52 protein-coding genes (1 of these 52 cut by a window edge) are annotated in these 56077 nt (G+C 71.4%); 27 read left to right on the top strand and 25 right to left on the bottom strand.

Translation table 11 applies throughout. The features are described from left to right. Positions 1–119: 119 nt before the first annotated feature. Positions 120–251, bottom strand: a complete 132-nt coding sequence (locus ACZ3I3_RS07760) for a hypothetical protein (protein ID WP_356926258.1) — start codon at positions 249–251, stop codon at positions 120–122. A gap of 176 nt (positions 252–427) precedes the next feature. Then, positions 428–2965: a helicase-associated domain-containing protein gene (locus ACZ3I3_RS07765; protein ID WP_467363392.1), complete on the bottom strand. Its 2538-nt coding sequence runs from the start codon at positions 2963–2965 to the stop codon at positions 428–430. 154 nt (positions 2966–3119) lie between these two features. Here ACZ3I3_RS07765 and ACZ3I3_RS07770 point away from each other — a divergent pair, with 154 nt between their 5' ends. Together ACZ3I3_RS07770 and ACZ3I3_RS07775 are read left to right on the top strand one after the other, a co-directional pair. Beyond that, the gene (locus ACZ3I3_RS07770; RefSeq protein ID WP_467363394.1) at positions 3120–4142 is read left to right on the top strand and encodes a hypothetical protein; all 1023 of its coding nucleotides are present in this window, start codon (positions 3120–3122) and stop codon (positions 4140–4142) included. A 49-nt stretch (positions 4143–4191) separates the two neighbouring features. After that, the gene (locus tag ACZ3I3_RS07775) at positions 4192–4833 is read left to right on the top strand and encodes an HAD family hydrolase (RefSeq protein WP_467363395.1); all 642 of its coding nucleotides are present in this window, start codon (positions 4192–4194) and stop codon (positions 4831–4833) included. Here ACZ3I3_RS07775 and ACZ3I3_RS07780 read toward each other — a convergent pair. Then, positions 4812–5060 (bottom strand): hypothetical protein, encoded by a 249-nt coding sequence (locus ACZ3I3_RS07780; RefSeq protein WP_467363397.1) that lies wholly within the window; start codon positions 5058–5060, stop codon positions 4812–4814. The genes ACZ3I3_RS07775 and ACZ3I3_RS07780 overlap by 22 nt on opposite strands. Before the next feature lie 163 nt (positions 5061–5223). On the opposite strand from ACZ3I3_RS07780, the gene ACZ3I3_RS07785 reads away from it, so the two are divergent. Next, positions 5224–5607 (top strand): cold-shock protein, encoded by a 384-nt coding sequence (locus ACZ3I3_RS07785; RefSeq protein WP_010035896.1) that lies wholly within the window; start codon positions 5224–5226, stop codon positions 5605–5607. A gap of 56 nt (positions 5608–5663) precedes the next feature. Here the strand turns inward: ACZ3I3_RS07785 and ACZ3I3_RS07790 are convergent, their stop codons facing one another. From ACZ3I3_RS07790 to ACZ3I3_RS07805, 4 genes are all read right to left on the bottom strand, one after another. Next, a complete protein-coding gene (locus ACZ3I3_RS07790; protein WP_467363399.1) occupies positions 5664–6512 on the bottom strand; it encodes a 1,4-dihydroxy-6-naphthoate synthase in 849 nt (282 codons plus the stop codon). Next, complete coding sequence (locus ACZ3I3_RS07795; protein ID WP_467363401.1) at positions 6502–7233, bottom strand: futalosine hydrolase; 732 nt, start codon at positions 7231–7233, stop codon at positions 6502–6504. Before ACZ3I3_RS07795 ends, ACZ3I3_RS07790 begins: the two co-directional genes overlap by 11 nt. Positions 7234–7295: 62 nt before the next feature. After that, positions 7296–7769 carry a DUF2771 domain-containing protein gene (locus ACZ3I3_RS07800; protein WP_467363403.1) on the bottom strand — a complete coding sequence of 158 codons (474 nt, stop codon included), beginning with the start codon at positions 7767–7769 and terminating at the stop codon, positions 7296–7298. Positions 7770–7900: 131 nt separating this feature from the next. Further along, on the bottom strand, positions 7901–9334 hold the full coding sequence (locus ACZ3I3_RS07805) for an MFS transporter (protein WP_467363404.1): 1434 nt from the start codon (positions 9332–9334) through the stop codon (positions 7901–7903). Between the two features lie 282 nt (positions 9335–9616). Between ACZ3I3_RS07805 and ACZ3I3_RS07810 the strand changes: the two genes are divergently transcribed. Continuing rightward, positions 9617–10531 carry a DUF3027 domain-containing protein gene (locus ACZ3I3_RS07810; protein ID WP_467363406.1) on the top strand — a complete coding sequence of 305 codons (915 nt, stop codon included), beginning with the start codon at positions 9617–9619 and terminating at the stop codon, positions 10529–10531. A 16-nt stretch (positions 10532–10547) separates the two neighbouring features. Here ACZ3I3_RS07810 and ACZ3I3_RS07815 read toward each other — a convergent pair whose 3' ends face one another. Both ACZ3I3_RS07815 and ACZ3I3_RS07820 read right to left on the bottom strand, forming a co-directional pair. Beyond that, entirely contained in the window at positions 10548–11441 is an 894-nt protein-coding gene (locus ACZ3I3_RS07815; RefSeq protein WP_467363408.1) for a hypothetical protein, read from the bottom strand. Between the two features lie 9 nt (positions 11442–11450). Further along, positions 11451–12314: a helix-turn-helix domain-containing protein gene (locus ACZ3I3_RS07820; RefSeq protein WP_467363410.1), complete on the bottom strand. Its 864-nt coding sequence runs from the start codon at positions 12312–12314 to the stop codon at positions 11451–11453. Positions 12315–12875: 561 nt separating this feature from the next. On the opposite strand from ACZ3I3_RS07820, the gene ACZ3I3_RS07825 reads away from it, so the two are divergent. The 3 genes from ACZ3I3_RS07825 (at position 12876) to ACZ3I3_RS07835 (ending at position 18131) form a co-directional block, all read left to right on the top strand. Then, complete coding sequence (locus ACZ3I3_RS07825) at positions 12876–16022, top strand: sacsin N-terminal ATP-binding-like domain-containing protein (protein ID WP_467363411.1); 3147 nt, start codon at positions 12876–12878, stop codon at positions 16020–16022. A gap of 173 nt (positions 16023–16195) precedes the next feature. Next, positions 16196–17062, top strand: coding sequence for a calcium-binding protein (locus ACZ3I3_RS07830; RefSeq protein WP_467363412.1), 867 nt, complete (start codon positions 16196–16198; stop codon positions 17060–17062). A 214-nt stretch (positions 17063–17276) separates the two neighbouring features. Continuing rightward, positions 17277–18131: a hypothetical protein gene (locus ACZ3I3_RS07835; protein ID WP_467363413.1), complete on the top strand. Its 855-nt coding sequence runs from the start codon at positions 17277–17279 to the stop codon at positions 18129–18131. A 6-nt stretch (positions 18132–18137) separates the two neighbouring features. Here ACZ3I3_RS07835 and ACZ3I3_RS07840 read toward each other — a convergent pair whose 3' ends face one another. The 3 genes from ACZ3I3_RS07840 to ACZ3I3_RS07850 all read right to left on the bottom strand — a co-directional run bounded on the left by ACZ3I3_RS07840 (position 18138) and on the right by ACZ3I3_RS07850 (position 21946). Then, positions 18138–20531, bottom strand: coding sequence for an HAD-IC family P-type ATPase (locus ACZ3I3_RS07840; RefSeq protein WP_467363414.1), 2394 nt, complete (start codon positions 20529–20531; stop codon positions 18138–18140). Positions 20532–20675: 144 nt separating this feature from the next. Continuing rightward, entirely contained in the window at positions 20676–21521 is an 846-nt protein-coding gene (locus ACZ3I3_RS07845) for a class I SAM-dependent methyltransferase (protein ID WP_467363416.1), read from the bottom strand. 122 nt (positions 21522–21643) lie between these two features. Next, positions 21644–21946 (bottom strand): DUF2530 domain-containing protein, encoded by a 303-nt coding sequence (locus ACZ3I3_RS07850; protein ID WP_467363418.1) that lies wholly within the window; start codon positions 21944–21946, stop codon positions 21644–21646. Between the two features lie 117 nt (positions 21947–22063). On the opposite strand from ACZ3I3_RS07850, the gene ACZ3I3_RS07855 reads away from it, so the two are divergent. Beyond that, entirely contained in the window at positions 22064–23515 is a 1452-nt protein-coding gene (locus ACZ3I3_RS07855; RefSeq protein WP_467363420.1) for an NCS2 family permease, read from the top strand. On the opposite strand, the gene ACZ3I3_RS07860 is transcribed toward ACZ3I3_RS07855, so the two are convergent. Next, positions 23485–23724 (bottom strand): ribbon-helix-helix protein, CopG family, encoded by a 240-nt coding sequence (locus ACZ3I3_RS07860; RefSeq protein WP_467363422.1) that lies wholly within the window; start codon positions 23722–23724, stop codon positions 23485–23487. The two genes, ACZ3I3_RS07855 and ACZ3I3_RS07860, sit on opposite strands and share 31 nt — an antisense overlap. A 155-nt stretch (positions 23725–23879) precedes the next feature. Here ACZ3I3_RS07860 and ACZ3I3_RS07865 point away from each other — a divergent pair, with 155 nt between their 5' ends. After that, on the top strand, positions 23880–24317 hold the full coding sequence (locus ACZ3I3_RS07865; RefSeq protein WP_397700555.1) for a MarR family winged helix-turn-helix transcriptional regulator: 438 nt from the start codon (positions 23880–23882) through the stop codon (positions 24315–24317). A 27-nt stretch (positions 24318–24344) separates the two neighbouring features. Beyond that, the gene (locus tag ACZ3I3_RS07870; protein ID WP_467363424.1) at positions 24345–25730 is read left to right on the top strand and encodes an MFS transporter; all 1386 of its coding nucleotides are present in this window, start codon (positions 24345–24347) and stop codon (positions 25728–25730) included. A 40-nt stretch (positions 25731–25770) separates the two neighbouring features. Here the strand turns inward: ACZ3I3_RS07870 and ACZ3I3_RS07875 are convergent, their stop codons facing one another. Beyond that, complete coding sequence (locus ACZ3I3_RS07875) at positions 25771–26292, bottom strand: GNAT family N-acetyltransferase (protein ID WP_467363426.1); 522 nt, start codon at positions 26290–26292, stop codon at positions 25771–25773. A gap of 25 nt (positions 26293–26317) precedes the next feature. On the opposite strand from ACZ3I3_RS07875, the gene thpR reads away from it, so the two are divergent. Beyond that, positions 26318–26890: an RNA 2',3'-cyclic phosphodiesterase gene (gene thpR / locus ACZ3I3_RS07880; RefSeq protein ID WP_467363428.1), complete on the top strand. Its 573-nt coding sequence runs from the start codon at positions 26318–26320 to the stop codon at positions 26888–26890. A gap of 193 nt (positions 26891–27083) precedes the next feature. Here the strand turns inward: thpR and ACZ3I3_RS07885 are convergent, their stop codons facing one another. Together ACZ3I3_RS07885 and ACZ3I3_RS07890 are read right to left on the bottom strand one after the other, a co-directional pair. Beyond that, entirely contained in the window at positions 27084–28076 is a 993-nt protein-coding gene (locus ACZ3I3_RS07885; RefSeq protein WP_356926278.1) for an aldo/keto reductase, read from the bottom strand. Between the two features lie 67 nt (positions 28077–28143). Beyond that, on the bottom strand, positions 28144–28728 hold the full coding sequence (locus ACZ3I3_RS07890) for a Uma2 family endonuclease (RefSeq protein WP_467363429.1): 585 nt from the start codon (positions 28726–28728) through the stop codon (positions 28144–28146). Positions 28729–28819: 91 nt separating this feature from the next. Between ACZ3I3_RS07890 and ACZ3I3_RS07895 the strand changes: the two genes are divergently transcribed. After that, on the top strand, positions 28820–29569 hold the full coding sequence (locus ACZ3I3_RS07895) for an aminoglycoside adenylyltransferase family protein (protein WP_467363431.1): 750 nt from the start codon (positions 28820–28822) through the stop codon (positions 29567–29569). Here ACZ3I3_RS07895 and ACZ3I3_RS07900 read toward each other — a convergent pair. Together ACZ3I3_RS07900 and ACZ3I3_RS07905 are read right to left on the bottom strand one after the other, a co-directional pair. Next, positions 29557–30231: a GDSL-type esterase/lipase family protein gene (locus ACZ3I3_RS07900; protein ID WP_467363433.1), complete on the bottom strand. Its 675-nt coding sequence runs from the start codon at positions 30229–30231 to the stop codon at positions 29557–29559. The genes ACZ3I3_RS07895 and ACZ3I3_RS07900 overlap by 13 nt on opposite strands. Before the next feature lie 72 nt (positions 30232–30303). Then, complete coding sequence (locus ACZ3I3_RS07905) at positions 30304–30741, bottom strand: DUF6234 family protein (protein WP_467363435.1); 438 nt, start codon at positions 30739–30741, stop codon at positions 30304–30306. Positions 30742–30945: 204 nt separating this feature from the next. Between ACZ3I3_RS07905 and ACZ3I3_RS07910 the strand changes: the two genes are divergently transcribed. The 3 genes from ACZ3I3_RS07910 to ACZ3I3_RS07920 all read left to right on the top strand — a co-directional run bounded on the left by ACZ3I3_RS07910 (position 30946) and on the right by ACZ3I3_RS07920 (position 32907). Next, positions 30946–31473 (top strand): hypothetical protein, encoded by a 528-nt coding sequence (locus tag ACZ3I3_RS07910; protein ID WP_467363436.1) that lies wholly within the window; start codon positions 30946–30948, stop codon positions 31471–31473. A gap of 5 nt (positions 31474–31478) precedes the next feature. After that, positions 31479–31850 (top strand): VOC family protein, encoded by a 372-nt coding sequence (locus ACZ3I3_RS07915; RefSeq protein WP_467363438.1) that lies wholly within the window; start codon positions 31479–31481, stop codon positions 31848–31850. 82 nt (positions 31851–31932) lie between these two features. Further along, positions 31933–32907, top strand: a complete 975-nt coding sequence (locus ACZ3I3_RS07920; protein WP_467363439.1) for a WD40 repeat domain-containing protein — start codon at positions 31933–31935, stop codon at positions 32905–32907. Positions 32908–32939: 32 nt separating this feature from the next. Here the strand turns inward: ACZ3I3_RS07920 and ACZ3I3_RS07925 are convergent, their stop codons facing one another. Continuing rightward, entirely contained in the window at positions 32940–33764 is an 825-nt protein-coding gene (locus ACZ3I3_RS07925) for a TetR/AcrR family transcriptional regulator (RefSeq protein WP_467363440.1), read from the bottom strand. A 110-nt stretch (positions 33765–33874) separates the two neighbouring features. Here ACZ3I3_RS07925 and ACZ3I3_RS07930 point away from each other — a divergent pair, with 110 nt between their 5' ends. From ACZ3I3_RS07930 to ACZ3I3_RS07945, 4 genes are all read left to right on the top strand, one after another. Continuing rightward, complete coding sequence (locus tag ACZ3I3_RS07930) at positions 33875–34834, top strand: ATP-binding cassette domain-containing protein (protein ID WP_467363441.1); 960 nt, start codon at positions 33875–33877, stop codon at positions 34832–34834. Further along, a complete protein-coding gene (locus tag ACZ3I3_RS07935; RefSeq protein WP_467363442.1) occupies positions 34831–35649 on the top strand; it encodes an ABC transporter permease in 819 nt (272 codons plus the stop codon). Before ACZ3I3_RS07930 ends, ACZ3I3_RS07935 begins: the two co-directional genes overlap by 4 nt. 713 nt (positions 35650–36362) lie before the next feature. After that, positions 36363–37892 (top strand): cellulase family glycosylhydrolase, encoded by a 1530-nt coding sequence (locus ACZ3I3_RS07940; protein ID WP_467363443.1) that lies wholly within the window; start codon positions 36363–36365, stop codon positions 37890–37892. Positions 37893–38107: 215 nt separating this feature from the next. Beyond that, on the top strand, positions 38108–39706 hold the full coding sequence (locus ACZ3I3_RS07945) for an alpha/beta hydrolase (RefSeq protein WP_467363445.1): 1599 nt from the start codon (positions 38108–38110) through the stop codon (positions 39704–39706). 127 nt (positions 39707–39833) lie between these two features. On the opposite strand, the gene ACZ3I3_RS07950 is transcribed toward ACZ3I3_RS07945, so the two are convergent. The 3 genes from ACZ3I3_RS07950 to ACZ3I3_RS07960 all read right to left on the bottom strand — a co-directional run bounded on the left by ACZ3I3_RS07950 (position 39834) and on the right by ACZ3I3_RS07960 (position 42990). Beyond that, positions 39834–41894 carry a hypothetical protein gene (locus tag ACZ3I3_RS07950; RefSeq protein ID WP_467363446.1) on the bottom strand — a complete coding sequence of 687 codons (2061 nt, stop codon included), beginning with the start codon at positions 41892–41894 and terminating at the stop codon, positions 39834–39836. Between the two features lie 128 nt (positions 41895–42022). Then, positions 42023–42742, bottom strand: a complete 720-nt coding sequence (locus ACZ3I3_RS07955; RefSeq protein ID WP_467363447.1) for an ABC transporter ATP-binding protein — start codon at positions 42740–42742, stop codon at positions 42023–42025. A gap of 47 nt (positions 42743–42789) precedes the next feature. Further along, a complete protein-coding gene (locus tag ACZ3I3_RS07960) occupies positions 42790–42990 on the bottom strand; it encodes a hypothetical protein (protein WP_467363449.1) in 201 nt (66 codons plus the stop codon). Positions 42991–43938: 948 nt separating this feature from the next. Between ACZ3I3_RS07960 and ACZ3I3_RS07965 the strand changes: the two genes are divergently transcribed. Beyond that, entirely contained in the window at positions 43939–44274 is a 336-nt protein-coding gene (locus ACZ3I3_RS07965) for a formylglycine-generating enzyme family protein (RefSeq protein WP_467363451.1), read from the top strand. 188 nt (positions 44275–44462) lie between these two features. Here ACZ3I3_RS07965 and serC read toward each other — a convergent pair whose 3' ends face one another. Further along, positions 44463–45581, bottom strand: a complete 1119-nt coding sequence (gene serC / locus ACZ3I3_RS07970) for a phosphoserine transaminase (protein ID WP_467363453.1) — start codon at positions 45579–45581, stop codon at positions 44463–44465. Positions 45582–45675: 94 nt separating this feature from the next. On the opposite strand from serC, the gene ACZ3I3_RS07975 reads away from it, so the two are divergent. The 3 genes from ACZ3I3_RS07975 (at position 45676) to ACZ3I3_RS07985 (ending at position 50955) form a co-directional block, all read left to right on the top strand. Further along, on the top strand, positions 45676–48570 hold the full coding sequence (locus ACZ3I3_RS07975) for an FAD-binding and (Fe-S)-binding domain-containing protein (protein ID WP_467363454.1): 2895 nt from the start codon (positions 45676–45678) through the stop codon (positions 48568–48570). 135 nt (positions 48571–48705) lie between these two features. Then, positions 48706–49842 carry a lipid II:glycine glycyltransferase FemX gene (locus ACZ3I3_RS07980; protein ID WP_467363455.1) on the top strand — a complete coding sequence of 379 codons (1137 nt, stop codon included), beginning with the start codon at positions 48706–48708 and terminating at the stop codon, positions 49840–49842. A 90-nt stretch (positions 49843–49932) separates the two neighbouring features. Beyond that, on the top strand, positions 49933–50955 hold the full coding sequence (locus ACZ3I3_RS07985; RefSeq protein ID WP_467363457.1) for an EamA family transporter: 1023 nt from the start codon (positions 49933–49935) through the stop codon (positions 50953–50955). A gap of 16 nt (positions 50956–50971) precedes the next feature. On the opposite strand, the gene ACZ3I3_RS07990 is transcribed toward ACZ3I3_RS07985, so the two are convergent. Then, the gene (locus ACZ3I3_RS07990) at positions 50972–51655 is read right to left on the bottom strand and encodes a formylglycine-generating enzyme family protein (protein WP_467363458.1); all 684 of its coding nucleotides are present in this window, start codon (positions 51653–51655) and stop codon (positions 50972–50974) included. A gap of 70 nt (positions 51656–51725) precedes the next feature. Between ACZ3I3_RS07990 and ACZ3I3_RS07995 the strand changes: the two genes are divergently transcribed. Continuing rightward, complete coding sequence (locus ACZ3I3_RS07995; RefSeq protein WP_467363460.1) at positions 51726–52184, top strand: pyridoxamine 5'-phosphate oxidase family protein; 459 nt, start codon at positions 51726–51728, stop codon at positions 52182–52184. 31 nt (positions 52185–52215) lie between these two features. On the opposite strand, the gene ACZ3I3_RS08000 is transcribed toward ACZ3I3_RS07995, so the two are convergent. Further along, the gene (locus tag ACZ3I3_RS08000; RefSeq protein ID WP_467363461.1) at positions 52216–53178 is read right to left on the bottom strand and encodes a hypothetical protein; all 963 of its coding nucleotides are present in this window, start codon (positions 53176–53178) and stop codon (positions 52216–52218) included. 215 nt (positions 53179–53393) lie between these two features. Between ACZ3I3_RS08000 and ACZ3I3_RS08005 the strand changes: the two genes are divergently transcribed. The 3 genes in view from ACZ3I3_RS08005 to ACZ3I3_RS08015 are tightly spaced (each overlapping or abutting the next) and all read left to right on the top strand, a layout consistent with a single transcriptional unit that may run on beyond the window. Further along, positions 53394–54191 carry a TIGR03084 family metal-binding protein gene (locus tag ACZ3I3_RS08005; RefSeq protein ID WP_467363463.1) on the top strand — a complete coding sequence of 266 codons (798 nt, stop codon included), beginning with the start codon at positions 53394–53396 and terminating at the stop codon, positions 54189–54191. Beyond that, complete coding sequence (locus ACZ3I3_RS08010; RefSeq protein ID WP_467363464.1) at positions 54188–55855, top strand: acyclic terpene utilization AtuA family protein; 1668 nt, start codon at positions 54188–54190, stop codon at positions 55853–55855. The genes ACZ3I3_RS08005 and ACZ3I3_RS08010 overlap by 4 nt, the downstream gene beginning before the upstream one ends. Beyond that, a protein-coding gene (locus ACZ3I3_RS08015) for an acyl-CoA carboxylase subunit beta (RefSeq protein ID WP_467363465.1) crosses the window boundary here: on the top strand, positions 55852–56077 show its beginning. 1373 nt of this gene lie beyond the right edge of the window; only the first 226 of its 1599 coding nucleotides appear in the window; it begins with the start codon at positions 55852–55854; its stop codon lies beyond the right edge, outside the window. The genes ACZ3I3_RS08010 and ACZ3I3_RS08015 overlap by 4 nt, the downstream gene beginning before the upstream one ends.

Raw genomic sequence — 56077 nt, forward strand, 5'->3', positions numbered from 1 at the left:
GGGGGGGGGGGGAGCTCCCCCCGCTGGGGCCCCGGGGCATACCCCCCCCGGGGCGCGGGGGCCCCCCCCCCGGGGGGCCGCCCGGGGCCCCCGGCCCCCGCCCCGACGCGGGAGGCGGATCAGATCTGCGGTGTCTCGAGGACGAGGCCGGCGACATCGATGCTCACCGCGGCGGCCGGAGTGGCCAGCCCCCCGAACGTCATCAGGGCGGCGGTGGCCAGGACGGCGGCGAATCGACGGACAGCGCGCATGCTGGGACTTCCTTTCGAGAAGGGCTCACAGGACACCCGGTGGCTGCCCCCGCGCGAACGGCGGAATGCGGCACGCCCGGCAAGGTCGCTCAAGGGTGGGAAATCCCCGGCGTGGCGTGCATGATCGCCGGCGTGCACCCGAACGGGTGACACGAAGCCCGGGCCGGAACGGGCCGTCAGCCCCCGTCGTCGGCGAGTTCCGCGACCCCGGTGATCCGGTGCAGCGGGTACGTACGGACCTCGTCCGCCGTGTGGTCGTACGCCGTGACGAAGCCGCCCTCGACGCGGATCGGGGCGATGACCCGCTGGCTGGCGGCGCCCTCGGCGTTGACGTAGCCGATCCACAGGGCCTCGCCGGTCAGGACGGCGGCCTGCATGGTGGCCAGGGTCTCGGCGGAACCGGTGCGGGGCAGTTCGCCGTTGACCTCGGGAGCCGTGCCGGGCTTACGCGGGGTGGTGGAGGCGAGGTCGCCGGCCCGGATGGCGCGCAGCGCCGCCGCGAGGAGCGTGTCGTCGGGGACCGGCGGGCCCTCCGGCACCGGCTCGGGTGCCGTACGAGGCGGGGTGCGGTGCGCATGGGCGCGGGTGATCAGCACATCGCCCTCGGCGGACTCCGCGGCCGGCGCGAACCCCATCGCCCGCAGCCCCTCCAGCAGCCCCGCCGGGTCGGTCTGCGCGGCCAGCACGGTCGGGGCGAGCCGGCGCAGCCCGAGCCCGGCGGCCCGCTTGTCGGCGAGGATCTCGCCCAGCACCGCGTCGTCGTCGCAGCGGACGTAGGCGGAGGCGGCGCCCACGCGCAGATGACCGTGCCTGCGGGCCACGTCGTCGATCAGGTACGTCAGCGGCTGCGGCACCGGCGTACGGGAGTGCGCGGCGAGGAAGGCGTGCAGGTCAGAGGCGCTCTGCCCGGCGTCGAGGGCACGCCGCACCGAGCCGGGCGTGAACCGGTAGACGGTGGCCCCGCCCTTGGACTCGACGTCCGCGAGCACGCCCAGCATGTCGGCGAGCGGCCGCCGCAGGGGCCCGGGCGCCACCGCCGTCAGGTCGGCCTGGAGCAGCACGTGGTCCAGCGGCTCGGGCAGCAGGGGCGTGAGCAGCCGGGCCGCGGCGGCGGAGGCGACGGCCTGCTCGGTGGCGGAGAGGGTGGGGACATGCGTGGGGCGGTGGTGGTGGACGGGGAGCTTGTCGCCCGGCCCGGAGGGCTCCGCTTCCGGGCTCTTCGCGGGAGCGGCGGGCGCCCCCAGCAGGGCCCGGCCCTGGGCCGACAGGGCACCCCGGCCCGTCACGCCCAGCATTTCCGCCTCCGACAGGGCCCACTCGGCGAGCCGGCTGCGCAGGTCGTCCTCCCGCTGGGCACCGCGCAGCGGGCGCTCCCAGCGCAGCCGGGCCAGCACCGACTCGGCGGCGGGCGCGGCGCCCTCCGGCAGTCCGGCCAGCAGCGCCAGCACCCGGTGCCGCACCTCGGGCGCCGCCGAACGGTCCAGGCCGGGCCCGAGCGCCGACAACGTACGGTCCTTCGCGTCCCGGCCGCCCACCAGCCCGGCCGTGCGGGTCGCCGGGAGCCACGCCGTGACCAGGTGCGACCAGCGCTCGGCGGGGGGCAGTTCCCGCCACTCGTCGTACGCCGGGGTCGCCGCGTACCGCTCGTCGGCCTCCCCGTCCGGGGCGATCAGGCCCGCCGCGTACGCCAGCTCCACCCAGAACGCGGCGACCGGCTCGGGCACGTCGAGGGCGACCGCGGTCCGCTTCAGGTCCCGCACGCTCAACCCGCCGGCCCGCAGCACCGCCGGCCCGCCCTCGTCCCAGTCCTTCAGCAGCTCCTCGATGGTCGCGAGGGCGGTGTACGCCTGCCCGGCGGCGGTGCTGTCCACAACCTGTGGACGGTGCACGGCGGCGGCCTCGACCGCCGGCGGCACCGGCTCGGGCGTCCGGTGCGCGTGCCCCTGCCGCAGGTGCAGGGCGACCTCGCGCGGCAGCACGACCGTGCCGGGCGCTGTCGGCAGCAGCAGACCCCGGTCCAGCAGCCAGCGCAGCCGGGGCGCCGGATCGGCCGTGACCTGCCCGTACGGCGGCCCCCACACCAGCCGCTCCAGCACCTCGAGGGAGTCGGCCGGTGCCTCGGCGAGCAGCGCGCCCATCCGGCGCCGGTCCGTGAACAGCTCCGTCAGGGACGTCACCGCGGAGACCGAGTCATGGGTCGAGGGCAGTCCGGCGGCCGTGACGATCTCCTGGATACGACCCGGGGACATCCCGGCGGTGGCCTCCTGGACCGTCGGTCCGAGCCCCGTCGGCGAGGGGTGCTGCGGCGAGGGGGCCAGCAGCTCACGGGCCGTGCGGACCAGCCGCAGCCGGTCGTCGCCGCCCCAGACCAGGGCCTGCTCGCGCAGGACGGCCAGGGCGTGCGGCAGGGCCTGGGCGACGGCCGGGTCGGTGTCGTCGCCTGCCATGAGTCCGAGCAGCTCGTCGTACGTCGCCGGATCGGCCGCCACGGCCAGCGCCTCCGCCGTCTGGAGCGTGAACCGGTCCAGCCGCTCCAGGGCCCGCACGACCGAGGCCCGGGTACCGGCGCGGGTCGCGAGCTGCGTGAGGTCGGTGGGGACGGGCGTGATGAGATCCGGACGGCTGCGCAGGAGCGCGCCCAGCGAGACGTCGTCCCGCCCGCGGAGCGCTTCCGCGAGGGAACGGGGGGCCGAAGGCCTGTCCTCGGTGCTCATCCGGTCCACGGTAGCGGGTCGCCTCCGGCGGCCGGGGCGACTGTGCGCGGGCGGGCGGGGCCCGGTGCCGGACGGGCTTGTGGGTCCCCTGCTCCCACTCGCGGTACCGTCGACCGACGGCGTCAGCCAACGCACACGCCCCGGAGGGGACTTCGTGGGGATTGAGAGCGACCAGGTCGTTTACGAGTATCTGAGCCGCGTCGGCGACGTGGCCCAGCAGCGGCAGTTGTCGTCGGCCACGCGCATGCGTCTGGTCGCGGACCTGCGCAACGAGATCGACAAGCGCCGCGCGAAGGCCACCGTCGACTCGCCCGCCGCCGTCCGCCGCATCCTCTCCCGCCTCGGCAGCCCCGACGAGATCGTGGCGGCGGCCGCGGACGGCACGGGCGCGGCCAACGGCGGTACGACGCAGAGCGCCCCGGCCGCCGTGCCCGTGCAGCGCGAGGTCCGCGAGCCGGAGGAGACGGGCGAGCGGCCGAAGGGTGTCCTGCGGCGCGTCGTACCGCGTCCCCGCCCGGCGCGGCCCGCCGAGGAGTCGCACCCCGCCGCCGGGGGCGCGGCCCCGCCGCACCTGGCCGCCGGGCACGAGCTCGGGGACAGCGCCGTCCAGCCGGACTGGTGGCGGGTGGACAGCGGCCCCTTCGGCGTCGGCGACGAAGTGCCGGGCTTCGTGGGCGGCGTGGAGCTGCCGGACCTGCTGAGGCAGCCGAAGCCGAGGAAGCCGGACCTGGAGAAGCCGGCGGCCGACGAGGAGACGGCTGCGGCCGTCGAGGTGGCCGTCGAGCCGGAGGAGACGGCGGGCAAGGCGGCCCGCCGGCGTCTGCCGCGCCTGCCCGCGGGCGGCTGGAGCAACCCCCTCCTCCTCGTCGCCGCCGGTCTGCTCGTCGCGGGCGCCGTGCTCGGCAACTGGTTCGTGCTCATCCTCGGCTGGCTCATCGCCTACGCCTCACGCCGCCTGACCCCGGCGGAGACGAAGTGGGCGGTGGTGATCCTCCCCAGCCTCTCCGTCGCGGCCGGGATCCTCTGGCTGTGGGGCCGGACGAACGACCGCTGGGGCACCCCGATCGCCGAGGGCCACATGAACGACGCGGTGGCGGAGACCTGGCCGTGGGTGGTCAGGGGCGCGGCGGTGGCGTCGGCACTGTTCCTGGTCTGGCGCTCACAGCGCTCGCGCTAGGGCTCAGCCGGTCACGGGGGACGTCTGCCGTTCACACCGCCTGGGCACAATGGCCCATATGGCCTTCATGACCCCGCCCGCGCTCACCGTCGGCTTCGACCTCGACATGACCCTCATCGACTCCCGCCCCGGCATCCGCGCCTGCTACCAGGAACTGTCCGAGCGGACCGGGACGTACATCGACGCCGATCTGGCGGTCACGCGGCTCGGGCCGCCGCTGGTCGAGGAGCTGATCAACTGGTTCCCGGCCGACGAGGTCGAGACCGTGGCGGACGTCTACCGGGAGATCTACCCGACCATCGCGATCGCCGCGACCCCCGCGCTGCCCGGCGCCCGGGAGGCCATCGCGGCCGTACGGGAGGCCGGCGGACGCGCGATCGTCGTCACGGCCAAGTACGAGCCCAACGCCAAGCTGCACCTCGCCCACCTCGGCATCGAGCCCGACGCCGTCATCGGCGACCTGTGGGCCGAACAGAAGGCGGAGGCGCTGCGCGAGTACGACGCGGGTGTCTACGTCGGCGACCACGTCGGCGACGTGCGCGGCGCCCGGACGGCCGGCGCGCTGTCGGTCGCGGTGGCCACCGGCCCCTGCCCCGCTGAGGAACTGCGCGCGGCGGGCGCGGACGTGGTCCTCACCGGTCTGACGGAATTCCCCGGGTGGTTTTCGGACTACCGTCCCGCACGCGCCTGACGCCGACCGGCCGCCACGGAACGCAGTACTCCCGCGCCGGCGATCAGGAATCCGGCCGCCATGAGCATGCTCAGGCCGAACATGTACGTCGGAAAGGGCGTCGTCCCCAGGAACAGCGGGGCGACCGTGACCAGTGTGGCCACGGCGCCGATGAAGAAGACGATGGCTCCGGCACGGACCAGACGGTCACCGGGAGCGGCGGAATTCGTTTGGGTTTTGTCACGCACCCGACCAGGGTAGTTCCCAGCGCGAAGGAACAACCGGGTGACGTCTTGTCACCGGCCTGAAGAGCATTAGCCTTGGTACCGGCGGGTCGTACGACCCGCCCGAGTGCTATCAAGAGCCGTTTCCAGAAGCAGTTTTCCGACGAGTACGAGGACGAGGACAGACGTGCCTACCGGCAAGGTCAAGTGGTTCAACAGCGAGAAGGGCTTCGGCTTTCTCTCCCGCGACGACGGCGGTGACGTCTTCGTCCATTCCTCGGTCCTCCCCGCCGGAGTCGAGACGCTCAAGCCGGGACAGCGGGTGGAGTTCGGTGTCGTCGCCGGACAGCGCGGCGACCAGGCGCTGTCCCTGACGATTCTGGACCCGACCCCCTCGGTCGCGGCCGCGACCCGCAAGAAGCCGGACGAGCTCGCCTCCATCGTCCAGGACCTGACGACGCTCCTGGAGAACATCACGCCGATGCTGGAGCGGGGCCGCTACCCCGAGAAGACCGCCGGCAAGAAGATCGCGGGCCTGCTGCGCGCGGTCGCCGACCAGCTGGACGTGTAGACCGCTTGGACGTGTAGACCGCTGGAACGCGTAGACCGCTTGGACGTATCGACCGCTTACGGGAAGCGCAGCGCGTTCGGGCCGAGGGGCGGCACCAGCCCCTCGGCCGCCGCGCGTGTCAGCAGCCCGCGTACGGCGGCGTAGCCGTCCTCGCCGAGGTCGGCGGTGAACTCGTTGACGTACAGCCCGATGTGCTGGTCGGCGACGGCCGGGTCCATCTCCTGGGCGTGCTCCATGACGTACGGGCGGGAGGCCTCGGGATCGTCCCAGGCCGCCCGGACCGAGGTCCGGATGGAGTCGGCGAGCAGCCGCAGCTTCTGCTCGCCCAGCGACCGCTTGGCGATGATCGCGCCCAGCGGGATCGGCAGCCCGGTGGTGTTCTCCCAGTGCTCGCCCATGTCGGCGAGCTTGTGCAGGCCGTAGTTCCGGTACGTGAAGCGCGCCTCGTGGATGACGAGCCCCGCGTCGACCTTGCCGTCCCGCACGGCCGGCATGATCTCGTGGAACGGCATGACGACGATCTCGCCGACCCCGTCGCCCAGCGTGTCCGCGGCCCACAGCCGGAACAGCAGGTACGCGGTGGACTTCTCACTGGGCACGGCGACCGTACGGCCGGTGAGGTCGACGTCCGGCTCCCGCGTCAGCACCAGCGGCCCGCACCCCCGCCCCAGCGCACCCCCGCACGGCAGCAGGGCGTACTGCTCCAGCACGTACGGCAGCACGGCGTACGACACCTTCAGCACGTCGAACTCGCCGCGCTCGGCCATGCCGTTGGTGATGTCGATGTCGGCGAAGGTCACGTCGAAGGCGGGGGCGCCGGGGACGCGGCCGTGGGCCAGGGCGTCGAAGACGAAGGTGTCGTTCGGGCAGGGGGAGTAGGCGATCTTCAGCTGCTCACTGGTCATGCCGGTTCCAACTCTCCAGTACGGGCACGAGCTTCCCGAAGCCCTCGGTGAGGGCCGCCAGGGCGTCGGGGATGCGCCAGGCGGCGCGGTCGCGCGGCCCGACGGGATTGGAGATCGCCCGCAGCTCCAGCACGGGCACCCCGTGCACGGCGGCGGCCTCGGCCACGCCGAAGCCCTCCATGGCCTCGGCGAGGGCGGTGGGGTGACGCTCCCGGAGCGCGGCGGCCCGCTCGGCGGTCCCGGTCACGGTGGACACGGTGAGCACGGCCCCGGTACGCGCCCCGACGGCGTCGCGGACCAGCCGTACGAGGTCCGCGGGCGGCTGATGCCGAACGGTCCCGAACCCGAGCTCGGTGACCGACACGAACCCGTCGGGCGTCTCGGCCCCCAGATCGGCCGCGACGATCTCATCGGCGACGACGAGCGATCCCACGCGGGCCTCCGGCAGAAACCCCCCACCGATCCCAGCGGAAACGACCAGGTCATAGGGCGTGCCCTGCAGGGCGGCGGCGGCAAGCACGGAGCCGGTGGCCGCACCGGCGAGCCCGGGCCCCACCCCAACGACGACGACGTCGATACCACTGCTGCTACCGCCGTGGGCAGCCGCCCCGCTACCGCCGTGGGCAGTCGTTCCGCTGGGGCGGAACGGGTGGGCACGGCCCGCAACGCCGAGCACCTCGTCACCCGGCTCCAGGGGCAACGCCCCGACGGCAGCAGCCACCGCGTCCCGCTCCACAGAAACGGCGGTGGCGACAAGCACCCTGCCCAGCCCAGCGGCAGCGACTACGCGTTCTTCTCCAGCTTGAAGTTCCACAGCCCCGACGCGTCCTTCTCGCCCTCCTTGATGGACACCAGCGTCGAGTCGCCCTGCGCCCCGTACTGCGCGTTGAAGAACACGCTGCCCGGAATGGTGCGGTACGTCTTCGTGCTGGAGTCGGTCAGCGGCTGACCGTTCATCAGGATCGTCCAGCCCTTGTCCGCGATCTCCGGGTCGACCCCGAAGCGCACGGTCTCGTCAGGGTCGACGGAGATGCTCTTGATGCCCTTGGCCTTCAGGCACTGGTTGAGATCGGACGGCTTCAGGGCATCGCCCTCGCCGCCACACGTGGCCTCGGAGTTCACCGAATCCTGGCCCACGGTGACCGTGGCCATCGGAGTCGGCTTGTCACAGGCCGAGAGGACGAGCAGTCCGGCGGACACGACGCCGGCGGCGGCGACGGCGCGGCGGCGTCGCACAGCGGATTGCAACCTGGTCATGGGCGAAGGCTATCTGGCCCACCGGCCGGACCGCCCACGCGGGGTACGGCGTGCCCGTCCTGCCACGCCGAGCGCAGCCGTACCCCTACGCCGAGCGCGGTCGTAGTCCTACGCCACGCGCGGCCGTACCCCTACGCCACGCGTGGCCGTGCCGCACCCCCATGCCGGGCCGAGGCGATCAGCCCCCGTACGGTCGTCAGCCACCCCGTGCCGACGATCGCGGCGCCCACCGCCAGCCCGAGCGTGCCGTTGAGCGGCATCGCGATGCCGACCGCCCCGCCCAGCACCCAGGCCATCTGCAGGAGCGTCTCGGAGCGGGCGAAGGCCGACGTGCGGACCAGTTCGGGCACGTCCCGCTGGATGAGCGCGTCGAGCGACAGCTTGGCCAGCGCCTGCGCGAAACCGGCGATCGCGGCGAGGCCCGCCACCAGGACCGCGCCGAAGAACAACGCGGCCGTGATCGCCGCGGCCAGCACACACGCCACGACCGTCACGATGATGATCTCCGGCGCCCGGGACCGCAGCCACGCCCCCACGGCCGTACCGAGCGCGTTGCCGACGCCCGCCGACACGCCCACTATCCCCAGGGACACGGCGGCGCTCTGGCCGGACATCGGATGCTCGCGCAGCAGGAAGGCGAGGAAGAAGATCAGGAAGCCGGTGAGACAGCGGATGGCGGCGTTGGCGGCCAGGGCGTGCGTGACGGCCGGGCCGACCGTGCGCAGCCCGGGGCGCTTGACGGGACGGCGGTGCGGCCCGTGCAGGTGCTCCTCGTCCGCGGCCAGCAGCGCGGTGTCCTCGCCCTTGGCGGAGTCGACCTTCGGCGGCAGCGTGAACGACAGGAACGTCCCTGCCACGAAGATCACGAAGGCGCCGTAGAGCGGCCAGCGCGGTCCGATCTGCTGGAGTCCGGCACCGATCGGCGCGGCGATGCCGGTGGCGAGGAGCCCGCCGAGGGTGACGCGGGAGTTCGCCTTGACCAGGGAGAAGCCGGGCGGCAGCAGCCGGGGCACCACGGCGCTTCTGACCACCCCGTACGCCTTCGACGCGACGAGGACGCCGAGCGCCGCCGGATACAGCTGGATGCTGCCGCTGACGACCGCGCCGGACAGGATCAGCGCGAGCAGCGCCCGGGCCAGCATCGCCCCGGCCATCGCGGCCCGGCGGCCGTGCGGGAGGCGGTCGAGGAGTGGGCCGACCACCGGCGCGAGGAGGGTGAAGGGCGCCATGGTGATGGCGAGGTACAGCGCGACACGGCCGCGGGCCTCGTCGGTCGGCACGGAGAAGAACACCGTCGAGGCGAGGGCGACGGTGATCATCACATCCCCGGCGCCGTTCACACCGTGCAGCTCGATCAGCTTGCCGAGGCCGGACTCGCCGGCGCCGTGCGCGTGGGTGGCCTTGCGGATGCCGCGGGCGGTTCCGGTGAACGGGAGGTGCAGGGCACGGCCGACCGCGCGGAGGGAGCCGCCCAGACGGCCCGGCCCGCTCAGTCGTCTGCTTCCCTTGACCCCTTTCGACCCACCGGTACCGGTGGCGCCCTGGGGCGTCCTCGCGGCTGCCACGTCGTCATAGTGCCCCGAGATGGCAGTGGGTAGTGCCATTACCGCTTGTATAGGGCCTGTGGGGTGACTGTCCGGGTTGCGGGGACCCGGTCGGCACGGTGGTCCGGGGCATCGGTCAGGACCGTCGGTGTACGCGAAGTGGGGCGGAAGGGTAGCGTGCGTATCTCAGCCATCCCGCAAAATGGATGAAGGACGTCGACGCGGTCCCCTGGTCCGCTCCGTCCGCCCCCTGCGCTGGGAGTGGCGCACACGTGAGACGGCGTATGGAGAGAAGCGATACCTGTGAGCGCAGCGACAACGCGAAGCCGCACCCCTGACCGTCTGTGCGCCGAGGCCGTCGACCTCGCCCGCGCCGCAGCCGAGGAGGCCGCGGCACCAGGAATCGTCGGCGAGCACGTGGAGCTGGTCTCCGAGGGGGATCGCGTTGTCACGCACTTCTTCGAGTGCAAGGAGCTCGGGTACCGGGGCTGGCGCTGGGCCGTGACGGTGGCCCGGGCGTCCCGGGCGAAGATCGTCACGGTGGACGAGGCGGCGCTGCTGCCCGGCCCGGACGCGGTGCTCGCGCCCGAGTGGGTGCCGTGGAGCGAGCGGCTGCGCCCCGGCGACATGGGCCCGGGCGATCTGCTGCCCACGGACGCCGAGGACCTGCGTCTGGAGCCCGGCTGGACCGGTGAGGACGAGCCGCCGCCGAACTCCGTCGTCTCCGACGAGATGGCCGCCCTGGCGGAGGCCGAGGACGCGGAGGTCACGGCGGGCCCCCTGGCCGTCCCCGCCCGCGGGTCGATCGCGGCGGTGGCCGAGGAACTCGGCGTGCGCCGTGCCCGGGTGCTGTCCCGCTACGGCCTGCACATCGCCGCAGACCGCTGGGAGGAAGCCTTCGGCCCCAAGACCCCGATGGCACAGGCGGCCCCCGCCGCGTGTGTGAGCTGCGGCTTCCTGCTGCGCATCGGCGGTTCCCTGGGCCAGGCCTTCGGTGTCTGCGCCAACGAGTTCTCCCCGGCCGACGGCCGCGTCGTCTCCCTGGCCTACGGCTGCGGCGGCCACTCCGAGGCTGCGGTCATGCCCAAGCCGCCCCAGCCGGCCCCACCGGTCATCGACGAGACCCGCGTGGACCCGTTCCCCCTCCGCCCGGCCTCGGACTCGGGCTCGGTCCCGGCGACGGCGGACGAGGACACGGAGGAACTGGGCCACTCGTAGCCGCAGCCGCAGCCGCCTACTCGTCCTGCTCGTCCGAGAAGATCTGCTCGGCGGAGGGGGCGACCACGGCACGCCGGTGCCAGCGGCGCAGAGTCTCGGGATCACCGCAATTGACGATGCGCTCGCGGACCGCTGCGGGGACGTCGATGCCCCGGACCTCCAAGACCTCCAGGACGTCTTCGGCGGCCCGCCGGGCCTCGCCCTCGGCCCGGCCTTCGTCGCGGATTTCTTCCGAGATGTACGACTTGTAGAAGGAGAGGTCCACGGCCACCAGGTTCCTCCACATTTCCGCGGCCGGGTGCTTGCCCAGGCCTTGTGCGATGAGTTCGACGATCGGATCGGCGATGGGGTGCGGTGTGTCCCGCAGGACGGTTGTCACTGCTTTGAGTATGGCCCCGATGTCCCGGTGCTTGGCGTGGGTGATGGCGGACAGCGTGGCGAGCGCGAGGTCCTTGCGGACCTCGGCCGGGTCGGTGAGCACCGGCATGTTGTGCGGTCCGGCGACCAGTGGGCGCAGGGTGAGCAGGGGCCACTGACGAGGGCCGAAGCTGACCGGCCGCGCCGCCCATTCCGCGGTGGCGCGGTCCTGGCAGACGACCAGGAGCAGCGGCTGGAGCCGGTATTTCGTGAGCAGGTACGAGGCGTAGTACGCCCAGCTCGCGGGTTTGTCCGGGTCCTTCTTGCCCTGCGCCTCGACCGCGAGCAGTAACGGCTCGTCGTCCTCGGTCTCCAGCCGGAGCAGGGTGTCGACGCGGCGTTCGAGCGGGCGGGCCTCGGTGAGGTCGGTGGGCAGGACGGTGACCGAGGTGGGCGGGGCGAAGTCGATGCCCAGTACTTCGGAGACCCGGGAGAACAGCCCGGGGTGGTCCTGGAAGATGCGGTGCATCGCCTCGTGGGACGAGCTGACCATGGCGTGGTGTCAGGCCTTTCGTCGGGGTGGTGCGGCGGTACGGCAGTCGCGGCAGTGGCCGGGCTCGGGGGCGCGGAAGGCGCGGTCGCAGCCGTCGCAGGTCTGGAGTGGGTGCCGGGCGGACGGCGGGGGTGCGGGCGTGCGGAACGGGGGCGGTGGTGGTAGCTGGGCTGTGAGGCGGTGGGCCAGCAGAGCGGCCGGGCGGCGAGGGCCTTCGGGTGGCAGGTCGGTGGTCAGGGCGTCTCGTACGGCCGTGGGGGTGACGTCGCGCTCCAGCCAGGCGGCGACGCCGGGGGCGAGGTGGGCGGTATCGCAAGCGGACAGGAGCAGACGGGGGTCGTGGCGGCGAAGGTCCGCCAGGAGGTCCGTGGCCTGCCGCAGGAGAGCGGGGGCGGGGTAGGCGGGCTGCGGTACGGCGGGGAGGGGCTTGCGCGGGGCTCGCTTCTTCGGAGCGGGGTGTGGCCTCCGTACGGTCCGTTGGTCGGTGGTCCGGTGTCCGGGCTGGTTGCAGGAGATCGTGCGAGTGATGATCCGGCCGTCGGCGACGCGTTCGCGGATGCGGCGCAGGTAGCCGTGGGTTTCCAGCTGACGCAGGGCCGCGGCGATACGGGTCGCCCCCTCGGGGAAGCGGGCGGCGAGGGTCTTGATGTCGACGCGGGCGCCTTTCGGCAGTGACTGGATGTGCGTGCCGAGCCCGATCGCGAGCAGGGACAGCTCCGGGTGCTGGGCGAGGTGGTTGCCGATCACCGTGAAGCGGGTGGTGTGGCGGGTGTTGTCGTGAACCAGGCCGGCGTGCGGGTGCCGGTTCGAGTGCTTCTTCCCGGCAACCCGGGTGTGGGCGTGCGGGGGCACGCTAGGGTTCTGCGTATCCATCGGGAAGCTCTCTCTTCCTCGGTGGTCAGGCCCTCGCACTGGGATGCCAGTCCCGGCGAGGGCCGTCGCATGTCTGCGGTTGTGTCGCGCCGAGCGTAGGGCCGACAACCAGGCGCCACGCCAGCCGAGTTGGCGATGTTCACCCGGGCGGGTGAGCGGGCGGCGGAGGTCGGGTTTGGTGAGGTTCTTTCACTGTTGTGCTTCTTGGGAAGACCGCCCGCGGCGCCGGAGCACGGGTGGTCGGGTTCCGGTGGCGCGGCCGCACGGCAGAGGGATCCGGCATGGCGGTCGAGGCAGCGGCGGGTCGGCTGAGCGTGGAGCTTGGAGGTGTTGCGCCGCCGGCCGGAACGTCTGCCTGAAGCCGGAACGTCTGCCTGAAGCGGGACAGGTGCGGAATGCCGAGCTTGGGGTGATGCCGACTCCAAGCGCGCCGAAGGCCCCCGGCTCGCCGTCGCCTCCGCTGCTTGGGCGGATTTCGTGACGTTCGCCTCCGGGAGCTGAAGCGGGGCCGGACGGCGCGCGCAGCCCCGCGTCCCAGGCGGTACCTTCGTCCTCTCGTCGATGAGGAGAAGGAACGTGAGCAGCAAGTTCGTGCGGCCCGCCGCCGAGGGTGCCGATCCGTTCGGTACGGCACGTCTGCGGCGTGGAGTGCTGGACGCGTGGGCCACCAGCCCCGCCCGGTTCCGTGAGGACGCCAACGCCGAGGAGGATCTCGTCCTCGGCGGGTACCGGGACAGGCTCGTCGTCGAGCTCGCGCAGAACGCCGCCGACGCGGCGGCCCGGGCGGGCGTGCCGGGGCGGTTGCGGCTCACCCTGCGGGACGGGGTTCTCGTCGCCGCCAACACCGGCGCTCCGCTGGACGCGGCCGGCGTGGAGTCGCTGTCCACGCTGCGTGCCTCCGCGAAGCGGGAGACCCACGAGCAGGCCGTCGGGCGGTTCGGCGTCGGGTTCGCCGCCGTCCTCGCCGTGACCGACGAGCCCGCCGTCGTCGGCCGGCACGGCGGCGTGCGGTGGTCGCTGGCCGAGGCCCGGGAGCTGGCCGCCGAGACCGCCCGGCACAGCCCCGGCCTCGGGGACGAGGTCCGGCGGCGCGACGGTCACGTACCGCTGCTGCGGCTGCCGTTCGCCGCCGAGGGCACCGCCCCCGACCCGTACGACACGGCGGTCATCCTGCCGCTGCGGGACGCGGCCGCCGCCGACCTCGCCGAACGGCTGCTGCGGGCGGTCGACGACGCGCTGCTGCTCACCCTCGCCGGCCTCGAAGAGGTCGTCGTGGAGATCAACGGCGAGAGCCCCCGGACGATCTCCCGCCGCACCGACGGCCCCTTCACCGTCGTCGACGACTCCGGCGACGGCGTCACCTACTGGCGCACCGCCGCCGCCCACGGCCCCCTCACCCCCGAGCTGCTCACCGGCCGCCCCGTCGAGGAGCGGCTTCGTCCCCACTGGTCGGTCACCTGGGCCGTGCCCGTGGACTCCGACGGCAGTCCGGCCCGGCCCCGCACCAGCCCGGTCGTGCACGCCCCCACGCCCAGCGACGAGCCGCTCGGCGTCCCCGCCCTGCTCATCGCCTCGTTCCCGCTGGACTCCACCCGCCGGCACGCCGCCCCCGGCCCGCTGACCGACTTCCTGATCCAGCGCGCGGCCGACTCCTACGCCGGACTCCTCGGCGAGTGGCGGCCGGTGACGGCCGGGCTCATCGACCTCGTGCCCGGCCCGCTCGGCAAGGGCGAGCTGGACGGCGCGCTGCGCCGGGCCATCCTTGAGCGGCTGCCGCGCACGTCCTTCCTGCCGCCCGCCGTCGAGCGCCGCGAGCACGACGGCGACGAGCTGCCCGAGTCGCTGCGGCCCCGGGACGCCGAGGTCGTCGAGGGCGCGGGAGCGGACACGGTGCGGGTGCTCGCCGAGGTGCTGCCCACGCTGCTGCCCGCAGGTCTCGAACGCCGGGCGGAGCTGCGCACCCTGGGCGTCGCCCGCGTGCCGCTGACCGACGCGATCGACCGGCTGGCCGGGCTGGAGAAGGACCCCGGCTGGTGGCGGCGGCTCTACGACAGCCTGGCCGGGGTCGACCCGGACCGGCTGTCGGGCCTGCCGGTGCCGCTCGCGGACGGCCGTACGACGATCGGGCCCCGGCAGGTCCTGCTGCCCAGCCCCGACGCCACCGGTATCGACCCGGAGACCCTGGCCCGGCTCGGTCTGAAGGTCGCCCACCCGGACGCCGCGCACCCCATCCTGGAGAAGCTGGGCGCCCTGCCCGCGACCCCGCGCGCCGTGCTCACCACCCCGCAGGTCAGGGCCGCCGTCGCCGCGTCGCTCGACGACGAGGGCGGCGCCCTGTGGGAGGAGGACACCCTCGACGCGGAGGAACTGGCCGATACCGTGCTCGCGTTGGTGCGGGACGCCGGTCTGGAGCCCGGTGACGAGCCCTGGCTCGGTGCGCTCGCCCTGCCCGACGAGGACGGCGAACCGGCCCCGGCCTGTGAACTCGTCTTCCCCGGTGGCCCGTTCGCCCAGGTCATGCGCGAGGGCGAACTGGCCGCGGTGGACGCCGAGCTGGCCTCGAAGTGGGGCGAGCAGCCGCTGGCGGCCTGCGGGGTGCTGGTGAACTTCGCGCTCGTCCGCGCCACCGACGTCGTCCTCGACCCCGACGAACTGGAGCCGCGCGAGGGCGACTTCGCCGAGCCCGACGACGCCGGCCTGCTGGACGCGGTCGACGTGTGGGCCGAGGACATCCTCGACCGTTTCCCGGACAGCCCGGTGCCGCCGGTCGCCACCGAGATCGTCGCCGTACGGGATCTGGACCTGGTCGACGAGGACAAGTGGTCCCAGGCCCTGTCCCTGCTGTCGCAGCCGCCCCTGCGGGACGCGATCGTCCAGCCCGTGCGCGTCCTGCTGCCGGACGGCACGCACGAGGTCGTACGGCCGTACACGGCGTGGTGGCTGCGCGGGAACCCGGTCCTCGACGGGCGCCGCCCGGCCGGACTGCGGGCCGCCGGCGGCGACCCGCTGCTGCGGGGCCTGTACGAGGAGGCCGACGCGACCGGCTTTGACGATGAGCAGGTGCTGCGGGCGCTGGGTGTGCGGACGTCCGTCGCCGCGCTGCTGGACGAGCCCGGCGGTGCCGCCGAACTCCTCGACCGGCTCGCCGACCCCGAGCGCGAGGTGGCGGACGCCCAACTGCACGCGCTGTACGGGGCCCTGGCCGACCTGGACCCGGAGCAGGTGACCCTGCCGGACGAGCTGCGTGCCGTCATCGACGGCCGGGTGGAGGTCGTGGACGCGGCCGACGCCGTGGTGTGCGACTCACCGGACCTGCTGCCCTTCACGGCGGGCGTCCCGCTGCTGCCGGTCCGCCCGTCCCGGGCCGCCGACCTGGCCGAACTCTTCCAGGTGCGACGCCTGAGCGAGTCGGTCACCGGGCAGGTCACCTCCGAGGGCACCGAACACGACGTCCCGGACTCCGTCCGCGTGCTGCTCGGCCCCCGCACCCCGTCCTCCTACATCGAGCACGAGGAACTCGTCGTCGACGGCGTGGAGATCGACTGGCGGCTCACCGACGACGGTGTCCTGCACGCCGCCACCCTGGAGGGCGTGGCCGCGGGGCTCGCCTGGGCGGCGGGGCAGTGGCCGCGGCGGTTCGAGGTGGCGGCGCTGCTGGAGGATCCGTCGCGGACGGAGGAACTGGCGCGGGACCGGTGGTTCGACTGAAGCGCGCGGCGGCGTTTGGCTGTTCGGTGAAAACTTCCGCACAAATTTTTCACCTGTCGTACAACCATGCGCTTTGCTCGTGGATCTGATCACGTGAGTCAACAGACTCCACGATCACTTGGGCCCCAGGAGCCGACGACGAGCGCCGGGGCCCCTCTCCACCTGGAGAACGCATGCGTATCCGAGCCACTGTGGCCGCCGTCACCGGCGCCCTGGCCCTTTCCGCCCTGGCCGTCCCCGCCGCGCAGGCGGACGACCACATGCCGAACCTGGCCTCGATGGTCCCCTCCACCTCGAAGGCCACGCCGTTCGCGGCCGCCGGCCCGACGGACGAGGGCGAGGGCGACACGAAGGTCACGAGCGTGACCGTCAACGGCGGCAAGAACATCGTCGTCGGCACGACCGTCAAGAAGTCCTTCACCGTCTCCGTGACGGCCACCGACCCGGAGGGCATCTACGACGCCTACCCCGTCCTGTGGCACGGCACGAACCCGGACAACGCCGACGGGGCGCTCGTCCCGGAGAGCCTGGACCAGGAGTTCGTCGGCGACTGCGCCAACTCCAGTGCCACCACCGCCACCTGCAAGGTGACGATCATCGCCGACCCGGCCGTGGACCTCTACGCCAACATCCTGGCCGGCACCTGGAAGGTGTGGGTCGGCGCCATCGGCAACGACGGTGACTACATCATCCGCGACGCCTACAAGACCGCCAAGGTCCAGCGTGCCTCGAAGCTGACGGTCAACGCCTCCCCGGAGCCGGTGGCCAAGGGCAAGACCATCACCGTCACCGGCAAGCTCTCCCGGGCCAACTGGGAGGACCACAAGTACCACGGCTACACCAACCAGCCGGTGAAGCTCCAGTTCCGCAAGAAGGGTTCCGACACCTACACCACGGTGAAGACCATCACCTCGAACAGCACGGGTGAGCTGAAGACCACCGTCAAGGCCGCCACCGACGGCTACTTCCGCTACTCCTTCGCGGGCACGACGACCACCCCGGCCGTCAACGCCACGGGCGACTTCGTCGACGTGCGATAACACCGTCCCGCACGACACGGACGACACCGCCGGCCCCGGAATCCGTTCGGGGACCGGCGGTTCCGTATGTCTCGTGACCCAAGTGCCATGCCCGGGTCAAACATTGGGGATGCGGCGGCAAAACCGGAACGGGGCGTACAACTTGTTCCCGGGCTCGTGGATCTGATCATCCGAGTCAAGAGACTCCTAGATCACTTCTCCACCTGGGGAACACATGCACATCCGAGCCACCGTGGCCGCCGTCTCCGGCGCCCTGGCCCTCTCCGCCCTCGTCGTACCGGCCGCACAGGCCGCCGACGCGCCGTCCGGCAAGGCGGCCTTCAGCTCCGCCTCCGCCGACGCCGACTCGGGCACCACCGCGTCGACCCTCGACGTCACCTTCTCCGACGTCAAGGTCAACAGCGGCAAGAACATCGTCGTCGGCACCACGAACGTGGTCAGCTTCCCGGTCACCTACACCGTGACCCACGCCGCGGACCTCGACACCAGCTCGGACAACTTCGCCACCGGCCCGCTGATCTACCACGGCTCCTCGCTGGACACCGCGGACAACGTCCTCATCAGCGACGACCCGGCCACCTGCACCGCCGCCTCGTCGACCGTCCTCAACTGCAAGGGCGTCATCGCCGTCCGCCCGGCCGACGGCGAACTGTTCAACTCCGACGCCGGTACCTGGGGCGCCGGCGCCCTCGCCGTCACCAGCAACGGCGACCAGAAGGAGCAGGGCGGCCTGGGCAGCACCAAGGTGCAGCGCTACTCCAAGCTGACCGTCAACGCCGGTCCCGAGCCCGTCTACAAGGGCAAGACCATCACGTCCACCGGCAAGCTGTCCCGCGCCAACTGGGAGGACAACGCCTACCACGGCTACACCAACCAGCCGGTCAGGCTCCAGTTCCGCAAGGCGGGCACCAGCACGTACACCACGGTCAAGACGGTCTACTCCGACCAGTACGGCAACCTGAAGGCCACCGCAACCGCCCAGTACGACGGCTACTGGCGCTTCAGCTTCGCCGGCACGACGACCACCCCGGCGGTCAATGCCACGGGCGACTACGTCGACGTGCGGTAACTCCGGCTACGCCGGGAAGCGGCGGTCCACCCACCTCCAGGTGAGCTCCAGGGTGGCCGCCGCCACCACCGCGATCCCGACCGCCAGCCACGGCATCGTCACCCCGACCAGCTTCAGCGCGAAGAAGTCCTGGAGCCACGGCACGACGAGGACCAGCAGGAACGCCCCGCCCATCGTGGCCACCAGGGCGATCCGCCACCAGGTGTAGGGGCGGGCGATGATCGCCAGGACCCACATCGAGATGAGGAACAGCGTGAGCGTCGCGGCACTGGTCTCCGCGTCCAGCGCGCCCGCGCCCGTGTAGTTCTCCCGGGCGATCAGATACGTCGCGAAGGTCGCCAGCGCGGCCACCACCCCGCCCGGGATCGCGTACCGCATCACCCGCCGCACGAAGTTCGGCTTCGCGCGTTCCTTGTTGGGCGCGAGCGCGAGGAAGAAGGCCGGGACGCCGATCGTCAGGGTCGAGAGCAATGTCAGGTGGCGCGGCAGGAACGGGTACTCGACCTGCGAGCAGACCACCAGGATCGCCAGCAGCACCGAGTAGACCGTCTTGACGAGGAACAGGGTCGCGACCCGCGTGATGTTGCCGATGACCCGGCGGCCCTCCGCCACCACCGACGGCAGCGTCGCGAAGCTGTTGTTCAGCAGCACGATCTGCGCGACCGCCCGGGTCGCCTCCGAGCCGGAGCCCATCGCGACGCCGATGTCGGCGTCCTTCAGGGCGAGGACGTCGTTCACCCCGTCGCCCGTCATCGCGACCGTGTGCCCGCGGGACTGCAGCGCGCCCACCATGTTCCGCTTCTGCTGCGGGGTGACCCGCCCGAACACCGTGCCGTCGTCGAGGGCCTCGGCCATCCCCTCCCGCTCGGCGGGCAGCCGGCGCGCGTCCACCGTGGCGCCGGACAGCCCCAGCTTGGACGCGACCGCGCCGACCGACACCGCGTTGTCGCCGGAGATGACCTTGGCAGCCACGTTCTGCTCGGCGAAGTAGCGCAGCGTCTCGGCCGCGTCCGGCCGCAGCCGCTGTTCCAGGACCACCAGCGCGACGGGTTTCGCTCCCTCGGCGACCTCCGGGTCGTCGAGGTCCCGGTCGACCCGGGCGAGCAGCAGCACCCGCAGGCCCTGCTCGTTCAGCCGCCCCGTCTCGGCGAGGGCCGGGTCGTCCTCGGGCAGCAGCACGTCAGGCGCCCCGAGCAGCCAGGTGCTGCTCTCCCCGTCGGCCTCGGCGAACGCGGCGCCGCTGTACTTGCGGGCGGAGGAGAACGGCAGCGCCTGGGTGCAGCGCCAGTCCTCGGCGGCCGGGTAGGTGTCGATGATCGCCTTGAGCGAGGCGTTCGGCCGGGGATCGGACTCGCCGAGCGCGCCGAGCACCCGGCGTACGTAGGTCTCGTCGGCGCCCTGCAGGGGCCGCAGCTCGGTGACGTCCATGCCGCCCTCGGTGAGGGTGCCGGTCTTGTCGAGGCAGACCGTGTCGACCCGGGCCAGCCCTTCGATCGCGGGCAGCTCCTGGACGAGGCACTGCTTGCGGCCGAGGCGGATGACGCCGATGGCGAAGGCCACCGACGTGAGCAGGACCAGCCCCTCCGGGACCATCGGGACGATGCCGCCGACCGTGCGGGCGACGGAGTCGTCGAAGGCGTTCTCCTTCACGAACAGCTGGCTGATGATCAGCCCGATCGCGGTCGGGACCATCATCCACGTGACGTACTTGAGGATCGTGGAGATCCCGGAGCGCAGCTCCGACTGGACGAGGGTGAACCGGGACGCCTCCTCCGCGAGCTGCGCGGCGTACGCCTCCCGGCCGACCTTCGTGGCCTGGAAGGCCCCGCCGCCCGCGACCACGAAGCTGCCGGACATCACCGGGTCGCCGGGGCGTTTGACGACCGGGTCCGCCTCGCCGGTGAGCAGCGACTCGTCGATCTCCAGCCCGTCGGCCTCGGCACAGACGCCGTCCACGACGACCTTGTCACCGGGCCCGATCTCGATCAGGTCGTCGAGGACGATCTCGGAGGTGCTGACCTGGCCGGAGGTCCCGTCCCGGCGGACGGTGGGACGCACCTCGCCGATCAGCGCGAGCGAGTCCAGCGTCTTCTTCGCCCGCCACTCCTGGACGATCCCGATCCCGGTGTTGGCGAGGATCACGAAGCCGAACAGGCTGTCCTGGATCGGCGCGACGAACAGCATGATCAGCCACAGCACACCGATGATCGCGTTGAAGCGGGTGAAGACGTTCGCGCGGACGATGTCGACGGTGGAGCGGCTGCTGCGCACCGGCACGTCGTTGACCTGGCCGCGCTCCACCCGCTCGGCGACCTGAGCCGAGGTCAGGCCGGTCTCGCGTGAGGTGACCGTCGCCGGCCGGGCGGAGTCGGGCCGGGCACCCGCGTCGAGATGCGTCATGCATTCGACGGTACGTGCGGTTTTGCCGCTTCACCTGCCGAATGCGGGGAAGATCCGACCTGGGGACGACGGACGTCGTGCCCTGGTCGTACGGCAGTTGTACGCCTTGGAGACCCCCGTCGGACCCTGGTGCCGCCCGCGGGGTCAGTCCGCCCGGCGCGCGGTGAACAGCAGGTACTCCCACTCCAGGACGGTCCCGCCCCCGCCCGTGCTCAGATCGCCCTCGCGGGCGAGGTCCGCCAGGCCGCGGTCCAGTGCGGCGGTGCGCTCGGGATCGCCGGCGATGTTCTTGTAGACGGTGATCGTGGGGCCGTAGCGCTCCTTGAAGTAGTCGCGGAACGCCTCGGGTGTCTCGAAGCGGTCGACCCGGACGGTCCGGCGCTCGGCCCGCACGTCCGTGATCCGGTCGCCGAAGAGGGCGCGCACATGGTCCTCGTCCCCCCACAGCGGAGGCGGCTGCGCGCCCGGCGGGGGCGGCGGCGCGTACGGCTTCAGCGTGGCGAACATCCGTCCGATGAAGCCCTGCGGCGTCCAGCTCAGCAGGCCGATGGTGCCGCCCGGACGGCAGACCCGGGCGAGTTCGCCGGCGGCCTGCTGGTGGTGCGGGGCGAACATCACTCCGACGCAGGACAGCACGGTGTCGAACTCCGCGTCATCGAAGGGCAGCGCCTCGGCGTCGGCCTCCTGCCAGCTCAGCTCCACGCCCTGCTTCTCGGCCACCCGCCGGCCGGCCTCGAAGAGTTCCGGGGTCAGGTCCGAGGCGACCACGTCCGCGCCGGCCAGGGCGGCCGGGATCGCGGCGTTGCCGCTGCCGGCGCCCACGTCCAGCACCCGCTGGCCGGAGCGCACCCCGCACGCCTCGACCAGGACCGCTCCGAGACCGGGGATGACCTCGGCGGCCAGGGACGGGTAGTCGCCCTGCGCCCACATCGCCCGGTGCTTGGCCTTCAGAGCCCGGTCGGCCTCGGTCGCGCTGTTCTGCGTCGTCATGGCTGCGCTCCTCACCGGAGGGGCGGCGGGTGCGCGCGACGGTTTCGGGCGTTTCGCCGCCTCTCTCCGAGAGTAGGGAGGGGACGGCTGCCTGTCTCGCCGGGGCGCGGGCAGGAACGTGCCTACTCGGCCGGCGGAGTCGCCGTTCCTCCGGTCGACGCAGTGGGCGTCACCTCCTGCTGGGCCGCCGCCCGCTTGATCGCGGCCTCGCGCCTGCGGACGTACCAGATGCCGATCAGCCCCAGACCGGCGCCGGCCAGGCAGGTCCACACCCACCACGTGTGGCCGTGGTCGTCGAACCAGCCGTAGAAGGGGAGCTGGACCAGGAAGAGGACGAACCAGAGGATCGTGCCGCCGGTGACGGTGGCGACCACGGGGCCCTCCAGGGGCTCCGGCGCCTCGTGTCTGGGGGTCCATTTCGCCATGGGGACAGCTTACGAGGCGATCAGGTCTACGCGCGCAGATGTGCGATCGGGGCTTTATATGTTCATACTGAAACGGTTTATGTCTGACCACTTCTCTTCGTAGGAACCACCAAACACATGTCCTCCTCGGCTCCCGCCAAGGTCCCCGCCCCTGAACAGCCGGGAGCCGGGTCCGCGTACGGCGCACTCGACCGCTTCTTCCGGATCTCCGAACGGGGCAGCACGCTGTCCCGCGAGGTCCGCGGCGGCCTCGCCACCTTCTTCGCGATGGCCTACATCATCGTGCTGAACCCGATCATCCTCGGCAGCGCCAAGGACATGTACGGTCACCAGCTCGACAACGGACAGCTGGTCACCGCGACGGCCCTCACGGCCGCGCTCACCACCCTCCTCATGGGCGTCATCGGCAACGTGCCGATCGCGCTCGCCGCCGGCCTCGGGGTGAACTCCGTCGTCGCCCTCCAGCTCGCCCCGCGCATGTCCTGGCCTGACGCGATGGGCATGGTGGTCCTCGCCGGGTTCGTGGTCATGCTGCTGGTCGCCACGGGGCTGCGCGAGCGCGTGATGAACGCCGTCCCCTACGGGCTGCGCAAGGCCATCTCCATCGGCATCGGCCTGTTCATCATGCTGATCGGTCTCGTCGACGCCGGCTTCGTCTCCCGTATCCCGGACGCCGCCCAGACCACCGTCCCGCTCCAGCTCGGCGGCGACGGCCATCTCAACGGCTGGCCGGTCCTGGTCTTCGTCCTGGGCGTGCTGCTCACGCTCGCCCTGATCGTGCGCAAGGTCTCCGGCGCGATCCTGATCTCGATCGTCGCCATGACCGTCGTGGCCGTGGTCATCGAGGCCGTGGCCAAGGTGCCGAGCTGGGGTCTCACCACCCCGAAGTGGCCCGGCAACCCGGTCGCCGGTCCCGACTTCGGGCTGGTCGGGCAGGTCAGCCTGTTCGGCGGCTTCGAGAAGGTCGGGGTGCTGACCGGTGTGCTGTTCGTCTTCACCGTGCTGCTGTCGTGCTTCTTCGACGCGATGGGCACGATCATGGGCGTCTCGGACGAGGCGAAGCTGACCGACGCGCAGGGGCAGATGCCCGGCATCAACAAGGTGCTGTTCGTCGACGGTCTCGCGGTCGCCGCCGGCGGTGCCAGCTCCTCCTCGGCGACCACCGCCTTCGTCGAGTCCACGGCGGGTGTCGGCGAGGGCGCCCGGACCGGCCTCGCGAACGTCGTCACCGGCGGTCTCTTCGCCGCCGCCCTCTTCCTGACGCCGGTCGCCACGATGGTGCCGTCCCAGGCGGCCACCCCCGCCCTGCTCGCGGTCGGCTTCCTGATCCTGGCCGGCTCGGTCAAGGAGATCGACTGGGCGGACTACACGATCGCCATCCCGGCCTTCGTGACGATGCTGATGATGCCGTTCACGTACTCGATCACCAACGGCATCGGCATGGGCTTCGTCACCTTCGTGGTGCTGCGGCTGGCGGCCGGGCGCGGCAAGGAGGTGCCGACGGCGATGTACGCGGTGGCGGCGGTGTTCGCGTTCTACTACCTGATGCCCGCGCTGGGTCTGACCTGATCCTGATCCTGATCCTCGTCGCCCGAGTCGGGTGACCCGTAGAACCTCTCCGTCTCCTCGACGGCGGCCTGGAAACGCTGGTCGAAGTCATCGCGAATGAGCGTCCGGACGACATAGTCCTGGACGCTCATTCCCCTTTTCGCGGCTTGGTGCCGGAGCCGCTGAAGCAGCTCGTGGTCTATTCGCAGGCTGAGCACGCTGGTCCCCATGCCCATGAGGGTCGCGGCACCGTTCGGTCCGGTGTGTCCTCTTCCGCGGCCGGATCACCCATATGAGTGATGTCACGGTTCAGTGGCCAGGGTCACGGGCATTCACGCGCGCCCCGGGTGGTACTTAGCGAGAGTAATGAGTTACGCTAAAGAACATGCCGGACCTCAACCATGGCGACGACGTAGCCGCCGTGAACTCCCTCCGATCCGCCGTGATGCGGCTGTCCCGTCGGCTCAAGCACCAGCGGGTCGACGAGTCGCTCAGCCCCACCGAGATGTCGGTGCTCGGCACCCTGTCCCTGTGCGGCAGGGCCACCCCGGGCGAGCTCGCCCGCAAGGAGCACGTCCAGCCGCCCTCGATGACCCGCATCGTGGCGCTGCTGGAGTCCAAGGGACTGGTCCGTCTGGAGCCGCACCCCGAGGACCGGCGCCAGAAGGTCGTGACGCGCACCGAGCAGGCAGAAGCGATGCTCGAGGAGAGCCGCCGCAAGCGGAACGCATTCCTGGCCACATTGGTGGAAAACCTCGACGAGGACGAGTGGGCGAAACTGCGCGCCGCCGCCCCCGTGCTGGAGAAACTCGCGCATCTGTAAGCCGTACGTCGCAAGGAGGCGAACCCTTTGAGTTCGGGACCCGGAGCAGCTTCCGCCCCCGCACCTGATCCCCACGACTCCCCGCCCACCTCCGACGCCCGCCCCTCCGACGCCACCCGGCCGGTCCGCAAGTCGTCGATGTTCTCCTCCCTGAAGGTCAGGAACTACCGCCTGTTCTTCATGGGACAGGTCGTCTCCAACATCGGCACCTGGATGCAGCGCATCGCCCAGGACTGGCTGGTCCTCAGCCTCACCGGCTCCTCCGCGGCCGTCGGCATAACGACGGCACTCCAGTTCCTGCCGATGCTGCTCTTCGGCCTCTACGGCGGTGTCCTCGTCGACCGGCTGCGCAAGCGGCCCACCCTGCTCGTCACCCAGTCGGCGATGGCCCTCACGGCCCTCGCCCTCGCCGCCGCCGTCCTCACCGGCCACGTCCAGGTGTGGCACGTGTACGTCGCCGCCTTCGCGGTCGGCCTCGCCACGGTGGTCGACAACCCGGCCCGGCAGTCCTTCGTCTCCGAGCTGGTCGGCCCGGGGCAGCTGCAGAACGCGGTCAGCCTGAACTCGGCGAACTTCCAGTCCGCCCGCCTGGTCGGCCCCGCCGTCGCGGGCATACTGATCACCGGCGTCGGCACCGGCTACGCGTTCCTCTTCAACGGCCTGTCCTTCATCGCGCCGCTCACCGGCCTGCTGCTGATGCGCGCCCGCGAACTGCACGTCGTCGAGCGCGCCCCGCGCGGCAAGGGGCAGCTGCGGGAGGGCGTGCGGTACGTCACCGGCCGCCCGGAGCTGATCTGGCCGATCGTCCTGGTCGGGTTCGTCGGCACCTTCGCGTTCAACTTCCCCGTCTACCTCTCGGCCTTCGCGGACGACGTGTTCCACGCGGGCGCGGGCGCCTACAGCATGTTCAACACGCTGATGGCGGTCGGCTCGGTCGCGGGCGCCTTGCTCGCCGCCCGGCGCGGCACGGCCCGGCTGCGGCTGCTGATCGCGGCGGCCCTGGTCTTCGGCGCGCTGGAGATACTGGCGGCGACCACTCCCACCCTGTGGATGTTCGCCCTGCTCATGGTCCCGCTGGGCCTGTTCGGCATGACGGTCAACGTCACGACGAACACCAGCATCCAGATGTCCACGGACCCGGCCATGCGCGGCCGTGTGATGGCCCTCTACATGATGGTCTTCCTCGGCGGCTCCCCGGTCGGCGCGCCGATCGTCGGCTGGATCACCGACACGTACGGCGCCCGGGTCGGCCTCGCGGCCGGCGGTGCCGTCGCGGCCGTCGCCGCGGCCGTGATCGGCCTGATCCTGGCCCGCGTCGGCAACCTCCGCCTGTCGGTCGGCTGGCACCACGGCCACCCGCGGGTGCGGTTCGTTCCCCGGGAGCAGCAGGAGCAACTGGCTCCGGCGGCGTAGGGCGGCGTAGGGCGGCGTGGCGCGTGCCCGGCCGGGAGGCTCACACCCTCTTGGCCAGCAGCTGGCCCGGCCAGCTGTTCTCGCCGACCGTGAAGGCCTCGGTCCGGGTGAAGCCGTTGGCCTCGTAGTAGTGGACGAGCTTGCCGTCGTCGCCGGCGTAACAGTCGACCCGCAACAGGCCCACCCCTGCCCGCCGGGTCACCTCGGCGGCGTGCGTGAGGAGCGCGCTGCCCACGCCGTGGCCCTTGAAGCGGCGGTCGGAGGCGAGCCAGTGGATGTACCGCTCGGGCTCGCCGGGCTGCGCGAGGTGGGACAGGTACGCGCCGGGCGAGTCGGTGAGGGTGAGGGTGGCGGCGGGGACGCCGTCGGCATCGGCCATGAACACGCTGCCCTCGTCCATGTACCGGCCGACCGACTCCACCGTCTTCGGGCTCTGGGACAGGGGCTTCGTCCCCCACTGCCCCGTGCGCCCCTGCGAGACCAGCCACTCCACGCAGCTGTCGAGCATGCCGAGTATCGCGGGAATGTCGTCGGGACCGCCGTCTCTGATGGTGATCTCCATGGCCTCATGGTGCCAGGCTGGAACCATGAGACTCTTCGCCGCCGTGCTTCCCCCTGACGGGGTGGTCCGCGAACTCGGTGCCGTGGTGGACGCGTTGCACAAGCTGCCCGGGGCGGACGGGCTGCGGTGGACAGGCCGCCCGGGCTGGCACTTCACCCTCGCCTTCTACGGCGAGGTCGACGACGGGCTCCTGCCGGAGCTGTCGGCCCGGCTGGAGCGTGCGGCCCGCCGTACCGATCCGTTTCCGCTCGCCGTGCGGGGCGGCGGTCAGTTCGGGCACGGGCGTGCCCTGTGGGCCGGGGCGGAGGGGGACCTGGCGACCCTGCGGCTGCTGGCCGAGCGGGCGGAGGCGGCGGCGCGGAAGGCGGGGGTGCCGATGGGGGAACACCGGCGGTACAAGGCACACCTCACCGTGGCCCGTAGCCGGGAGGCCTCCGATGTCCGGGCGTGTGTCGAGGCCCTGGACAGGTTCGTGAGCCGGACCTGGACCGTGCGGGAGCTGGTGCTGGTGCGGAGCAATCTGCCGACCTCGGGGGTCGCGGGCGAGCAGCCCCGCTACGAGGCGGTCGCCCGTTGGCCTCTCGGAGGCGCCGGTTAGGCTCGGGGCGTGGACCCGAAGACCCGGAACCGGATCATGGCCGGTGTGCTCGTGCTGATGTTTCTCGTCGTTGCCTTGGCTTCCGTGCTCGGGAGGTAGGGCGGCGGCCGGGGAACTGCGGACGGCTGCTTTCCGGCTGCCGGCCGGTGGGGGCTTGTCGCGCAGTTCCCCGCGCCCCTGAAAAAAAGGGTCTCTACCAGGCGAAGGCCTCCGGTGACGGCCCCGGGCCCGGGAAGATCTCGTCCAGGCCCGTCAGGAGTTCCTCGGACAGGTCCAGCTCGGACGCGCGGACCGCGGAGGCGAGCTGCTCGGCCGTGCGGGGGCCGACGATCGGGCCGGTCACGCCGGGGCGGGTGAGCAGCCAGGCCAGCGCGGCCTCGCCGGGCTCGATGCCGTGCTTGTCGAGCAGGTCCTCGTAGGACTGGATCTGCGCGCGGGTGGCCGGGTCGTTGAGCGCGTCGGCCGCGCGGCCGGAGGCGCGGCGCCTGCCCTCGACCTCCTTCTTGAGGACACCGCCCAGCAGACCGCCGTGCAGCGGCGACCAGGGGATGACGCCGAGGCCGTAGTCCTGCGCGGCCGGGATGACCTCCATCTCGGCGCGGCGCTCCGCGAGGTTGTACAGGCACTGCTCGCTGACCAGCCCGATGGTCCCGCCCCGCCGGGCGGCGATCTCGTTGGCCTGGGCGATCTTGTAGCCGGGGAAGTTCGACGACCCGACGTAGAGGATCTTGCCCTGCTGGACCAGGACGTCGATCGCCTGCCAGATCTCTTCGAAGGGCGTGTTCCGGTCGATGTGGTGGAACTGGTAGACGTCGATGTAGTCGGTCTGGAGCCGCTTGAGGCTGGCGTCCACGGCCCGCCGGATGTTGACCGCGGAGAGCTTGTCGTGGTTGGGCCAGGCCGGGCCGTCGGCGCCCATGTTGCCGTACACCTTCGTGGCGAGGACGACCTTGTCGCGCCGTCCCTCGCCCTTGGCGAACCAGGTGCCGATGATGCTCTCGGTACGGCCCTTGTTCTCGCCCCAGCCGTAGACGTTGGCCGTGTCGAAGAAGTTGATGCCCGCGTCCAGCGCCGCGTCCATGATGGCGTGGCTGTCGGCCTCGTCGGTCTGCGGGCCGAAGTTCATGGTGCCGAGGACGAGCCGGCTGACCTTGAGTCCCGTGCGTCCGAGCTGCGTGTACTTCATGCTGCCCAAGCCAACGTCTTGAAGTGCGCTCCAAGCAAGCACGCGTTGAGCTCGAGGGGTCCGGGCGTCAGTCGCGGGGGAACTCGTCGGTCTTGAGGGTGAGGCCGAGGTCCGTGATGGTGAGGTCGACGCCCGCGCCGAAGGCGACCGTCGTCTCCGTGAGGTAGTCGCCGTCCTTGGGCTGGGTGTACAGGTGGCACTTGCCCTGGTAGGGGTCGGCGATGAGGTAGACGGGGACTTCGGCGAGGGCGTAGGCGGTCTTCTTGGGACCGTAGTCGTTGTGGGCCGTGCCCTTCGAGATGACTTCCGCCACGAACTCGATGTCCTGGCAGCGCCAGAGGCCCTTCTCGTTCTTCTCGGCTCCCTCAGCCACGAGGGTCACGTCGGAGGCGAAACCGTTGAGGTGCCCCGGATAGTCGACACGGACATCCGATTTCACGCGCTTGCGCGGGTACTTGGCACGCAGCTGCTCGAAAATGTCGGCAATGATTTCCCAGTGCGTGTCCTGCTGCGGCACCATGAAAATGACCCCCTCGACGATCTCGACCTTGAAACCCTCGGGGGCGGTCCGCTCAAGCGACTCGAACAGCTCGTCCAACGTCAGCTCGTCGTCTGCCTCGGCCATCTCGATCCTGTCTTCGCGGACGGTCATCGTGGCGCTCCTCCCCGGCCGCCTTATGGACGTGGGCAGCCGCGCAGCACAACGATGCGTACGGTGACCAGGACACCGGAAAGAAGCGCATATGCCACACCGGCCCGCCACCGACCACCTCGTCCAGCTCCTCCGCACCACCCTCGGCGACTCCGTCCTCGGCATCTACCTGCACGGCTCCGCCACCCTCGGCGGCCTCCGCCCGCACAGTGACATCGACGTCCTGGCCGTCGTACGGGAGCCCACGACACACACCCAACGCCGGGCCCTGGTGGAGGAGTTGCTCAAGGTGTCCGGCGTGGACGGGCGGCGGCACGTGGAACTGATCGTCGTCGTCCAGGACGACGTACGGCCCTGGCGCTACCCACCCACCTGCGACTTCCTCTACGGCGACTGGCTGCGGGACGACTACGAGCGCGGAGTGACCCCGGGCCCCGAACCCAGCCCCGACCTCGCGCCTCTCCTCACCATGGTCCTACGCGCCGACGCCCCGCTCCACGGGCCGCCGCCCGCCGAGCTCCTCGACCCCGTGCCGCACGACGACCTCAGGCGCGCCATCGTCGCCGGCGTGCCGGAGCTGATGGCCGACCTGGACTCCGACACCCGCAACGTGCTGCTCACCCTCGCCCGGATCTGGACCACGCTCACCAGCGGGACCATCCGCTCCAAGGACGCGGCAGCCGCGTGGGCGCTCGACCGGCTCCCGGCCGAGCACCGGCCCGCCCTCGCCCGCGCCCGGGCCGTCTACCTGGGGGAGGAGGCGGAGCGCTGGGACGACCTGGCGCCCCGGCCCTGCGCGGAGTTCCTGACCCGGATGATCACCGAGAGTCACTCCTCGTAGGGCTCGCCCAGGTCCCAGGCCTGGTACATCGCCTCGGCGAAGGCAGCCGCGATCTTGTGCTCGCCGCTGCCGTTGGGGTGGGTGCCGTCGTAGGTGTCGGTGTCGATGTCGTACGACGGTGGGGACGAGGCCAGCAGGACGGGCGAGCCGGGCTCGTCGAGGTCGGCGGCCGTCTTCGCCAGCAGTTCGTTGAAGCGGGCGACCTCGGCGGCGAAGGCCGGGTCGGACTGGGCCCGCACGTTCGGGATGACCGGCAGCCACACCATCCGCACCCGCCGGTTCGCCGCGCGGGCCTCGGCGGCGAAGGCCCTCACGTTCTCGGCGGTCTGCTCGGCGTTGGTGTAGAAACCCAGGTCGATCAGGCCCAGGGAGACCATGAGGACATCCGCACGGCACGACCGCACGGCCTCGCCGATCAACGGCGCCATGTGCAGCCACCCCTCGCCCCAGCCGGCCAGGTGGGCCCGCGGGAAGTCCGGGTCGGCGTACGCGTACGACGTCGGGGCGTCGGCGAACTTGTCGTGCAGCGTCTCGCGCGGACCGACGAGGGTGAAGGGCCCGCCGTAGGAACGGCACAGGTGCTGCCACATCCGGTAGCGCCACGTGTGTTCGCCCGCGCTCCCGATCGTCATGGAGTCACCGACGGGCATGAACCTGAGCATCCGCTCATGATGAACGATCAGAACGCCGGACGGGGTGTGAGTCGGGCCACGCGTCATGGAGAGGGCTGGGGGTCACGTGCCCGAAGGTGCGTGGGGCGTCCCGGACCTCGTGGGTGGCGGAGGCGGTTGGGCACGCTCGTACTGGTCGTGCCAAGCGGCGATCGTGAAAAGCAGGGCGACGGCTGCCAGGAGCAGTTGGACCGCTCCTGCGTAGGGATGCGCCGAGCACAGGAAGACCAGGGCGATCACGAGGACGCCCAATGTGAACCCGCCGAGCCAGAGGATCGGAGCCCAGTCCATCTGGGGTGCCACGGTTTGCCCGTCCGCACGGCCCCATCCACGGATGACCGACGCCAGCCCCAGCAGAAAGCCGACCGGGATTTCGATGAGCAGCACGATCAGGCTTATGCAGCCACCCGCGAACCCGTCGCCTCGCGAGTCCGAAGGTTTTCCAGGGCGGCCATCGTTTCCCGGCGAGCCCGATATGCACGACCTCGGCTCGAAGCGCATGGTCACATGCTCGTACGCCACGCCGTGCACTGCGTCACGGTTCACCAGGCGGAGACGGATTCGTGGCCGAACTGGCACCCGCAGCGCCCGAGAAGGGCACCGAACCCCGGCGCACCGAGCAGCGGCAGACTTGACCGCCTGGGCCATGTGCAGCGGGCACGAGGCCGAAGGACTTCACGGGGTACGTCGGTGGATCTCAGCTCAGTGATCATCGCTGTGGCAGGTGTCGCAGGAACCCTGGGAGGGGCACTGCTCACCCAGCGCGGCTCCGAACGAGCGAAGCGCCTGGAGATGGAGCTCGTCCGTGACCATGAGGAGGCCCGCGAAAACCGTACGCTGCGACGCACCTGCTATGCGGAACTCAACCGGGATGCCCGGCAGTTCACCACCGCACTCAACCGCCACCTGCACGTCATGCGGGAACGCGGGGTGCAGGAGGCCGACAGTCAGGCACTCGAGGAGGCGAAGAACGCGCACCGCGATCGATACTCCGAAGCACAGATGATCGCCCCCGAAGAAGTACTCAGGCGGGCGAGTGTCGTCAACCAAGCCCTGAACAACGTCTACGGCCAGGTCAAGCGCCTCGAACGCGGTGCCCCCGAACCAGGCGAAACGATGGAGACCGCGGCCCAGGCCCAGCACGAGGTCTGGGAGATGCTCCGGACCATGAGAACCGCCATGCGCGACGACCTCGGGGTGTCTCGGCCCGCTCGCGGGCCGGTGGCAGAGTGAGCCGGATGATCGGACGCCTGTACACCGTTGTCATCGACTGCCCCGACCCGGATGAACTCGCCGGTTTCTACGAGAAGCTGCTGTCGCTGTCACGGCAGGCGGACACCGGCGACTTCGTCGTGCTCCAGAACGCGGCGGGCACCCCGGTGGTCGCCTTCCAGCGGGTGGACGACTTTCGCGCGCCGCGGTGGACGGATTCCGCACGCCCTCCGCACATGCACCTCGACGTGATGGTCGCGAACCTCGATACGGCCGAGGCCCAGGTGCTCGCCCTCGGTGCGAGGCTGCTGGACGGTTCGGACAAGCCGATCGGTTACCGCGTCTACGAGGACCCCGTCGGCCACCCCTTCTGCCTGATCACTCCTGAGGGAGCTTGACCTTCCCATGTGAGGCCCGGCGTCGCAGGCGTGCTTCCGTTACCGGCGATGAACCGCGCAGCGGGATGGCAGGCTTGGGGGCATGCGCCGACCGTTCGCCCTTCTTGCCGCGGCCCTTCTCGTGGGCGTCTTCGCCGTGCCCGCCTCCGCCGCCGACGGCGACGAGGACTTCACGATCAAGGATCCGCGCATCACCGAGTCCAGCGGTCTCGCCGCGTCCCGGCTCCACCCCGGCATCTACTGGACGCACAACGACAGCGACGACGGCCCGTACCTCTACGCCGTCGACAGCAGGACGGGCGAGACCGTCGCCCGTCTCACCCTCACCGGCGTCGGCACGCCCCGGGACGTCGAGGCCATCTCCGTCGGCCCGGGCAACCGGATCTACGTCGGCGACATCGGCGACAACCTCGGCGGCAGCTGGCCCCACGTGTGGATCTACGAGCTGCCCGAGCCGAAGACGCTGAAGGACCAGACGATCCGGGCCACGCAGTACGTCGTGAAGTACTCCGACGGGGCCCGCGACGCCGAGTCCCTCGTCGTGCACCCGAAGACCGGCCGGGTCTACATCGTCGACAAGAACGAGAAGGGCGGTCACCTGTACGAGGGGCCCGCCGAGCTCTCCGCGTCCGGCACGAACCTCTTCCGGCCCGTCGCCGCCGTGCCCGACCTGGAGGCCACCGACGCCACGCTCTCCCCGGACGGCGAACACCTCGTCGTACGCAGCTACTTCGGCGCGATCGCGTACGACTGGAACGGCGGGAAGATCAAGCGCAAGGAGCGGCTCGGCGTGCCGTTCCTCGGGCAGGGCGAGTCCGTCACCTACACCGCCGACGGGACGCGGCTGATGTACGGCGCCGAGGGGGCCGACAGCTCGGTGGAGGGACAGGACGCGCCCGGTGGCTCCGGATCCTCGTCCGGGGGAGGGAGTTCGTCCGCGCGCAGCGACGGTGGCAGCGGCGACGGGCTCGGCGGCGATCTCAAGACCGGCGCCATCGCCGTGGCCGTGGTCTGTGTCGCCCTGCTCGGTCTGCGCGGGCTGAGGCGGCGCAGGTAGCAGACGGAGATGGCGGCGGAGACGGCGGCGGCTTATGGGGCCGCCGACTCGCCCCGGCGTTGCGCTACCAGGACCTCCAACCCGTCCAGGATCCGCTGGAGTCCGAACCCGAAGTGGTCGAAGTCCGGCCCGAACGTGTCCTCGGAGAGTGACGCCATCACCGGGTAGCGGCCCGACGCCAGGACCTTCTCCAGCATCGGCACCTGCGCCTGCCAGAACTCCGCGTCCGTCAGGCCCGTCCGGCGTTCCGCCTCCTGCTGGTAGAGCTGCGAGCGCGCGGCCCCGACGACGTACCCGTCGATCATGATGATCGCGGAGACGAGTTCGGGGTCGGTCAGCCCCATCGGGCGGATCAGGGTGAGGACCTTCTCCATGCCGTCCAGGGCGCTCGGGCCGAGGATCGGGCGGGACTGGTTGACCTGGAGCAGCCAGGGGTGGCGGCGGTAGAGGGCGAGCGTCTCGCGGGCCATGGCCTCCAGGGCGGCGCGCCAGCCGCCGTCGCCCAGGTCCGCCGGATCCTCCGAGGGACGCTGGACCCGGTCCAGCATCAGGTCGAGCAGCTCGCCCTTGCCGGGGACGTACCGGTAGAGCGACATGGTGCCGGTGCCTAGTTCGGCGGCGACCCGGCGCATGGAGAGCCCTTCCAGGCCGTCCGTGTCCGCGACCTGGACGGCCGCTTCCACGATCCGGTCCAGGGTCAGGGTCGGCTTGGGGCCGCGGCTGGGACGCCGGCCGGTGTCCCACAGCAGTTCGAGGGTGCGGGCGATGTCACCGCTGCCGCTGGTCTCCGTACCGGCCGCACTGCCGGTGGTGCCGGCGCCGCCCGTCCTGCCCGTATCGCCCGTGCCGCTTTCCATGGAGCCCAGCTTAGGTCCCCCGTAAAAAACTGGGTACGGCGTACGCGCAATCGGGTACGCTGTACTCAGTTTGGTGCCGGAGCAGGGCACGGGAACAGGGGAGGGGCGGTATGGACGGATACGCGGTGCGGGCCGAGGCGCTGGAGAAGCGGTACGGCGAGAAACGCGCCCTGGACGGCTTCGACCTGTCGGTACGCGAGGGCACGGTGCACGGCCTGCTCGGGCCGAACGGGGCGGGCAAGACCACCGCCGTCCGCATCCTGTCCACGCTGGTCCGGCTGGACGGGGGCAGGGCGACGGTCGCCGGTCTGGACGTGGCCCGGCAGCCGCGCGAGGTGCGGGCCAGGATCGGGCTCACCGGGCAGTACGCGGCGGTCGACGAGGTGCTCACCGGCCGCCAGAACCTGGAGATGTTCGGCCGGCTGTTCCACCTGGGCGGCAGGCGGGCGAAGCTCAGGGCGACCGAACTGCTGGAGCAGTTCGACCTGACCGACGCCGCCGACCGGGGCGTCGGCAAGTACAGCGGCGGCATGCGGCGCCGCCTCGACCTCGCCGCGTCGATGATCCTCGCCCCGGCCGTCCTCTTCCTCGACGAGCCGACGACCGGTCTCGACCCCCGTAGCCGCGGGGAGGTCTGGGACTCCGTCCGGGCGTTGGTGGCGGGCGGCACGACCGTGCTGCTCACCACGCAGTACCTGGAGGAGGCCGACAGGCTCGCCTCCCGCATCACCGTCATCGACCAGGGGCGCGCCATCGCCGACGACACCCCGGACGGGCTGAAGAGCCTGGTCGGCGGCGACCATATCGAGGTCGTGGTCGCCGAACGGGCCGAGATCCCGCGGGTGGTGAAGGTGGTCGCCCGGGTCGCGGACGGCGAACCCGAGGCGGACGAGACCGAGTTGCGGGTGCACGCCCCGGTCACCGACCGGGTCACGGCACTCACCGAAGTGGCGCGGACCCTCCAGGACGAGGGCGTCCGCGTCGAGGACATCGGGCTGCGCAGGCCCAGCCTCGACGACGTGTTCCTGCGCCTGACCGGACACCGGACCGAGGAGGGGGCAGCGGCATGAGTGCCATCGACCTGAGCTCACCCAGCACGCACGGCCGCACCTACTGGCTGCTCGCCGACTGCTGGAACGTCGTCCGCCGTGGGCTGACCCACTACCAGCGCCAGCCCGTCAACATCGCCTGGCAGCTGGGCTTCCCGATCCTCTCCGTGCTGCTCTACGGCTATGTCTTCGGCAGCGCCATGAAGGTGCCGGGCGGCGGCGACTACAACGACTACCTGATGCCGGGCATGTTCGCGATGACCATGGCGTTCGGCTTCATCAACACGGCGACCGTCGTGGTCTACGACTCCACCAAGGGCGTCATCGACCGCTTCCGTTCCATGCCGATGGCGTCCTCCGCCGTGGTGGCCGGACGCGGCGTCACCGATCTGCTCGTCGCCTGCGCCGAGTTGGCGATCATGATGCTCACCGCGCTCGCCATGGGCTGGCGGCCGGACGGGGGCCTCGGCTTCCTGGCCGCGTTCGGGCTGCTGCTGTGGCTGCGGTTCGCGCTGATCTGGATCGGGGTGTGGCTCGGCCTGATCGTGCCCAACCCCGAGGCGGCGGGCGGCCTGTTCGCGGTGGCCTTCCCGCTGACGATGATCTCCAGCATCTTCGTCGCACCGCAGCTCATGCCCGACTGGCTGGGCTGGGTGGCGGTCTGGAACCCGATCTCCTCCACGGCGGCGGCGACCCGCGAGCTGTTCGGCACGCCGGTCGGCGGCGACACCTGGGTCGAGCAGCACGCGCTGCTGATGGCCGGGGTGTGGCCGGTGATCCTGACGCTGATCTTCCTGCCGCTCGCCGTACGGCGGTTCCGGAAGCTGAGCCGCTAGGCGGACCCGCCCTGGGCAGTGTCGTCACATGGTCAACTTGTGAGGGCGCAAGGGCTGACCTTCGGTCTGACCTGCACGTACCATCCCGCGCATGGGGAAGTGGGGATTTCTGCTGGGGCTGCTCTTCGCCGGGGTGCTCGGTTGGGCGCTGGCCGGAGCGGTGGCCAGTGGCTGCGGGCCATCGCGCCGAGGCGGCTGTGGTGTTCCAGACGGGGCCGGCTGGTATTTCGCGGCGATGATGACCGTGCCGTGGCTGTTGGTCTTCCTCGCGCACTCAGTGACCCGCCGCGGCGGCCGGGGGCCAACAGCACTGGGTGTCTCCGCCGGGTTCCTCGTGAGCATCGCATTCGTACTGTCCAAGGACCCTGTGCTGCCACGCATGTGGGGCCTGGCCGTGGTTCTTGTGGGCTTGGCGATCGGTACGCCCCTTGTCGCGTGGCGCCTGGGGCGCAGCCGACGTACCCCGCCCGCTCGGAGGTTGCAGCCTTGACACGGCCGTCATGAACTGTCCGTGGTGAGTGGGAGTTCATCCGGTCGTCTCTGCCTGCGTGGATTGACATGCCCCAGGGCCGGACACCGCCTTGAGCGGAACCCGCACCTCCCGGAGGGTTGACGTGCTCATGGTGCGTCAGTTTCCTGGGAGGTGCGCGGCGCACATGGGAGCGCTCCCATTCCGTGTTCCGGGGCCGCGCCTCCCCCGAGAGGAAGCAGCCATGTTCCGCACTCTGCGAAGAGCGCTGTGCGTCGCCGCGGCGCTCCTGTTACCCCTGGCCGGTACCCAGTCGGCACAGGCCGGCGCCGACGCCGGTGATGCCGGCGCTCAGGCCGGTGCCGGCTACTGGCACACCAGCGGCCGGCAGATCCTGGACGCGGCCGGGCAGCCGGTCCGTATCGCCGGCGTCAACTGGTTCGGCTTCGAGACCGACATCCACGTCGTCCACGGCCTGTGGGCCCGCGACTACAAGAGCATGATCGACCAAATGAAGTCGCTGGGCTACAACACCATCCGCATGCCCTACAGCGACGACATCCTCAAGCCCGGCGCCATGCCCGGCAGCATCAACTACGACGGCAAGAACACCGACCTGCGGGGCCTGACGTCGCTTCAGGTCCTGGACCGGATCGTGGCGTACGCGGGTCAGGCCGGGCTCAAGATCGTCCTCGACCGGCACCGCCCGGACGCGGCGGGCCAGTCGGCGCTCTGGTACACGGCCTCGGTCCCCGAGTCGACCTGGATCGCCAACCTCAAGGCCCTCGCGGCGCGCTACAAGGGCAACCCCACCGTCGTCGGCATCGACCTGCACAACGAGCCCCACGACCCCGCCTGCTGGGGCTGCGGCGACACGGCCCGGGACTGGCGGCTGGCCGCCCAGCGCGCCGGCAACGCGGTGCTGTCGGTCAACCCCGAGCTGCTGATCATGGTGGAGGGCGTGCAGTCGCACAACGGCGCCAACGGCTGGTGGGGCGGCAACCTCATGGGCGTCGCCCAGCACCCGGTCCAGCTGGACGTCCCGAACCGGCTGGTGTACTCGGCCCACGACTACGCCACGTCCGTGGCCCAGCAGTCGTGGTTCAGCGATCCGTCCTTCCCTGCCAACATGCCGGGGATCTGGGACAAGTACTGGGGCTACATCTTCAAGCAGAACATCGCGCCGGTCTGGCTCGGCGAGTTCGGTACGACGCTCCAGCCGGCGGTGGACCAGAAGTGGCTGGCCGAACTGGTGAAGTACCTGCGCTCGACGTCGGAGTCCGGCGCCGACAGCTTCCACTGGACGTTCTGGTCCTGGAACCCCAACTCCGGTGACACGGGCGGGATCCTGAAGGACGACTGGCAGACCGTGGACACCGCGAAGGACGGATACCTGGCGGCCGTCAAGGCGCCCGGCTTCGAGGGCGGCGGTTCCGGACCCGGCCCGGGCGGCCCGGGCGAGCCCGGCGGTACGGCCGCCTGCTCCGCCGCCTACACCGTCAGCAGTGACTGGGGCGGCGGTTTCAACGCCGAGGTGAAGGTGACCAACACGGGCACCGTGCCGCTCAAGTCCTGGAAGGTGAACTGGACATGGTCCGGCTCCCAGAAGGTCACCAGCATGTGGAACGCCTCGCACACCCAGAGCGGCGCGATCGTCACGGCGGTGAACGCCGCGCACAACGGGAGCGTGCCCGCGGGAGGTTCGGCGAGCTTCGGCCTGGGCGGCGCGCCCGGGGGCGGGAGTGTACCGAGCGTGAGCTGTACGGCGACCTGACCGCGGAGTGAGGGGAGAGGGTCCCGGGGGGGGTAGGGGCGTTCCGGAAATCGCCGGAACGCCCCTGTTTCTGAAGGCGGTTGAACCGATGCGATGACTCGATTCGGTCAAGTCTTGGTCGAAAACGTACGTGAATGGCGCGCTCTTCCGAAACGATGCGGGACGGACCGTGGGACCCGCGGTCCTGACCCCCCTCACCGTTCTGAGAGAACTCCATGAGAAGAAGCGCAGCCGTCCTGTGCGGCGCGACCGTCGTCCTGGCCGGGACACTCACCGCCGTCCCCGCCAGCGCCAGCGCGCCGCACTCCGCGAACGCCGCCCAGGCCGCGAAGGTCACGTGGAAGAAGTGCGCCACGGAGGACTACCCGACGCTCCAGTGCGCGTCGGTGAAGGTGCCGCTCGACTACGCCAAGCCGCAGGGGAAGAAGATCACGCTGGCGCTGTCCCGCGTGCCGCACACCGCCAAGACGTTCCAGGGCCCGCTGCTGGTCAACCCCGGCGGCCCCGGCGGCAGCGGCCTGTCGCTGGCCGGTTTCGTCGCGTCCTCCCTGCCGAAGGAGGTCGCCGCCCAGTACGACGTCATCGGGTTCGACCCGCGCGGCGTGGGCAAGAGCCAGCCCGCCCTGGACTGCAAGCCGGGCCACTTCGACCCCGTGCGCCCCGACTCCGTGCCCAGCACGCCCGCGCTGGAGAAGGCCAACCTCGACCGCGCCAAGTCCTTCGCCCAGGCCTGCGGCAAGAAGTACGCCGACGTCCTGCCGTACATCAACACGGTCAGCGCCGTGAAGGACATGGACTCGATCCGCAAGGCCCTCGGCGCCAAGAAGATCAACTACTTCGGCTACTCGTACGGCACCTACCTCGGCTCGGTCTACGCCAAGCTCTTCCCCGAGCGGGTGCGGCGCCTGGTGCTGGACTCGATCGTCGACCCGACCGGCGTCTGGTACGACGCCAACATCAAGCAGGACTACGCCTTCGACAAGCGCCACAAGGCGCTCATGGCGTGGATCGCGAAGTACAACTCCACGTACAAGCTCGGCACCGACCCGAAGAAGGTCGAAGCCAAGTGGTACGCGATGCGGGCGGCCGTGGCCAAGAAGCCGGCGGGCGGCAAGGTGGGCGCCTCCGAGCTGGAGGACATCTTCATACCCGGCGGCTACAACAACGCCTACTGGCCCACCCTCGCCCAGACGTTCGCGGCGTACGTCAACAAGAAGGACACCGCCGCGCTGGTGAAGGCGTACGACAACATCGCCGCCATCGACGCCTCCGGCGACAACGGCTACAGCGTCTACACCTCGGTGCAGTGCCGTGACGCGTCCTGGCCGCGCGACTGGAAGCAGTGGCGCAAGGACAACTGGGCGGTGTACGAGAAGGCGCCGTTCATGGCCTGGAACAACGCCTGGTACAACGCGCCGTGCGCGTTCTGGCCGACGAAGTCGCTGAAGCCGGTGAACGTGGCCAACGCCAAGCTCCCGCCGGTGCTGCTGTTCCAGGCGACGGACGACGCGGCCACCCCGTACCAGGGCGGTGCCACCATGCACCGGCTGCTGAAGAACTCCAGCCTGGTGGTGGAGCAGGGCGGCGGCAACCACGGCATCTCGCTGAGCGGCAACGCCTGCCTCGACAAGCACCTGGCGACGTACCTGACCAGCGGCAAGGTGCCGCACGGCAGCGGCGTGGCCGACGCGGTCTGCAAGAAGCTGCCCGACCCGAAGCCGCAGGCCACGGCGGGCAAGACGCCGAGCACGGGCCAGTCGGCCGTCGCGACGGTCGGCAACACCCTGCGCGGGATCCTGGGATCCGGGGTATGACGCGCTCGCGTGAGCATCGCCTGACATGACGTGAGGGGCGCCCGGAACCTACCGGGCGCCCCTCATCGTCTGCGGGAGAAGGTCAGAGCTTCTCGATCACGTAGAACCCCTGCGCCCAGGAGGCCGATCAGTCAGCGCCCGGTCTCCAATTTCTGGCCCGGGCGATCACTCCCTGGCCTCCCACGAGGCCGACACAGATCGCCAGCACCGTGCTACCCACCACCGTCACCGCAGTGAGCTCCGGAGCCCAGCGGGCCCCGCCAGTGGTCACCATCGGGTATCCGAGGACGGTGGATACGACGGCGCCTGCGAAACCGGCCACGCCGATCGGGACGGACAAGTACCACAGTGCGGTGGACCGGAACACGTGTGTGTCTCCCGCCAGGACGCCTACGGGAGCGAGTCGGCTTCCGAAGACCTGGAACTCCGCCAAGGCGCTGAACGCGGCGGCAAGGGCAGCCATGAGCATGCCCCCCAGCCCGAGCAGAGTCACCCAATCTGCGATGGTCTCGTCCAGCAAGGCGCCACCCAACTGCACGCCTGCGAGGACGTTGACCAAGGGCGCCGTACCCACATGGCGATACGCGGCTTCCCGGACCGTGCTGCCGGCTGACGCGTCACCTGAGTCAGAGATCACAACGAGTTTGATCTCTGCGCCACCCCCGCCTTTCCCCGTCGCGGGTAGGTCGCCGGTGGCGATGCGCAGGTCCGGTGTCCCTGTTTCCCAGCGCGCCAGCTCGCCCAGCCGCCGATCGCCCTCGCGAAGGACGGCGGACCGAGCGGGCGGACACGGTAGTTGAACAGCCTTCCAGCTCACGCAGGGACCTGTGAGGACGGCCGGCTCTTGCCGATCTTGGAGCAGCGCGAACAGAGCGCGTCCCTGTCCCAGATCCTCTTCGAACGCCTTGATCTGCGAGGCCGGCTGGACACGGCTTCTGATGATCAGGACGCTGTCCCCCAGGGCGTCGAACGTCTGCCTGGCCTCCGTGGCCGCTACCGTGGTTCGGCTCACCCACAGCTGCACCTGACTGACCAACCCCAGACCCACCACGACTGCCACGACGAGACGCGCGATGACACCCGGATACGCGTGCAGCCAACGGCCGGCGATGAGCCCGCCCGAATACTGCTTCGTGACCGACCGACTGGCCAGTCGTCGCCCGAGGGCCGTCATCACCCAGGCGATCAACGTAGGCAGAGTCGCGAGTGTCAGGACGATGCCGATCGCGTACTGCACGATGCTGACGCGGTAGTCCGGAGCCAGCGGCCCGAGATCGACCGGCATGGCCATCCCGAGGCCGAGCGCGCACAACAGCGCGTAACGCCGCTTCACCCGGCCCCTGGTCAGCGTGCGTGGGGAACGACCGTCTCCCTTCTTTCGATGCAGCAGCACCGAGGAGACGAGCACTCCAGCGGCCGCACCGGCCGCGCCGAGGAGGACAGTCGGCAGCCAGGCACGAACGGCCGCCGCCGAGAGCGTGTAGTCGGTGAGCGGAATGGCGATGTCGGTGTACGCCGCCGACAGGAGCGGCACCGTGCCGATCAAGGCGCCTGCCACTACCGGCCACAGCGCTTCGCCCATGCAGACGAGGGCCCGGTGCCGCCAAGTGCCGCCAAGTGCGTCGAGCAACGCCGTACGACGGTCACGTGAAGCCGAACCGCAGCGCAAGGCCACCACGGTCAGGACAGCGGCCGGAAGGCCCAGAAAGCCGATCACAGCCGCCATGAACGCGTCAGCATCGACCACGCTGATCGAGTCCCCGAACGGCGTGGGATCAGGGTCCCCGAAGCCAGAGATCCGCATCGTCTCATCCCACTCAGGGGACTTGGTGGCCGTCGGTCTGACATAGGCCAACCGCTCCGAGGGAGACGTGAGGCCTTCAGCGGAGATCCTCCCCGCATCCCGTCCGTAGCGGTCGGATATCCCCTCCCGCTGCCCTGCCGCCGCAAGCGCTGGAGAGAGTACGGCCTCCCCCGGCCGCGGCCATTCGGTCAGGCCGGGGGGCGGCGAGGCGCTGGGAGTCAGCGGCTCGATGAAGATGACACTGTGCTGAAGTCCGCCGACCGTGTCACCGCTCTCCCGCCAGTGGGCGACAGCGCGCTCTCCTGGGAACTTGCCGGTGAATCGAGGTGCTCTTGCCTGGGCGTGGCTCTGCTGCGCACTGTCTGCCGCCAAGGTGATGACCACTGTGCCGACGGCACAGCAGAGGAACGCGGTGGCCAGTGCGAGCGCGAGACTCCGCAGTCGGTGTCCTGGACCGCCCTTGGAGGCCCGTAGGCCCAGAGCCATCAGCTGTCGCGTCAAGCCGCGCCCGCTCAGACGCCCCACGTCTGAGCCCCCATGCTGATCTGCCCGTCCGTGATCCGCGCGACGCGCTCAGCACCGACCGCCACGTCCTGGTCATGCGTGACGAGCAGAAGCCCGCAGCCCCATCGGGAGGGCAGCGAATACAACAGTTGACTGACGCGGTCACGGTTGTCGTCATCGAGTGCGCCGGTAGGTTCGTCGGCAAGAATCAATGACGGCCTGTTGACCAGGGCCCGAGCGATCGCCACCCGCTGGCGCTCCCCACCGGACAGCGATCCCGTGGACACCGAGGTATCGGAGATTCCGAGGTCGCGAAGGAGTTCTTCAGCAGCGCTCCGTCCGCGGGAGCGTCGCACACCGCCCAGCATGGCAGCGAGCATCACGTTCTCCAGAGCTGTCAGCTCCGGGAGCAGTTCACCGAACTGGAAGACCATGCCGATATGGCGTGACCGGTGTCGTGCCCTCGCGCCGGCCCGTAGTGACGTGACGTTCGCACCCGCCACCTCGATGGCTCCGCTGTCCGGGCTCATGAGCCCCAGGACACACGAGAGCAGTGAGCTCTTTCCGCTGCCACTGGGCCCCATCAACGCGACGGACTCGCCCTCCGCGACAGTGAGATCTACGCCATTGAGAAGCACACGGTCAGCCAGCTGGAGCCGGATGTCATGCAGTTGGAGGACGGGATTCCGCACCAAAAGTCCCTTGCGAGGCAGGAAGTGGTTGAACACGAGAACGCGCCCGTCACCTCGACGGCGACGGGCGCATCGCAGCCGCTCTAGATCCGGTATCCCCAGGAACCGCACGCATCCGGCTTGGCGAATTGCTGCTCACAGACTCGGACCTTGTTGAGGACCGCACCCGCGCCGGTTTTTACGCAGTTGTCCGGACCAGCGCCGTTCTTGTCCCAGAGGTGGCTCGAACTGTTGTCGTAGACGCGAAAGTACTCGCCTTCTACCGCGTTCGTGTCGGACTCCATGTCACAGACTCGGAGACGGCGATCACCTTCGAACCCCTTAGCAGTGTCGTCGCCCTGCGAGGCTTGGATCTGGGCCCACGCCGGAGCGCTCCCGATGCTCAGCCCGAGAGCGAGAGTGGCGCCGGCCACCGTGGCGGCGAGGCGCCCGGCTCTGCGAGATATTCGACTCTTCATCCGTTCCGTCCCTTCCCTAGAGGATCGATTCCTCCAGGACTTCACCTGTTCCGCGGTCCCAGGCATCGCCCAGAGCCAAAGGATCATGACAGGTTCTTCACAGGCCGTCCACTTGCTACACCGGAACGCCCTTACGCCACACGCGACTTGGATCGACTGACAGCCATTCGGGGCACCGACCCCCGGTCCTCCTGCTGCTCGTGTGCCAGGTCCTCACCGGGGATAGCGACCGTCGTCGTCCGCAGCCGGCGACGAGCATGCCGCAACCGGCCGCCGCGAGGCCGGTGACAGTCTGCGGGGGACTCTGGGGTTCTGGAATTCGGGCGCTGTGGGTGCCTTTGTGACCCGTGCCTGACATCACGAGAGAGGGGCGCCCTGGCCATGTCCGCCGGGAGCCCCCGCTGTCACGAAGAATGCGGAGACGATCGGTCATGGGGGGCGACTTGCGGAACGAAATGGTGGCCGTCCCGACGGGGTCCGTCACGCTGTCCGGCCGCGGACTGAGCGCAGCTGGCCGGTCGAGGTCGCGTCGTTCCGCCTCTCGACGGTCCTAGTCACGCAGGCCTGGTACGCCGAGGTCACCGGCCAGTGGCCGAGCGCGGGCCCGGGGCGACCGGCTGCCGGTCGAGGGCGTCTTGTGGTGGGACGCGGTCCGGTTCTGCAACGCCCTGTCGTGTCGCGAGGAGCCGGACCCCGTTACGACATGCGGTCCAACGCCGGTACGGCCGACTGGGACGGCAGCGCCGACGGCTACCGGCTGCCGACCGAGGCCGAGTGGGAACACGCCTGCTGCGCCGCTACCACCGGCCCGCGCTACGGCACGCTCGACGACATCACCTGGTACCGGGGCAACTCGGCGGACAGCATCCGCCCCGTGGGGGCAGACAGCCCAACGCCTGGGGCGTGTACGGCGTGTTGGGCAACGTCTGGGACTGGTGCTGGGACCTCTACGACACCGAGGTCTACGGCAGCTACCGGGTGCTCCGCGGCGGCGGCTGGTCGGACGAGCACTGGAGCTGCCGGGCCTCGATGCGGCGCCGGAGCCACCCGACGTACCGGACCGACGACGTGGGGTTCCGCGTGGCGCGCTCGGCTCCGGGTGATGCGTAGCTCCCGGGCGTGGATCCGGCGCTGCCGGCCGCGGTGCCTGAGACCTTCCGGCGGGGGCGGCAAAGGACTGCGGAGAGGGCAGCCCGGCGAGGTTGTGGGAGATGTTCGGCGGGGGCGCGGCTGCCTGGGCACGAGCGAGGGCGCCCCGCACACGTGGAGCGCCCTCGGTCACGTACGCGAAAAGGGTCTCAGAGCTTGTCGATCACGTAGTCGACGCACTTCGTCAGAGCCTCGATGTCCGCCGGGTCGATCGCCGGGAACATCGCGACGCGCAGCTGGTTGCGGCCGAGCTTGCGGTAGGGCTCGGTGTCGACGATGCCGTTGGCGCGCAGGACCTTGGCGACGGCGGCGGCGTCCACCTCGTCCGTGAAGTCGATCGTGCCGATGACCTGGGAGCGCTTGGCCGGGTCGGTGACGAAGGGGTTCGCGAACTTGACGTCCTCGGCCCAGCCGTACAGCGTCCGCGCGGAGGTGGCGGTGCGGCGGACCGACCAGTCCAGGCCGCCCTGACCGTTGATCCACTCCAGCTGCTCGTTGAGGAGGAACAGCGTGGCGAGGCCAGGGGTGTTGTACGTCTGGTTCTTGCGGGAGTTGTCGATCGCCGTCGGCAGTGAGAAGAACTCCGGGACGTGCCGGCCGGAGGCGTGCACGCGCTCGGCGCGCTCGATCGCGGCGGGGGAGAAGACGCCGATCCACAGGCCGCCGTCGGAGGCGAAGGACTTCTGCGGGGCGAAGTAGTAGACGTCCGTCTCGGCGATGTCGACGGGGAGGCCGCCGGCGCCGGAGGTGGCGTCGACGAGCACCAGGGCGCCCTCGTCCGCGCCGGCCACGCGCTTGATCGGCATGGCGACACCGGTGGAGGTCTCGTTGTGCGTGAAGGCGTACACGTCGACGCCCGCCTCGGCGACCGGCTCGGGGTGCGTGCCCGGGTCGCTGGAGATGACGTCCGGCTCGGCCAGCCAGGGCGCGAGCTTGGCGGCCTTGGCGAACTTGGAGGAGAACTCGCCGAAGCTGAGGTGCTGCGACTTGTTCTCGATCAGGCCGTGCGTCGCGATGTCCCAGAACGCGGTGGAGCCGCCGTTGCCGAGGACCACCTCGTACCCGTCGGGGAGCTGGAACAGCTCACGGATGCCCTCACGCACCTTGCCGACCAGGTTCTTGACGGGAGCCTGGCGGTGGGAGGTGCCGAGCAGGGACGTACCGGTGGCGGCCAGGGCGTCCAGCGCCTCCACCCGCACCTTGGAGGGGCCCGCGCCGAATCGACCGTCGGCGGGCTTGATGTCAGCAGGAATCTGGATCTCAGCCACGCTCTGGAGGTTAGCCGGTGAGGAAACCTGGGCGAAACGTGTTCCGTCGGGTGAGACGGGGTTCGTGTCGACGTGAGACTGGTTTGCTGGACGTATGACGGATCTTGAGGCCGAGCTGCGCAAGGTCGTCCGGGGCGATGTGGGCTTCGACCGCACCTCCCGGGCACTGGTCACCATGGACGCCTCCAACTACCGCCGGGTCCCGCTCGGCGTCGTCGCCCCGCGCGACGCCGACGACGTGGCCGGCGTGCTGGAGGTGTGCCGGGCCCACGGCGTGCCGGTGGTGCCCCGGGGCGGGGGCACGTCGATCGCCGGGCAGGCGACCGGTACGGGGGTGGTGCTGGACTTCACCCGTCACATGAACCGTCTCGTGTCGCTGGATCCCCAGGCGCGTACGGCCGTCGTGCAGCCGGGGCTGGTGCTCGACCGGCTCCAGGAGGCGGCGGCCCCGCACGGGCTGCGTTTCGGGCCCGACCCCTCCACCCACAGCCGCTGCACGCTCGGCGGCATGATCGGCAACAACTCGTGCGGCTCGCACTCGGTGGCCTGGGGGACGACCGCCGACAGTGTGCGCGAGCTGGACGTGATCACCGCGCGCGGGCGGCGGCTGCGGCTCGGGCAGGAGTGGGCCGGGGCGCCGGACGGCCTGCGGGAGCTGGTGGACGGCCAACTGGCCCGGCTGCGCACGGGCTTCCCGGAACTGCCCCGCCGCATCTCCGGGTACGCGCTGGACGCCCTGCTGCCCGAGCGGGGCGCCGACGTGGCCCGCTCCTTCTGCGGTTCCGAGGGCACGCTGGGCGTGCTGACGGAGGCGGTCGTACGACTCGTCGAGGCACCACGCGCGCGTGCGCTGGCCGTGCTGGGCTACGCCGACGAGGGCTCGGCGGCGGAGGCGGCCGCCGGGCTGCTGCCGTACGGGCCGCTGACGGTGGAGGGCATGGCGGCGGACCTGGTGCCGTCCCCGGCCGCGCTGCCGCGGGGCGCGGCCTGGCTGTTCGTGGAGACCGGCGGCGAGTCGGCCGGGGAGGCACGCGCGCGTGCGGAGGCGATCGTGCGGGCGGCCGATGTCGTGGACGCCCTGGTGGTGACCGACCCGGCGGGGCAGCGCGCGCTGTGGCGGATCCGGGAGGACGCGAGCGGTACGGCGACCCGGATGCCGGACGGGACGGAGGCCTGGCCCGGCTGGGAGGACTGCGCCGTGCCGCCCGCCCGGCTCGGGCCGTATCTGCGGGACTTCCGGGCGCTGCTGGCCGCCCACGGGCTGCGCGGCACGCCGTACGGGCACTTCGGGGACGGCTGCATCCACGTCCGGATCGACTTCGACCTGCTCACGGAGCCCGGCATCGCCCGGTTCCGCCGCTTCTCGGAGGAACTCGCGGAGCTGGTCGTGGCGCACGGCGGCTCGCTGTCCGGGGAGCACGGCGACGGGCAGGCGCGGGCGGAACTGCTGCCCAGGATGTACGGGCCGGAGATGATCGGCCTGTTCGAGCGGGCGAAGGGGGTGTGGGACCCCGACGACCTCCTCAACCCCGGCATGCTGGTGCGCCCCGCGCCCCTGGACGCCGGCCTGCGCTTCTCCGTCCTCCCCCGCGAGCCCGTCGACGTCGCCTTCGGCTACCCCTCCGACGGCGGTGACTTCTCGGCGGCGGTGCGGCGCTGCGTGGGCGTCGCCAAGTGCCGTACGACGTCGGTGCCCGGCTCCGCCGTCATGTGCCCGTCCTTCCGGGCCACCGGCGAGGAGCGGCACTCCACGCGCGGCCGGGCCCGGTTGCTGCACGAGATGCTCGCCGGTGATGTGGTGACGGACGGCTGGCGCTCCACGGAGGTGCGGGACGCCCTGGACCTGTGCCTGTCCTGCAAGGGCTGCCGGTCGGACTGCCCGGTGGAGGTGGACATGGCCACGTACAAGGCGGAGTTCCTCCACCACCACTACGCCGGCCGGCTCAGGCCCGCCGCGCACTACGCGATGGGCCGGCTGCCCGTGTGGCTGCGCGCCGTGTCCCGTACGCGCACGGCACGGCTGGTCAACGCCCTGGCCCGGCTGCGGCCCTTCGCCCGGGCGGCGAAACGGGTGGGCGGCATCGCCCCCGAGCGGGAGATCCCCCGGGTGGCGACCCGGACGTTCAGCCGGTGGTGGGAGCGGCGCCGGGCGCGAGGGACCTCCGCGCCGGGCGACCTGGTCGTCCTGTGGCCCGACACCTTCACCGAGTACCTCTCGCCCTCCGTGGGGCAGGCCGCCGTGCGGGTGCTGGAGGCGGCCGGGCTGCGGGTGGCGCTGCCGCCGACCGTGCGCCTGGCGAAACCGCCGGTGGGTGACGGCAGGACCGTCGCCCTCGACCCGCTGTCCCTGCTGCGGGGCCGGGGCCACGTCTGCTGCGGGCTGACGTACGTGTCGACGGGGCAGCTGGACCGTGCCCGAGCGGTCATGCGCCGCACGCTCGACCTGATGGAACCGGTGCTGGAGACCGACGCCCCGGTCGTCGTCCTGGAGCCGAGCTGCGCCGCGGCCCTGCGCACGGACGTCCCCGAGCTGCTGCACGACGACCCGCGCGCGGCCCGCCTCGCCGCCAAGGTGCTCACTTTCGCGGAGACGCTGGAACGCCACGCCCCCGACTGGACACCACCGAGTGTCGACCGCCCGGTGGCCGGCCAGACCCACTGCCACCAGCACGCGGTGCTGGGCGACGCCGCCGACCGCCGGCTGCGCGGAGCCGCTCAGCTCACCGGCGAACTGAGCGGCGGCTGCTGCGGCCTCGCGGGAAACTTCGGCTTCGAGAAGGGCCACTACGAGGTGTCCGCCGCGTGCGCGGAGGAACAGCTCCTGCCGTCGGTACGGGACGCCCCGGACGGCACGGTGGTCCTGGCGGACGGCTTCTCCTGCCGCACACAGCTGGAGCAGCTGGCGGGCGTGCGGGGGAGGCACCTGGCGGAGGTGCTGGCGGCGGCGCTGGAGGGAGAAGAGGGGAACGACGCGGAGTTCGGGCGGTGAAACGGGGCGAGTGGCCGTCGCCGGACGCGCTTGAGGCGTTCGGGCCACGGGACCGGCGGAACCGAGTGTCTGAGCAGGGGGAGGGGCTGAGGCACTCCTAGAGTCGCGGCACCAGCCACTCGAAGGAGCCCGTGCATGAGCGTCCGCGTCCAGCCGATCACCCGTGACGAGCATCTCGCGTTCGTCGCGGCCCGCCCCTCCGCCAGCCACACGCAGATCCCGTCCTGGGGCGAGGTGAAGCCAGACTGGCGGGCGGAGAGCCTCGGCTGGTTCGACGGGGCCGGGCAGCTCGTCGGCGCGGGACTGGTGCTGCTGCGCCCGCTGCCCGGGCCGAAGCTGCCCGGACTGCCGCGGTACCTGGCGTACCTGCCCGAGGGCCCGCTCATCGACTGGCACGAGCCCGGCCTCGAACGTCTGCTGGAGCCGATGGTCGCCCACCTCGGTGGACGGGGCGCGTTCGCGGTGCGGATGGGCCCGCCGGTCGTGGTGCGCCGCTGGAGCGCCGAGGCGGTCAAGGCGGCGATCGCGGACCCGGCCGCCCGGCGCCTGCGCGACGTGCGGGCGACCTCGTTCGAACCGCGGGCCGGCCAGGTCGCGGACACCCTGCGCCGCATGGGCTGGCGGCAGACCGAACCCGGCGGCGAGGACGGCTTCGCCGCGGGACAGCCCCGGTACGTCTTCCAGGTGCCGCTGGCCGGACGGTCGCTGGAGGACATCCGCGGCGGCCTGAACCAGCAGTGGCGGCGCAACATCACCAAGGCGGAGAAGGCCGGCGTGAAGGTCGTACGCGGCGGCTACGAGGATCTGCCGGCCTTCCACGAGCTGTACTCCGAGACCGCCGAGAGGGACCGTTTCCTCCCGCGCCCGCTGCCCTACTTCCAGCGCATGTGGAGCGCGCTCACCGCCGAGCACCCGGACCGGATGCGGCTCTACCTCGCCCACCACGACGGCGAGGTGCTCGCGGCCGCGACGATGCTGACCGTCGGCGACCACGTCTGGTACTCCTACGGCGCCTCCACCAGCCGGCGGCGCGAGGTCCAGCCGAGCAGTGCCGTGCAGTGGCGCATGATGTCGGACGCCCATGAACTCGGCGCCGCCGTCTACGACCTGCGCGGCATCACCGACACGCTGGAGGAGTCCAGCGATCTGCTGGGCCTGCTCCGGTTCAAGGTGGGCACGGGCGGCGAGGCCGTCGAGTACCTCGGCGAGTGGGACTTCCCGATCAACCGGCTGCTGTACAAGGCGCTGAGCCTGTACCTGGCCCGCCGCTGAGAGCCCGGCCCCGGAGCACTCCGAGACAGTGGCTTAAACGGTTTACGCGCCTGGCCGAGTCCATTACTCTGGACTTCGAAGTACATCTTGATGCACGCGAGTGTGTATGAAGATGTAGGTACGCCGAGCACAGGATCGCCCGTGACCCCTCCGGACACCGCCACCACGCCCCAGTCCGCGACGACCGCCACCACCGGCGCACCGGCCGCGGGGCCGGGCCGGCTGGGCTCCCTCGGGCCGGTGGGCCTGGTGTTCGCGGGCGGGATCTCGGTGCAGTTCGGCGGCGCGCTGGCGGTGATGCTGATGCCGAGGGCGGGCGCCCTCGGGGTGGTGGCGCTGCGGCTGCTCGTGGCGGCGGTCGTCCTGCTGCTGGTCTGCCGGCCCCGCCTGCGCGGCCACTCGCGCACCGACTGGGGCACGGTCGTCGTCTTCGGCATCACCATGGCCGCGATGAACGGCCTCTTCTACCAGGCCGTCGCCCGCATCCCGCTGGGCCCCGCGGTCACCCTGGAGGTCCTGGGCCCGCTCGCCCTCTCGGTCCTGGCGTCCCGCCGCGCGATCAACGTCGTCTGGGCGGCCCTCGCCCTCGCCGGCGTCTTCCTCCTCGGCGGCGGAGGCTTCAGCGGCCTCGACCCCACAGGAGCGGCCTTCGCCCTGGGCGCCGGCGCCATGTGGGCGGCCTACATCATCTTCAGCGCCCGTACGGGCCGCCGCTTCCCGCAGGCGGACGGCCTGGCCCTGGCGATGGCCGTGGGGGCGGTGCTGTTCCTGCCGCTGGGCATCGCCGAGTCGGGCACGAAGCTGCTCGACCCGGTGACGCTGGGTCTGGGCGCGGCGGTGGCCCTGCTCTCCTCGGTCCTGCCCTACACCCTCGAACTCCTCGCCCTGCGCCGCCTGCCCGCCTCCACCTTCGCGATCCTCATGAGCCTGGAACCGGCCATCGCCGCGGCGGCCGGCTTCCTCCTCCTCGACCAGGCCCTGACCACCATGGAGGCCGCCGCGATCGCCCTCGTCATCGTGGCGAGCATGGGAGCGGTACGGACCCAGGTCGGGCGCGGACGCGGCGGCCGCCGGAAGACGGCGGCGCTGGAGGGTGCGGGGCTGGAGGGCTAGAGCGGCCGGGACGCGTTCACTGCGCCCCTGGCGCGCGCGCCACGCGAAACCCGACGTCGTCGATCCGGAACGTCGGATGGCTGCGGCGCCGTACGGAGGCACGGCAGCTCCAGTGCTCGTCGGCCCAGCCGCCGCCCCGCAGCACCCGGTAGGTGCCGTAGACCTCGGCGTCGTAGACGTCCCAGCACCACTCCCAGACATTGCCCAGCATGTCGTACAGGCCCCAGGCGTTGGGTTGCCTGCCGCCCACGGGACGGATCCGCTCCTCCGAGTTGCCGCGATACCAGGCGATCTCGTCGAGCCGCCCGTACCGCGGCCCGCTGCCACCGGCCCGGCAGGCGTGCTCCCACTCGGCCTCGGTCGGCAGCCGGTACCCGTCACCGGAGGCGTCCCGGCCGACCGACTCCGAGTCGTCGCACAGGCGGTACACCGGCGTCAGCCCCTCCGCCCGGGACAGCGCGTTGCAGAACCGGACCGCGTCCCACCACGACACGCCCTCGACGGGCAGCCGCTCACCGCGGGCGGCACTCGGCCGCTCACCGGTGACCCGGGCGTACCAGGCCTGGGTGACCGGCACCGCCGACATCCGGAACGACGCGACGTCGACGGCCCAACTCCGCTGCGTCCGCCGGTCGGACAGCGCCACCCGCCCTGACGGAACGGCCACCATCTCGATACCCGTGTCCACGCCGGCGCCCATGCGGGCCACACTAACGGCGGTGCGCCCGCCGACGTGAAATTTCCGCGCGAGCACCGCAGTTGACCCGGTCATGACTCAAGGCCCCGCACCCCGCCCGCTGTCCGAGGAAGCCCTCTCCGACCTGCTCGGCAAGCAGCAGTTCGGCACGCTCGCCACCGTCAAGCGCAACGGCCGGCCGCATCTGACGACCATGGTCTACGGCTGGGACCCCGAGGCCCGGATCGTGCGGTTCTCGACGACGGCCGACCGCGTCAAGGTCAGGCAGCTGCGGCACAATCCGCGCGCGGCGCTGCATGTGCAGGGCGGTGACGTGTGGTCGTTCGCCGTCGCGGAGGGCGAGGCGGAGGTCTCCGACGTCACGACGGTTCCCGGCGACGAGGTCGGGCGGGAGCTGCTCGCGATCATCCCAGAGGAGGCCAGGCCGCAGGACGAAGGCGCGTTCCTGGAGCAGTTGGTGGCCGAACGGCGGGTGGTCGTCCGCTTGCACGTGGACCGGCTGTACGGGACGGCACTCGACGTCGACGGCTGAGACGTGACTCCCCAGGGGACGTCCGCGCCCCCTAGCGCACCAGCACCCCCCGCACCGAGATCCCGTAATGCACCCGCAGCCGCCGCAGCTCCCACAGTCCGACCGCGGTCACGGACAGCGGCGCCCCGAGCACGAACACCGCCCTCACCGGCCCCGGCACGCCCGCGTACGCCCCGGTGAACACGTCGATCAGTGCCATCTCCCAGACCAGCGTCATGGCGAGCAGCGGCGGCATGGTCTGGTGGATGTCGGCCGTGCGGAACACGTGCATCAGTCCCAGGCCGATGCCCCAGAAGATGAACGGCGTCACCCACACCAGGATCAACAGGATGACCACCCAAGTGACCACGGTCATCACCGGGTTGGTCGCGAATTTCCCGTCGAAGAAGCCGGTCAGCATGGTCGCCGGGAAGACGAAGACCGCGGCGATGAGGGCCAGGATCGCGCCGAACGACTTCGCCGCCCGGCGCAGCAGGTCCCGGCGGGCCGACGGAGCGGTCAGGGCCATCAGGACGCCCACGACCACCGGCAGTGTCACGGACAGCACCAGCACGCTGATCCACGACTGCGAGAACCGGTCGCTCGCCACGTCCTCGACGGAGTGGGCGATCTTGTAGGACACCGACACCCACACCACCGCGCCGAGCCCCACGAACGTGCGGATCTTCTGCATACGCGTGATGAACGGATCCTCGACGAGGTCCGGCCGGGACGGCTTGAAGACCCGGCGCGCGGTGTGGATGGGGCCGATCCGCCGCCGCAGCCGTGCGAAGGGGCCGGGCGGTGGCGCCTGCGGTGGCATCGGGTGGGGTGTGTAGGGGTGCGGCACATGGGGCGGATAGCCACCGCCGGCGCCCGGTGGCTGTGGCGGGGGCCCATAGGGGCCGGGCTGGGGCGGCGGGTACGGCTGCCCGCCGTGCGGGCCGTACGGGGGCGGCTGACCGCCATGGGGACCGTACGGGGGCGGCTGCCCGCCCGGGTTCCAGTTGCTCATCCTTGTGTCTCCCCCGATGCGTGACCCGTGCGCGACCAAGTGAACGAGCGCGTCCCAGAGTGTATGGAGCGCGCCGCCGAGGCACACGCTTCCGGCCACCGGCACATTTTCATGCAAGCACGCTTGATTGTTTCTTGCCCCGCTGCCATGCTCCTCAGCACGCCACACCGCCCAGTACCACCTCCGCACACCGTCGTGCCCCGAGGGGAGCGCCCGTGTCCGATCCGACGACGTCCGTGATCGACGACCTGCGCGAGGAGAGCGAGGAACTCGACCGCCTCGTGGCCGGGTTGAGCGCACCGAGCTGGGCGCTCCCCACCCCCGCGCCCGGCTGGACCGTCGCCCACCAGATCGCCCACCTCGCCTGGACGGACCGTTCGGCCCTGCTCGCCGTCACGGACGCCGACGGCTTTCAGGCCCTGGTCGAGAAGGCCCTCGCCGCACCGGGCTCCTTCGTCGACGAGGGCGCCGAGGAGGACGCCGGACTCCCGCCCGCCGACCTGCTCGCGCGGTGGCGCGACGGCCGTACGGCGCTGGACGAGGCGCTGCGGGCCGCCCCGCCCAAGGCGCGCTTCCCCTGGTACGGACCGCCCATGTCGGCCGCCTCCATGGCGACGGCCCGTCTGATGGAGACCTGGGCCCACGGACAGGATGTGGCCGACGCACTCGGTGTGGTGCGCCCACCCACCGACCGGCTGCGGCATGTGGCCTGGCTCGGCGTGCGGACGCGGGACTTCGCCTACGGCGTGCACGGGCTGACTCCGCCGGCCGATCCTTTCCGCGTCGAACTCCGGTCTCCCTCCGGCGACTTGTGGGCGTACGGCCCCGAGGACGCCCCGCAACGCGTTACCGGCCCCGCCCTCGACTTCTGCCTCCTGGTCACCCAGCGCGCCCACCGCGCCGATCTCGCCCTGCGCGCCGAGGGCCCCGACGCCGACCGCTGGCTGGACATCGCCCAGGCCTTCGCGGGGCCGCCGGGCACCGGCCGCACCCCTAAAGGGGAGGCGCGGTGACCCTCCGCATCGGCAACGCCTCCGGCTTCTACGGCGACCGCTTCGACGCCATGCGCGAGATGCTCACGGGCGGCGACCTGGACGTCCTCACCGGCGACTATCTCGCCGAGCTGACGATGCTCATCCTCGGCCGGGACCGGCTCAAGGACCCGGGCGCCGGATACGCCCGTACGTTCCCGCGGCAGTTGGAGGACTGCCTCGGGCTCGCCCACGAGCGGGGCGTGCGGATCGTCACCAACGCCGGCGGTCTCAACCCGGCCGGACTGGCCGACGCCGTACGGGCGTTGGCCGACCGGTTCGGCATCCCCGTGCGCGTCGCACATGTGGAGGGCGACGACCTCACCGCCGCCCACCCCGGCAGCCTCGCCGCCCACGCCTACCTCGGCGGCTTCGGGATCGCGGCCTGTCTGCGGGCCGGCGCCGACGTCGTCGTCACCGGGCGGGTGACGGACGCGGCACTCGTCACCGGCCCGGCCGCCGCCCACTTCGGGTGGCAGGAAACGGAGTACGGCCGGCTGGCGGGGGCCGTCGTCGCCGGGCACGTGCTGGAGTGCGGGGCGCAGGCCACCGGCGGCAACTACGCCTTCTTCCGGGACGGCGACGTCCGCCGGCCCGGCTTCCCGCTCGCCGAGCTCCACGACGACGGCAGCTGCGTCATCACCAAGCACCCCGGCACCGGCGGTTTCGTCGACGTCGGCACGGTCACCGCCCAGTTGCTGTACGAGACGGCCGGGGCCCGGTACGCGGGGCCGGACGTCACCGCCCGGCTCGACACCGTGCGGCTCGCCCAGGACGGGCCCGACCGGGTGCGGATCGAGGGCGTGCGGGGGGAGGCGCCGCCGCCCACCCTCAAGGTCGGGCTCAACAAGCTCGGCGGCTTCCGCAACGAGGTCGTCTTCGTGCTCACCGGCCTCGACATCGAGGCCAAGGCCGCCCTGGTGCGGGAACAGATGGAACCGGCCCTCGGCAAGGCCGCCGACGTGCGCTGGGAGCTGGTCCGCACCGACCGGGCCGACGCCCCGAGCGAGGAGACGGCGAGCGCGCTACTGCGGCTCGTCGTACGGGACCCCGACCAGGAGGTCGTCGGGCGGGCCCTGAGCGGGGCCGCCGTGGAGCTGGCGCTCGCCAGCTACCCCGGCTTCCATGTGCTGGCACCACCGGGGAAGGGCGAGCCCTATGGGGTCTTCGAGGATGTGTACGTCCCCCATGGTGCCGTCGACCATGTGGCCGTCCTCCATGGCGGGCGCCGGGTCTCCGTGCCGCCGGCCCCCGGCACCGCCGTACTCGACGTGGTGCCGGAACCGCCCCTGCCGGAGCCGCTGCCGCCCGGGCCCACCCGGCGCGCACCCCTCGGCCTCGTCGCGGGCGCCCGCAGCGGTGACAAGGGCGGCAACGCCAACGTCGGTGTGTGGGCCCGCACGGACGACGCCTGGCGGTGGCTCGCCCACGAGCTGACGACCGACCGGTTCCGGCAGTTGATCCCCGAGAGCCGGCCGCTGAAGGTCACCCGGCACGTCCTGCCCAATCTCCGCGCCCTGAACTTCGTCGTCGAAGGGATCCTCGGCGCGGGCGTCGCCGACCGGCACCGCTTCGACCCGCAGGCCAAGGCCCTCGGCGAATGGCTGCGCTCCCGCCACCTGGACATGCCGGAGGCCCTCCTGTGACCGTCCTGACCTCCGCGCTCGACCCGAGCGGCCCCGAGTACCGGGCCAACCGCGAGACCATGCTCGCCAAGCTCACCGAACTCGACGCCGAGCACGCCAAGGCCCTGGCGGGCGGCGGCGAGAAGTACGTCGAGCGGCACCGGGGGCGCGGCAAACTCCTCGCCCGCGAGCGGATCGAGCTGCTCCTCGACCCGGACACTCCGTTCCTGGAGCTGTCCCCGC

Source organism: Streptomyces sp. NPDC016851, assembly GCF_055562795.1.

Excerpts from the sequence above, each read along its gene's own strand:
- ACZ3I3_RS07760 (WP_356926258.1), bottom strand. The coding sequence starts at position 251 with ATGCGCGCTGTCCGTCGATTCGCCGCCGTCCTGGCCACCGCCGCCCTG.
- ACZ3I3_RS07765 (WP_467363392.1), bottom strand. The coding sequence starts at position 2,965 with ATGAGCACCGAGGACAGGCCTTCGGCCCCCCGTTCCCTCGCGGAAGCG.
- ACZ3I3_RS07775 (WP_467363395.1), top strand. The coding sequence starts at position 4,192 with ATGGCCCATATGGCCTTCATGACCCCGCCCGCGCTCACCGTCGGCTTC.
- ACZ3I3_RS07790 (WP_467363399.1), bottom strand. The coding sequence starts at position 6,512 with ATGACCAGTGAGCAGCTGAAGATCGCCTACTCCCCCTGCCCGAACGAC.
- ACZ3I3_RS07800 (WP_467363403.1), bottom strand. The coding sequence starts at position 7,769 with ATGACCAGGTTGCAATCCGCTGTGCGACGCCGCCGCGCCGTCGCCGCC.
- ACZ3I3_RS07815 (WP_467363408.1), bottom strand. The coding sequence starts at position 11,441 with ATGGTCAGCTCGTCCCACGAGGCGATGCACCGCATCTTCCAGGACCAC.
- ACZ3I3_RS07820 (WP_467363410.1), bottom strand. The coding sequence starts at position 12,314 with ATGGATACGCAGAACCCTAGCGTGCCCCCGCACGCCCACACCCGGGTT.
- ACZ3I3_RS07825 (WP_467363411.1), top strand. The coding sequence starts at position 12,876 with ATGAGGAGAAGGAACGTGAGCAGCAAGTTCGTGCGGCCCGCCGCCGAG.
- ACZ3I3_RS07830 (WP_467363412.1), top strand. The coding sequence starts at position 16,196 with ATGCGTATCCGAGCCACTGTGGCCGCCGTCACCGGCGCCCTGGCCCTT.
- ACZ3I3_RS07835 (WP_467363413.1), top strand. The coding sequence starts at position 17,277 with ATGCACATCCGAGCCACCGTGGCCGCCGTCTCCGGCGCCCTGGCCCTC.
- ACZ3I3_RS07840 (WP_467363414.1), bottom strand. The coding sequence starts at position 20,531 with ATGACGCATCTCGACGCGGGTGCCCGGCCCGACTCCGCCCGGCCGGCG.
- ACZ3I3_RS07845 (WP_467363416.1), bottom strand. The coding sequence starts at position 21,521 with ATGACGACGCAGAACAGCGCGACCGAGGCCGACCGGGCTCTGAAGGCC.
- ACZ3I3_RS07850 (WP_467363418.1), bottom strand. The coding sequence starts at position 21,946 with ATGGCGAAATGGACCCCCAGACACGAGGCGCCGGAGCCCCTGGAGGGC.
- ACZ3I3_RS07855 (WP_467363420.1), top strand. The coding sequence starts at position 22,064 with ATGTCCTCCTCGGCTCCCGCCAAGGTCCCCGCCCCTGAACAGCCGGGA.
- ACZ3I3_RS07860 (WP_467363422.1), bottom strand. The coding sequence starts at position 23,724 with ATGGGGACCAGCGTGCTCAGCCTGCGAATAGACCACGAGCTGCTTCAG.
- ACZ3I3_RS07865 (WP_397700555.1), top strand. The coding sequence starts at position 23,880 with ATGCCGGACCTCAACCATGGCGACGACGTAGCCGCCGTGAACTCCCTC.
- ACZ3I3_RS07875 (WP_467363426.1), bottom strand. The coding sequence starts at position 26,292 with ATGGAGATCACCATCAGAGACGGCGGTCCCGACGACATTCCCGCGATA.
- thpR (WP_467363428.1), top strand. The coding sequence starts at position 26,318 with ATGAGACTCTTCGCCGCCGTGCTTCCCCCTGACGGGGTGGTCCGCGAA.
- ACZ3I3_RS07885 (WP_356926278.1), bottom strand. The coding sequence starts at position 28,076 with ATGAAGTACACGCAGCTCGGACGCACGGGACTCAAGGTCAGCCGGCTC.
- ACZ3I3_RS07890 (WP_467363429.1), bottom strand. The coding sequence starts at position 28,728 with ATGACCGTCCGCGAAGACAGGATCGAGATGGCCGAGGCAGACGACGAG.
- ACZ3I3_RS07895 (WP_467363431.1), top strand. The coding sequence starts at position 28,820 with ATGCCACACCGGCCCGCCACCGACCACCTCGTCCAGCTCCTCCGCACC.
- ACZ3I3_RS07900 (WP_467363433.1), bottom strand. The coding sequence starts at position 30,231 with ATGCTCAGGTTCATGCCCGTCGGTGACTCCATGACGATCGGGAGCGCG.
- ACZ3I3_RS07905 (WP_467363435.1), bottom strand. The coding sequence starts at position 30,741 with ATGCGCTTCGAGCCGAGGTCGTGCATATCGGGCTCGCCGGGAAACGAT.
- ACZ3I3_RS07915 (WP_467363438.1), top strand. The coding sequence starts at position 31,479 with ATGATCGGACGCCTGTACACCGTTGTCATCGACTGCCCCGACCCGGAT.
- ACZ3I3_RS07920 (WP_467363439.1), top strand. The coding sequence starts at position 31,933 with ATGCGCCGACCGTTCGCCCTTCTTGCCGCGGCCCTTCTCGTGGGCGTC.
- ACZ3I3_RS07925 (WP_467363440.1), bottom strand. The coding sequence starts at position 33,764 with ATGGAAAGCGGCACGGGCGATACGGGCAGGACGGGCGGCGCCGGCACC.
- ACZ3I3_RS07930 (WP_467363441.1), top strand. The coding sequence starts at position 33,875 with ATGGACGGATACGCGGTGCGGGCCGAGGCGCTGGAGAAGCGGTACGGC.
- ACZ3I3_RS07935 (WP_467363442.1), top strand. The coding sequence starts at position 34,831 with ATGAGTGCCATCGACCTGAGCTCACCCAGCACGCACGGCCGCACCTAC.
- ACZ3I3_RS07940 (WP_467363443.1), top strand. The coding sequence starts at position 36,363 with ATGTTCCGCACTCTGCGAAGAGCGCTGTGCGTCGCCGCGGCGCTCCTG.
- ACZ3I3_RS07945 (WP_467363445.1), top strand. The coding sequence starts at position 38,108 with ATGAGAAGAAGCGCAGCCGTCCTGTGCGGCGCGACCGTCGTCCTGGCC.
- ACZ3I3_RS07960 (WP_467363449.1), bottom strand. The coding sequence starts at position 42,990 with ATGGAGTCCGACACGAACGCGGTAGAAGGCGAGTACTTTCGCGTCTAC.
- ACZ3I3_RS07975 (WP_467363454.1), top strand. The coding sequence starts at position 45,676 with ATGACGGATCTTGAGGCCGAGCTGCGCAAGGTCGTCCGGGGCGATGTG.
- ACZ3I3_RS07980 (WP_467363455.1), top strand. The coding sequence starts at position 48,706 with ATGAGCGTCCGCGTCCAGCCGATCACCCGTGACGAGCATCTCGCGTTC.
- ACZ3I3_RS07985 (WP_467363457.1), top strand. The coding sequence starts at position 49,933 with ATGCACGCGAGTGTGTATGAAGATGTAGGTACGCCGAGCACAGGATCG.
- ACZ3I3_RS07990 (WP_467363458.1), bottom strand. The coding sequence starts at position 51,655 with ATGGGCGCCGGCGTGGACACGGGTATCGAGATGGTGGCCGTTCCGTCA.
- ACZ3I3_RS07995 (WP_467363460.1), top strand. The coding sequence starts at position 51,726 with ATGACTCAAGGCCCCGCACCCCGCCCGCTGTCCGAGGAAGCCCTCTCC.
- ACZ3I3_RS08000 (WP_467363461.1), bottom strand. The coding sequence starts at position 53,178 with ATGAGCAACTGGAACCCGGGCGGGCAGCCGCCCCCGTACGGTCCCCAT.